General features: G+C 60.4%; 43 protein-coding genes and 1 pseudogene (1 of these 44 running past the window's edge). 10 read left to right on the top strand and 34 right to left on the bottom strand.

Annotated features, from left to right (window positions below):
• From ACQRC0_RS01820 to ACQRC0_RS01800, 5 genes and pseudogenes are all read right to left on the bottom strand, one after another.
• Positions 1-179, bottom strand: the beginning of a protein-coding gene (locus ACQRC0_RS01820) for a hypothetical protein (RefSeq protein ID WP_427727307.1). Its footprint begins 379 nt before the window's first position; the window shows 179 of its 558 coding nt (coding positions 1-179); its start codon is at positions 177-179; the stop codon falls past the left edge of the window.
• 233 nt (positions 180-412) lie between these two features.
• Positions 413-949, bottom strand: a complete 537-nt coding sequence (locus ACQRC0_RS01815; protein ID WP_427719835.1) for a PTS sugar transporter subunit IIA — start codon at positions 947-949, stop codon at positions 413-415.
• 273 nt (positions 950-1222) lie between these two features.
• A pseudogene (locus ACQRC0_RS01810) lies at positions 1223-1627 on the bottom strand (family 1 glycosylhydrolase); the annotation flags it as partial.
• A gap of 284 nt (positions 1628-1911) precedes the next feature.
• Positions 1912-2595 carry an orotate phosphoribosyltransferase gene (pyrE, locus tag ACQRC0_RS01805; protein ID WP_006236284.1) on the bottom strand — a complete coding sequence of 228 codons (684 nt, stop codon included), beginning with the start codon at positions 2593-2595 and terminating at the stop codon, positions 1912-1914.
• Positions 2596-2716: 121 nt separating this feature from the next.
• On the bottom strand, positions 2717-2860 hold the full coding sequence (locus tag ACQRC0_RS01800) for a LuxR C-terminal-related transcriptional regulator (protein WP_427727303.1): 144 nt from the start codon (positions 2858-2860) through the stop codon (positions 2717-2719).
• A gap of 153 nt (positions 2861-3013) precedes the next feature.
• Here ACQRC0_RS01800 and ACQRC0_RS01795 point away from each other — a divergent pair, with 153 nt between their 5' ends.
• The 4 genes from ACQRC0_RS01795 to ACQRC0_RS01780 all read left to right on the top strand — a co-directional run bounded on the left by ACQRC0_RS01795 (position 3014) and on the right by ACQRC0_RS01780 (position 7311).
• A complete protein-coding gene (locus ACQRC0_RS01795; RefSeq protein WP_427727300.1) occupies positions 3014-3751 on the top strand; it encodes a DUF4428 domain-containing protein in 738 nt (245 codons plus the stop codon).
• Positions 3752-3775: 24 nt separating this feature from the next.
• Positions 3776-5098 (top strand): hypothetical protein, encoded by a 1323-nt coding sequence (locus ACQRC0_RS01790; protein WP_427727297.1) that lies wholly within the window; start codon positions 3776-3778, stop codon positions 5096-5098.
• Positions 5099-5146: 48 nt separating this feature from the next.
• The gene (locus ACQRC0_RS01785; RefSeq protein WP_427727294.1) at positions 5147-6388 is read left to right on the top strand and encodes an SPFH domain-containing protein; all 1242 of its coding nucleotides are present in this window, start codon (positions 5147-5149) and stop codon (positions 6386-6388) included.
• A gap of 80 nt (positions 6389-6468) precedes the next feature.
• Positions 6469-7311, top strand: coding sequence for a hypothetical protein (locus tag ACQRC0_RS01780; protein WP_427727291.1), 843 nt, complete (start codon positions 6469-6471; stop codon positions 7309-7311).
• 192 nt (positions 7312-7503) lie between these two features.
• Here ACQRC0_RS01780 and ACQRC0_RS01775 read toward each other — a convergent pair whose 3' ends face one another.
• The 4 genes from ACQRC0_RS01775 to ACQRC0_RS01760 form a co-directional block, all read right to left on the bottom strand.
• Positions 7504-8127, bottom strand: a complete 624-nt coding sequence (locus ACQRC0_RS01775; RefSeq protein WP_418825693.1) for a response regulator transcription factor — start codon at positions 8125-8127, stop codon at positions 7504-7506.
• Entirely contained in the window at positions 8124-9623 is a 1500-nt protein-coding gene (locus ACQRC0_RS01770; protein WP_427727288.1) for a sensor histidine kinase, read from the bottom strand. Before ACQRC0_RS01770 ends, ACQRC0_RS01775 begins: the two co-directional genes overlap by 4 nt.
• Entirely contained in the window at positions 9620-11419 is a 1800-nt protein-coding gene (locus ACQRC0_RS01765) for a histidine kinase N-terminal 7TM domain-containing protein (protein ID WP_427727285.1), read from the bottom strand. The genes ACQRC0_RS01770 and ACQRC0_RS01765 overlap by 4 nt, the downstream gene beginning before the upstream one ends.
• A 225-nt stretch (positions 11420-11644) precedes the next feature.
• Positions 11645-13075 (bottom strand): 6-phospho-beta-glucosidase, encoded by a 1431-nt coding sequence (locus tag ACQRC0_RS01760; RefSeq protein WP_427727282.1) that lies wholly within the window; start codon positions 13073-13075, stop codon positions 11645-11647.
• Positions 13076-13540: 465 nt separating this feature from the next.
• Here ACQRC0_RS01760 and ACQRC0_RS01755 point away from each other — a divergent pair, with 465 nt between their 5' ends.
• Positions 13541-14647 carry an ATP-binding protein gene (locus tag ACQRC0_RS01755; protein ID WP_427727279.1) on the top strand — a complete coding sequence of 369 codons (1107 nt, stop codon included), beginning with the start codon at positions 13541-13543 and terminating at the stop codon, positions 14645-14647.
• 117 nt (positions 14648-14764) lie between these two features.
• On the opposite strand, the gene ACQRC0_RS01750 is transcribed toward ACQRC0_RS01755, so the two are convergent.
• The 5 genes from ACQRC0_RS01750 to ACQRC0_RS01730 all read right to left on the bottom strand — a co-directional run bounded on the left by ACQRC0_RS01750 (position 14765) and on the right by ACQRC0_RS01730 (position 19462).
• Positions 14765-15409, bottom strand: a complete 645-nt coding sequence (locus tag ACQRC0_RS01750) for a DUF4867 family protein (protein WP_427727276.1) — start codon at positions 15407-15409, stop codon at positions 14765-14767.
• A 143-nt stretch (positions 15410-15552) separates the two neighbouring features.
• A complete protein-coding gene (locus ACQRC0_RS01745) occupies positions 15553-16041 on the bottom strand; it encodes an S-ribosylhomocysteine lyase (RefSeq protein ID WP_427727273.1) in 489 nt (162 codons plus the stop codon).
• A 216-nt stretch (positions 16042-16257) separates the two neighbouring features.
• On the bottom strand, positions 16258-17268 hold the full coding sequence (locus ACQRC0_RS01740) for a LacI family DNA-binding transcriptional regulator (RefSeq protein WP_427727270.1): 1011 nt from the start codon (positions 17266-17268) through the stop codon (positions 16258-16260).
• Between the two features lie 219 nt (positions 17269-17487).
• Positions 17488-18462, bottom strand: a complete 975-nt coding sequence (locus ACQRC0_RS01735; protein ID WP_427727267.1) for a nucleoside hydrolase — start codon at positions 18460-18462, stop codon at positions 17488-17490.
• Between the two features lie 4 nt (positions 18463-18466).
• The gene (locus tag ACQRC0_RS01730) at positions 18467-19462 is read right to left on the bottom strand and encodes a ribokinase (protein WP_427727264.1); all 996 of its coding nucleotides are present in this window, start codon (positions 19460-19462) and stop codon (positions 18467-18469) included.
• 186 nt (positions 19463-19648) lie between these two features.
• On the opposite strand from ACQRC0_RS01730, the gene ACQRC0_RS01725 reads away from it, so the two are divergent.
• Entirely contained in the window at positions 19649-21841 is a 2193-nt protein-coding gene (locus ACQRC0_RS01725; protein WP_427727261.1) for an acyltransferase family protein, read from the top strand.
• 188 nt (positions 21842-22029) lie between these two features.
• On the opposite strand, the gene ACQRC0_RS01720 is transcribed toward ACQRC0_RS01725, so the two are convergent.
• From ACQRC0_RS01720 to ACQRC0_RS01665, 12 genes are all read right to left on the bottom strand, one after another.
• Positions 22030-23226, bottom strand: coding sequence for an Nramp family divalent metal transporter (locus ACQRC0_RS01720; protein ID WP_427727401.1), 1197 nt, complete (start codon positions 23224-23226; stop codon positions 22030-22032).
• A gap of 74 nt (positions 23227-23300) precedes the next feature.
• The gene (locus ACQRC0_RS01715) at positions 23301-25145 is read right to left on the bottom strand and encodes a magnesium transporter (protein ID WP_427727258.1); all 1845 of its coding nucleotides are present in this window, start codon (positions 25143-25145) and stop codon (positions 23301-23303) included.
• 320 nt (positions 25146-25465) lie between these two features.
• Positions 25466-26872 carry a polysaccharide deacetylase family protein gene (locus ACQRC0_RS01710; RefSeq protein ID WP_427727255.1) on the bottom strand — a complete coding sequence of 469 codons (1407 nt, stop codon included), beginning with the start codon at positions 26870-26872 and terminating at the stop codon, positions 25466-25468.
• Between the two features lie 72 nt (positions 26873-26944).
• Positions 26945-27700 (bottom strand): PRC-barrel domain containing protein, encoded by a 756-nt coding sequence (locus ACQRC0_RS01705; RefSeq protein ID WP_427727252.1) that lies wholly within the window; start codon positions 27698-27700, stop codon positions 26945-26947.
• Positions 27700-28089, bottom strand: a complete 390-nt coding sequence (locus tag ACQRC0_RS01700; RefSeq protein WP_427727249.1) for a YtxH domain-containing protein — start codon at positions 28087-28089, stop codon at positions 27700-27702. Before ACQRC0_RS01700 ends, ACQRC0_RS01705 begins: the two co-directional genes overlap by 1 nt.
• A gap of 136 nt (positions 28090-28225) precedes the next feature.
• Entirely contained in the window at positions 28226-29053 is an 828-nt protein-coding gene (locus ACQRC0_RS01695; protein ID WP_427727246.1) for a cyanophycin synthetase family protein, read from the bottom strand.
• A 9-nt stretch (positions 29054-29062) separates the two neighbouring features.
• Entirely contained in the window at positions 29063-30451 is a 1389-nt protein-coding gene (locus ACQRC0_RS01690; RefSeq protein WP_427727243.1) for a hemolysin family protein, read from the bottom strand.
• A gap of 114 nt (positions 30452-30565) precedes the next feature.
• Positions 30566-31249, bottom strand: coding sequence for a PAQR family membrane homeostasis protein TrhA (gene trhA, locus ACQRC0_RS01685; RefSeq protein ID WP_427727240.1), 684 nt, complete (start codon positions 31247-31249; stop codon positions 30566-30568).
• Positions 31250-31633: 384 nt separating this feature from the next.
• A complete protein-coding gene (locus ACQRC0_RS01680) occupies positions 31634-32839 on the bottom strand; it encodes a DUF362 domain-containing protein (protein WP_427727237.1) in 1206 nt (401 codons plus the stop codon).
• Between the two features lie 313 nt (positions 32840-33152).
• Positions 33153-34358: an ABC transporter permease gene (locus ACQRC0_RS01675; RefSeq protein ID WP_427727234.1), complete on the bottom strand. Its 1206-nt coding sequence runs from the start codon at positions 34356-34358 to the stop codon at positions 33153-33155.
• Positions 34345-35532, bottom strand: a complete 1188-nt coding sequence (locus ACQRC0_RS01670) for an ABC transporter permease (RefSeq protein WP_427727231.1) — start codon at positions 35530-35532, stop codon at positions 34345-34347. The genes ACQRC0_RS01675 and ACQRC0_RS01670 overlap by 14 nt, the downstream gene beginning before the upstream one ends.
• Positions 35533-35541: 9 nt before the next feature.
• Complete coding sequence (locus ACQRC0_RS01665) at positions 35542-36480, bottom strand: ATP-binding cassette domain-containing protein (protein WP_427727228.1); 939 nt, start codon at positions 36478-36480, stop codon at positions 35542-35544.
• A 166-nt stretch (positions 36481-36646) separates the two neighbouring features.
• Here ACQRC0_RS01665 and ACQRC0_RS01660 point away from each other — a divergent pair, with 166 nt between their 5' ends.
• The gene (locus ACQRC0_RS01660; protein ID WP_427727225.1) at positions 36647-37792 is read left to right on the top strand and encodes a sensor histidine kinase; all 1146 of its coding nucleotides are present in this window, start codon (positions 36647-36649) and stop codon (positions 37790-37792) included.
• Positions 37789-38418: a response regulator gene (locus ACQRC0_RS01655; protein WP_427727222.1), complete on the top strand. Its 630-nt coding sequence runs from the start codon at positions 37789-37791 to the stop codon at positions 38416-38418. The genes ACQRC0_RS01660 and ACQRC0_RS01655 overlap by 4 nt, the downstream gene beginning before the upstream one ends.
• Positions 38419-38955: 537 nt before the next feature.
• On the opposite strand, the gene ACQRC0_RS01650 is transcribed toward ACQRC0_RS01655, so the two are convergent.
• The 8 genes from ACQRC0_RS01650 to bilR form a co-directional block, all read right to left on the bottom strand.
• A complete protein-coding gene (locus ACQRC0_RS01650) occupies positions 38956-45294 on the bottom strand; it encodes a Spy0128 family protein (RefSeq protein WP_427727219.1) in 6339 nt (2112 codons plus the stop codon).
• 707 nt (positions 45295-46001) lie between these two features.
• Positions 46002-46343 (bottom strand): 4Fe-4S dicluster domain-containing protein, encoded by a 342-nt coding sequence (locus tag ACQRC0_RS01645; protein ID WP_154516624.1) that lies wholly within the window; start codon positions 46341-46343, stop codon positions 46002-46004.
• 7 nt (positions 46344-46350) lie between these two features.
• The gene (locus ACQRC0_RS01640) at positions 46351-47439 is read right to left on the bottom strand and encodes a nickel-dependent hydrogenase large subunit (RefSeq protein ID WP_427727215.1); all 1089 of its coding nucleotides are present in this window, start codon (positions 47437-47439) and stop codon (positions 46351-46353) included.
• A gap of 5 nt (positions 47440-47444) precedes the next feature.
• A complete protein-coding gene (locus tag ACQRC0_RS01635) occupies positions 47445-48131 on the bottom strand; it encodes an NADH-quinone oxidoreductase subunit C (RefSeq protein WP_427727212.1) in 687 nt (228 codons plus the stop codon).
• Positions 48131-48724, bottom strand: coding sequence for an NADH-quinone oxidoreductase subunit B family protein (locus ACQRC0_RS01630; RefSeq protein WP_427727209.1), 594 nt, complete (start codon positions 48722-48724; stop codon positions 48131-48133). Before ACQRC0_RS01630 ends, ACQRC0_RS01635 begins: the two co-directional genes overlap by 1 nt.
• 12 nt (positions 48725-48736) lie before the next feature.
• Complete coding sequence (locus ACQRC0_RS01625) at positions 48737-51619, bottom strand: proton-conducting transporter membrane subunit (RefSeq protein WP_427727206.1); 2883 nt, start codon at positions 51617-51619, stop codon at positions 48737-48739.
• A 285-nt stretch (positions 51620-51904) separates the two neighbouring features.
• Positions 51905-52300: a helix-turn-helix domain-containing protein gene (locus ACQRC0_RS01620; RefSeq protein ID WP_229770663.1), complete on the bottom strand. Its 396-nt coding sequence runs from the start codon at positions 52298-52300 to the stop codon at positions 51905-51907.
• Positions 52301-52754: 454 nt separating this feature from the next.
• Positions 52755-54785: a bilirubin reductase, long form gene (gene bilR, locus ACQRC0_RS01615; RefSeq protein ID WP_427727203.1), complete on the bottom strand. Its 2031-nt coding sequence runs from the start codon at positions 54783-54785 to the stop codon at positions 52755-52757.
• 738 nt (positions 54786-55523) lie between these two features.
• On the opposite strand from bilR, the gene ACQRC0_RS01610 reads away from it, so the two are divergent.
• Both ACQRC0_RS01610 and ACQRC0_RS01605 read left to right on the top strand, forming a co-directional pair.
• Complete coding sequence (locus ACQRC0_RS01610) at positions 55524-56198, top strand: hypothetical protein (RefSeq protein ID WP_427727200.1); 675 nt, start codon at positions 55524-55526, stop codon at positions 56196-56198.
• Positions 56199-56679: 481 nt separating this feature from the next.
• The gene (locus ACQRC0_RS01605; protein ID WP_427727197.1) at positions 56680-57633 is read left to right on the top strand and encodes a helix-turn-helix transcriptional regulator; all 954 of its coding nucleotides are present in this window, start codon (positions 56680-56682) and stop codon (positions 57631-57633) included.
• Positions 57634-57671 lie beyond the last annotated feature (38 nt).

The raw sequence follows: 57671 nt of genomic DNA, 5'->3' as shown, positions 1-57671 counted from the left end.
CCCGAAGCCTCTTCCAGGCCGGAGAGGAAATCATCGCCGCCGTTCTTGATCTCGTCAAACTGACTCGTAAGATCGTTGGTGATGAGCTCCTCCACCGAAGGCCCTCCGCAACCGGAAAGCAAAACCACGCACGCGACCAGGGCAGCCATCAGGGGCGCAAGCAGCAGCTTCTTTTTCATGACATTCCTCCAAACAAGCGGCGCTGCGTTTCCCGCGCAGCGCACGTCGTAACAGTAGGTCCATATTAGCGGCTCCGTTCAACCCCCTACGTCGCAAAAGCGTGGGCGGCTCAATTTGACGAGTGAATGGCCCATAAAGCAAGCCCCCTGCAATAAAATGCGCCTGCTCGGCCTATTAAAAAAGGGTGGCCGGATAACCCGACCACCCTTGTGCATCTTCTGGATGCCGCAGACTACTTGCGGACGACCTTAACGATGGCGTCACCGGCGGCGACGGCAGACTCGGCCTCGACGGCGAGCTCGACATCGGCAAACTCGGCGGTGTTGGACACGGCCACGACGACGCAGTCCTTGTAACCGGCGGCAGCGATCTTGGCGCGGTCGATCTTGAGCAAGGGCTGGCCGGCCTTCACGACGTCGTCGGCCTTGACGAAGCCCTCGAAGCCGTCGCCATTCATGTTGACGGTATCGACGCCAACGTGCACCAGAACCTCGATGCCGCTATCGGACTGCAGGCCCACGGCGTGACCCATGGTGACGGTCACCTTGCCGTCGCAGGGAGCGTAGACCAGGTCGTCCTCGGGCCACACGGCGCAGCCCTTGCCCAAAACCTCGCCAGCAAAGACGGGATCGGGCACGTCGGCCATCTTGATGACCTTGCCCTTGACGGGCGAGCACAGCACGTCGGCGCCGGCAGAAGCAGAAATGGAGGCCGGAGCAGCGGCAGCCACGGGCTCAGCCTTCTTCTTGAACATATCAAACAGACCCATACGTTTTCTCCTCTTGATTAAGCGCAACGTTATGCGCATACCTATGGTGATTATAGTGCCAAATGGCCAAAATGCTAAGGCGAGGGCCCGAATCACAGGCCCTTCCAAGCCCTTCCAAGCCCTTCCAAAACCTTTTCCCATGGGCACTCATATTGTCGATTAAGCCTCGATAAGCCCCAGGTGAACAAAAGCGTTCCAGATGCCGTCGTCATCGACGTCGGTGGTCACGTAGTCGGCGGCCGGTCCGGCGTTCGGCGGAACGCCGGAGCTCAATTATTCCAAGCCCTCGGTGCCGTTGGACTTGATGATCTTCTGGTATGCGAAGAAGCTGTCCTTGCGGCGGCGCTCGTAGGTACCGGTGCCGTCGTCGTACTTATCGACGTGGATGAAGCCGTAGCGCTTGCGCATCTCGCCAGTGCCGGCGGAAACCAGGTCGATGGGACCCCACCAGGTGTAGGCAATCAGGTCAACGCCATCGGCAATGGCCTCGCCCATGGCCTTGATGTGGCTCTGCAGGTAGGCGATGCGATACGGGTCATGGATGGAGCCGTCCTCCTCGACCTCGTCGTAGGCGCCCATGCCGTTCTCGACCACCATCAGCGGAATCTCGTAGCGGGCGTAAATCTCGTTGAGGGCGATGCGCAGGCCCAGCGGATCGATCTGCCAGCCCCAGTCGGTGGGGACGTTCTTAAACGACTAATCAAACAAGAATGTCCCCAACGACTAGTCGTTTAAGAACGTCCCCAATGACTACTCTGGCAACGGCAGCGAGCGGGCCGCATTCGGAGCAAGACAACGCCGCAAGTAGAGGACGGACAGCGAGCGACGTCCAGGGCGAACAAGTTGGCATGAAAAAGGCGAGGCATTGACCTTCTGGTCATGCCTCGCCTTTTGAATGACAAATTGTCGCCCTGGGCGGCGCGCAGCGTCGGCCGGTTACGGCGTTTGGTACAACGCCGTAACTACTCCCGAGCTCCGTACTGCTCGTAGTAGGCGTCGATGGCGGTCTTAAGCTCGTCATCGATGACGACCTTGCCATCGATCTCGTGGTTGTAGAGGGTCTCGACGACCTCGGCCATGGAAACGATGCTCGCGACGGGGAAACCGTACTTTGCCTCGATCTCCTTCTGCGCGGTGGTCACGCCGCCCTTGCCGACCTCCATGCGGTTGAGGGACACAATCAGGCCCTTGATTTCGACGTCGGCAGCAGCCTTAACCTTGGGATAGGTCTCGTCGATGGACTTGCCGCTGGTGGTAACGTCCTCGACCATGACCACGCGATCGCCGTCCTGGGGCTCATAACCCAGCAGGTTGCCCTTATCGGCACCGTGGTCCTTGGCCTCCTTGCGGTCGCAGCAGTATTTGACCTCCTTGCCGTACAGCTCGTGGTAGGCAATTGCGGTCACGACGGCCAGCGGAATACCCTTGTAGGCCGGTCCAAACAGCACATCAAAGTCGTCGCCAAAGTTATCGTGGATGGCCTGGGCGTAATACTCGCCCAGCTTCTTGAGCTGATAGCCCGTCACGTAAGCGCCGGCGTTCATAAAAAACGGGGACTGACGGCCGCTCTTGAGCGTAAAGCTGCCGAACTTAAGAACGTCGGACTCAACCATAAACTTGATGAACTCTTGCTTGTAAGCCTCCATGCGGGCTCCTCTCGTAATCGCGTACGTGCCCTCCAGTTTAGCGCAGGCGAAGCGTCGATGCGGGTGCGCTTTGGAGCCACATCCCCCCGTTAGAGTAAGGAACTGGGCGGCACCTCATACGCTAGTCCTTGGGTGCCCAGGACCAGAAGAAGTTGATCAGGGCCACACGCGAGTCGGTACCGGTCTTTCTGTTGATCGAGGAAATGTGGCGGTAGAGCGTAGAGCGCGAAAGGAAAAGCGTTGCGGCAATGTCCTGAACGCTCAACTGTACTCATTTAAGTACGTCCCCAATGAGTGGCCGAAAATGGGCCATGTGTCCCAGTTGTGGAGACTCGTTGAGCCGTCTGGGTATCGTGAAAGATCGAGCGCTCACCCATCATCAAAAGTGACACACGCTACCTGTTGATGGGAGGCAGCCATGGGCTTCTTTGACAAGATGTTCGAGAAGAAAGAGTGCGCGATTTGCGGTACCGAACTGGGGATTTTGGGAAAGACCAAGATCAACGAAGGCTACCTGTGCAAAGAGTGCGCAGGCAAGCTCTCCCCCTTCTTTAGTGGTTGGCGCTCCAGCACCGCGGACGATATCCGCGAGCAACTCGCCTACCGCGAGGCCAACGCCGAGCGCCTGGCCTCGTTCAACCCAACGCGCACGCTCTCTGCCGGGCGCACCAACATCATGCTCGACGAAGACGCGGGTCTGCTGATCATCACTTCGCAGAGCCGCTGGCGCGACGCCAATCCCGACATCATCGAGTTCTCACAGGTACTCGGCTGCGATATGGATATCGACGAGCATCGCACCGAGATCTATCGCGAGACCAAGGACGGCGAGCGCGAGAGCTACAACCCGCCGCGCTACGACCTGGATTACGACTTTAATCTGACCATCCACGTCAACACGCCGTACTTTACCGAGATCAACCTGCGCGTGAACGACTCCACCATCGATCAGCGTGGCTCCATCGAATATCGCGAGGCCAAGCGCCAGGCAACCGAGGTCCGCGATGCGCTGGTACAGCTGCGTCAGGAGACACGCGACAGCGTCGTGGCCGCCAAGGCCCCCAAGACCGCGGTCACCTGCCCCTTCTGCGGTGCAACCACCATTCCCGATGCCAGTGGACGCTGCGAATACTGCGGCGGCGCCATCGGCACATAGCCTCCGGCACGGAAAGGACCGATCATGGCCTTCGAGAGTGTCAACTATCAGTGCCCCGCGTGTGGCGGCCCCCTTCACTTTGCCAGTGCCGAACAAAAGCTTGTCTGCGACTACTGCGATTCGCGTTTTGAAGTCGAAGAAGTCGAGGCCCTCTATCGCGAGCGCCAGGACAAGGCAGATGCCAAAGCCGATGCCGCAGCCGCGGCTCGCAAACCTGCTGTCGACGATGCCGTGCAGGATCTGGCCCAAAACGCCGGCTACATCTGCTCGTCGTGCGGCGCCGAGCTGGTCTCGGACGGCACCGTCGCCGTTACCACCTGCCCATACTGCGGCAACTCCGCCGTGGCGCCCGGCCAGCTCTCGGGCGACTTCTCACCCGACCTGGTGATTCCGTTTAAGCTCGGGCGCGATGATGTTATGGCAGCACTCAAAGAGCACTACAAGGGCAAAATCCTGCTGCCCAAGAGCTTTGTCACCGGCAACCACATCGACGAGGTCCAAGGCGTTTACGTGCCGTTTTGGCTCTACGGCGCCCGCGTGGACGGCGAAGTGCACTTTGATGCGACCAACGAGACCGTGACCGAGGAATCCGACCGCACCGTCACGACCACCGACCACTACGACGCCTACCGTAAGGGCAAAATCTCGTTTGAGCGCGTGCCCGTCGACGGATCGTCCAAGATGCCCGACGGCTATATGGACGCCATCGAGCCGTTTGACTACGACGCGCTGCGCCCGTTCTCGGTCGCGTATATGCCCGGCTACATCGCCAACCGCTACGATGAGGATTGCGAGACCTGCAAGGCGCGCGCCGAGCGTCGTATGGAAGAAAGTACGATTTCGGCCCTGCGCGAGACCGTCGTCGACGAATATGACGATGCCACGGTCGAAAGCAAGCAGCTCGACTACACCTGGGAAGACAGCAACTACGCCCTGTTCCCCGTGTGGATGCTTTCCACCTCGTGGAACGGCAAGAGCTACCTGTTTGCCATGAACGGCCAAACCGGCCGCATGGTCGGCGAGCTTCCCTGCTCCAAGCTCAAGCTCGCCATCGCCTCGGTGCTGTTCTTTGTGATCGGGTTTGTCCTCTCCCAGATTCTCTTTATGGGCGAGAACGCCTTCAATCCGGACTACCTCACCTTTGATATCGAGGGCATCCTCATCAACATCGTCGCACCGCTGATCATCGTAATCATCGGAGACGTGCTGCTGGTAGGCCAGCTCAAGACGGCCAACGAGGCCACCCACGCCGATTGCTACTGCGGCGAGCTCGACTTGACCGAGAAGCACGACACCTTCAGCCACACCGAGACCACCGTTGTCATGAAGGACAACAAGGACGATTAGCCATTCTGACCAATACCACCCGGCCTTTGACGAGAAAGGAAGATCACCATGGGACTCTTGAAAGCTGGATTGGGTGCTGCCGGCGGCGTCATGGCCGACCAGTGGAAGGAATATATCTATTGCGAATCGATGCCCGCTGACGTCTTGGCCTGCAAGGGCAGCAAGCGCACCGGCGGCCGCAGCTCCAACACGCGCGGCGAGGACAACGTCATCTCCAACGGCTCCGTCATCGCCGTCAACGACGGCCAGGGCATGCTCGTGGTGCAAAACGGCAAGATCATCGAGGTCGCGCTGGAGCCCGGCGAGTTTGTCTTTGACACCGGCAGCGAGCCGAGCGTCTTTAGCGGCAACCTGGGCGACTCCATCAAGGAGACGTTCGCCAATATCGGCAGCCGTTTTACCTTTGGCGGCGACGCGGGCAAGGACCAGCGTGTCTACTTCATCAACACCAAGGAGATCATCGGCAACAAGTACGGCACCGCCTCGCCTGTGCCCTTCCGCGTGGTCGATAACAACATTGGCCTGGATGTCGACATCTCCGTTCGCTGCAACGGCGAGTATTCGTACCGCATCACCAACCCGCTGCTGTTCTACACCAACGTGTGCGGCAACGTGACCGATAGCTACACGCGCGATAAGATCGACAGCCAGCTTAAGTCCGAGCTGCTCACCGCTCTGCAACCCGCCTTTGCCAAGATCTCGGAGATGGGCATCCGCTACAGCGCTATCCCCGGCCACACCACCGAGCTCGCCCGCGCGCTCAACGAGGTTCTCTCCGCCGACTGGCGCGACCTGCGCGGCGTCGAGATCGTGAGCTTTGGCGTCAACTCCATCGCCGCCTCGCAAGAAGACGAGCAAATGATCAAGGACCTGCAGAAGGCCGCAGTCATGCGCGATCCCACCATGGCAGCCGCCAACATCGCCAGCGCCCAGAGCGATGCGATGCGCGCGGCAGCCGCCAACCCCAACGGCGCGATGGCCGGCTTTATGGGCATGGGTATGGCGGGCGGCATGGGCGGCATAAACGCCAGCCAGCTGTTCGCCGCCGGCCAGGCACAGCAGCAGGCCGCCCCACAGCCGGCTCCGGCACCCGCCCCCGCACCAGCTCCTGCCGCTGCCCCCGCGGCCGGCGCATGGACCTGCAGCTGCGGTGCCACCAACACCGGCAAGTTCTGCCCCGAATGCGGCAGTCCCGCACCCGCCCCGGCACCGGCCAAGTGGTTCTGCCCCAACTGCGGCAGCGAAAACGGCGGCAAGTTCTGCAGCAACTGCGGAACGCCTAGGCCCTAACCCCTCTATCTGGTAATTGGCGGGGGGTCCGCCACCCCCGCATTTGCTTCTATGGGTTTCGTTCGATAAAGGAGAACACCATGAAGACAACGTTCAAAAAGTCCGTACTCGCATTTCTGACATGCGTCCTGGCGCTCGCCTTTGCCCTGACGGGCTGCAGCGGCGGCGGCAAGGACCCCAAGGCCAACTTCGTCGGCAGCTGGGAACTCTCGGGTGGAACCCTGGAGGGCGAAGAGCTCACCGATGAGTACATGGATATGCTCAAGGAGTGGGGCCTCAACTGTATCCTGATTCTCGACGAAGACGGCACGGGCGTCCTCGACATGTTCCTTGAGGTCGCCGACCTGAAATGGGAGGCCAAGGACGCCACCACTGCAACCATCACCGCCGACGGCGATTCGCAGGACATGAAACTCAAGGACGGCAAGCTCGTCCTCGAGGTGGAAGGCGACAAGCTTATCTTTACGAAGTCCGACAAGGATCTGTCCGGTACGCTAAAAAAGGATCGCGAGGCGGCCGAGAAGGAAGAGGAGATCGATGAGGCCGTCGAAGACGACGACGTCCAGAGCGTCGAAATCTCCCCCGCCGTCACCGTCGCCGATGACGATCTGTGCACCATTACCATCACCGAGAAGTTCAAGGACGAATGGGGCGACATCGGCTTTGTCGTCAACATCACCAACAAGAGCGACAAGGACCTGACCTTCTACGCTCCCTCCGGCAAGACCAACGTCAACGGCACCATGAAGGAACCCTGGTTCTCGGCTAACCTGATGCCCGGCACCAACGCCACCGAGGAATTCACGTTCTCGAGCGGCGAGCTTGACAGCCTTGACGACCTGGTCAACACGACCATCGGCATCGACGCCTATCTGACCGATTCCTACGAGGACGTCGCCTCCTACACCGCAACCATCGCGTAGCGGCACGTAACATCAGCCGCGGATTGGCGGACGCATCCGCGCACTTGCCAGGCGGGGCCGCAGGAGTTGATCCTGCGGCCCCGTCGTTTTTATGCCGACAGCACAGCCGCACAAGCAGGCCGACCGTCGTTTTCTGATGCAAAACGGCGGGCGGCCTATCTTTACGGCGCCGGAACACGGCGAGCGCGTCGATTACGGGCGCTCCATGTTGGGGACGATGCTGCCCTCCGTTACCGCGCGCACGGCAAGACGCATGATGTTGTCGTAGCCGGTCTTGCTCAGAATCTCCGAGATGCGACGCTTGATGGTACCCTCACTCATAAACAGCTCGGCCGCGATCTCGCGGCGGCTTTTGCCCTCGCAGGCAAGGCGCAAAATCGACAGCTCGACATCGTCGAGTGCCGCCGTGCCCGAAAAAATGCTTTCGGGCGGCTTGGGAAACGTGCAATAGCCCGCCAGCGTGGAGCGCATCACGGCGAACAGCTCGTCGATACCGACGTTCTTGTACACAAAGCTATCGACGCCCGCCTCGCGAGCCTGATCGACAAAGGTGATCTCGGGCATGCCTGTCATGATGATGACGCGGCACTCGGGCAGCTGCTCCTTGATGCGCGCCGCCGCCACGATGCCGTTTGAATCGTGTTCGGTGCACACGTCCATCAGTATCATGTCCGGGCGCTCCTTGAGCGCGACACCCAAGGCCTCGGAGGCATCGGCGATCGCGGCGACGACGGTCATATCGGGCTGGTCGCCAACGGAGCGCGCCAGGCTTTCGCGCAGAATGGCCTGATCTTCGACAATTAACACGCGGATCATGAACTTCTCCTTTGGACCGTGGCGTTGGGGCTCAGCGGGATGGACACCGCAAGCGTAAAGGGCTGGGCGGCGTGGACTTCCAGGCCGCCGCCCAAATCTTGCGCGACATGCCTCATACCTGGGATACCCGTTCCCTCGCGATACGATACGGAGGCCGGGGACCCGTCGTTAGAAATCGTCATGCGCGCGACGGCGCTAGCATTCGTCCCCTCCTGCCACAGGCGCACGTGGACCCGATGCGCCTGCGCATGCCTGGTGGCATTGGTCGAGGCCTCGCGGATAATCTGCAAAAATGCGGCGGCGACACGCGCGTCCTCAGGCAGCGCACCCTCAACATCGATCTGCACACTCACCAAGCCAAAGGCGTGGACGATATCGCTCAGCTGCTCTGCAGGCTCGCTGGCACCGCCACTGCGCAAATCGGCGGCGATTGAGCGCAGCAACGGGTCAATCTGCTCGAGCGACTCATCATCCAGACGTCCCTCCTCCAAATAGCGATGAAGAATGGACAGGCGCTGGCCGATCACATCGTGAACGCGGGCACGCATACGTAGGTAGGCCGCATTGTCGGCAACCTTTTTGGCTTCTTCGATCTGGGCCTGGAGCTCTTGGCCAGCACGCTCAAGCAGGTGGTTGGCTTGCGCCAGACGGTCGTAGGCGTGTGCGTATTCCGTCACGTCCAGGCCAACGACGCGCTCGAACGGACGGCTCGAGACCGTAACGGAGTCACGCACGAACAGACGAATCTCGGAAGGAGAGATCTCGACCACGGCGCGATCCCTACCAAAGCGATCAAGGTCGATATGGGCGCGATTAGCGCTGCTTTCGGGCATTTGCATGCTCAGTTTGCGCAGGTCGTTCCATGTGCTGCTCATGTCGCCCAGGTCGGTGGGCATATGGAGCTCTACGAGGTTTTTGCGCATGCAGCGGTTCATGAGCAGCGGACGGCCCCTCGGGTCTAGATACAGGATGCCCACGGGAATCACGTTGATGGTCTCGATCGTCGAGAACATGGTGATATCCTCTTGGCGGTTACGGACGTCCATCAAGAGCGCCGCGATGGAACGGAACAGGAAGAACGCTCCCTCTGCGATAAGGACAACGGTCCACGCCGAGCCCATGGCAAAAACCACCGGTGGTGTAACGGCGACAACAAGCAACAGCTCGACCAGCATGACGGGACGACGATAGTGCACCATAAGTACCACGCCATAGGCAAAGATTGCGGCATTGAGCCACAACGCTCCGCCCATTGCCCTGGCGCAAACGTCAAGCGGCGCCACCAGATACGAGCCAGACGACGTGAACAAGATGAGCGCCGAAATCATCAGGTGAAGCACAAGACTCGCCTCGTAGGCGCAAATCACCTTACGGTTATAGGACGAGCGGCGCGATGCGATGAGCGGGACGTGGATCGTCTGCAGACACGCAGCCAGGGCAAAGACAACATCGAGCGCAACGATTTGGGGAAGTATGAGCGAAATCTGCATCGTCACTCACCCGCCCTCGGCATCAAGACGATCATGCGCAGCTGACCGGACTCGCCCTCAAGGCGGTATGCCACGTTGCGCCCTTGCAAAGCGCTTTCGAGCTCTTGCGCAGCGGGCGTCTGCGAAAGATCTTCATCATCGTTGGAAAAAAGTGTGGCGCGCAGCTCGACGCTGCATCGGTCATGGTCGCCCAAGTGATACATAAGTGCCGGATGATCGGTGGCGTAGGCAAAAAACGCAAAGTCATACACGCAGTCGTACAGCGCGCTTACCGTACTGGCGTGCATCGGGCGCCGTATGGCAATAATCGAGGCGCAATCGACATCGATCGTGCGCAGGTCGCTTGCGAGCTCGTTGGCAATGAGCTGAATGCGGTCGCGGTCAAAACCGCTCTCCCCGTGCCGTGCCAACGTGAGCGACCCCTTCCGTTTGCAATAGGCAACGAGCATCTTGGCGCGCTGCAGCATGCGGTAACGCTCGCGCGAAGATTCCTCGTCAGTCAACGGCGGCAGCGAGCTCAACAAGTCGTACATCTCTTCGAGCGCGCGGGCAAGCGCCTGGTCCACGTCTTGGACTAGCAAGGTCTCGGCCTCTTGATCTGCCAAATGTGTCTTAAGGTCGTAGTCGGCGGCAAGCAGCTCGTTTTGGCGTTGCAGCTCCATGCGACGATGTGCCAGTTCGCGATTGAGCTCGTTGAGCTCCGATACGTCTTGGGCAAGCAGGGCCGATCCCCCCAGCAGCGGAAAAGCACGATACATCACATCGGGATCGGACGCCACGGTAAAGGCATGGGCGCGGGCGTGCTCCTGGTTCCGCAACTCCTCGCGCACGCCTACCGGCATTGGCTTTGACACCGGCGTGGCATAGACCTCCTGCAGGTCGCGCGTTAGAACTTTGAGGTCAAGCGGCAAGGTGTCGAAGATGCCGGCGATATCGTGGTACGACGGAATGACACCGCAATCGAGACAGATTTCCATCGCCACCACGCACAGGATGCAATAGACGAGCGAAAAGTTGAGCCTCCATGCCCAGGGCACGCGCAGAGCATATGAGATGCCAAAGAATGCGCCGCCCAGCAGCACGAGCGCCGCCATGCCCGAGAAACGTTGGATGCGAAAGGACGAGGACCGACCAACCAGGATAAAAAAGGCCACGAAGTTAAAGGCCGTCCACACGAGGAAGGCGAAATAACCCCGGCCGTACGTGTAATCGTTGCTCCAGGTGTCGCTTGTACGGTCAAAGCGGAAGACCTGCTGGTGAAAATCGTTGGTGAGCACAAATCCGATAAGCAGGATGGCCACAATCCACAGCGCAGCACGGTAGCGGCGACCCAGGCGGCGTTGCTCCAGGCCCGCAAGGCGCAGGCCGCAGAGCTGGTAGAGCAGCGGAATGAGCGTCATGGGCACGTAGTACAGGTACCACAGCAAGGTGGCATAGAACGGCGTGAACGACTTGTACTTGAGAATGACCTCGATCATCCACAGGGCACAGATGGTGGCGATGGCAACAAGGCGGCGGCGCAACACATAGTCCAAACAACGCAGATAGACCAACACGCCCCAAATCGAAAATACAATTGCGGCGACAAGCAGCGGGAGAGGGCTCGAATGGGTGAGCCCATCCACGACCTCTTCGGACACCTCGCTATAGGCGGGCACGGCGTTAGAAAGTTTGGGGTCGAAGGCGAACAGCACCGGCAAGATCGCCAAAAGCATGAGGAACAGCGCGGTGATGGCGCCGGCGATAGCAAAGACGCGGTGACGGTACACCTGATGCGTTATGCCAACAAGGAATCGCGGCATGGCGAAGAGCCTGCCGCCCCTGGGATCCGCAACCGGAGCGGTCCGGGCGGCCGCGTGGCCGATATGTCGCTCGCGGGTACTCATAGTCCCTTTAGTGTACCGACAGGCGGGCCCAAAAGCGGGCCGCATGTCCCAAAATCCGCAGACGGCAAGGCGCCCGGCGAGCAATAACTACTCGCCGGGCGCCTTGGTTAGAAGGCTATGAAGTTGAGTATCTCAGCTTCCTTAGGACAGGTCCTCACCATTAGAAGCAATAACCTTCTTGTACCAGTCGAAGCTCTTCTTTTTGGAACGCTTGAGGGTACCGTTGCCGGCGTCGTCGCGGTCCACATAGATAAAGCCGTAGCGCTTGGACATCTCACCCGTGCCGGCAGACACCAGGTCGATCGGGCCCCAGGTGGTGTAGCCCAGCAGGTCAACGCCGTCCTCGGTCACCGCATCGCGCATCGCGGCGATATGCTGGCGCAGGTAGTCGATACGGTAGTCGTCGTTGATGGAGCCATCCTCCTCGACAACATCCTTGGCGCCCAGACCGTTCTCGACCACAAACAGCGGCTTCTGATAACGGTCGTACAGGTCGTTGAGGGTGATGCGGAAGCCCAGCGGATCGATGGCCCAGCCCCACTGGCTCTCCTGCAGATAGGGGTTCTTGGCGCCGGCGAAGGCGTTACCCTGGGTGCGCTCGACATCGGGGTTATCGGCACCGGCAGAGCAGCGGGTGCTGTAATAGCTAAAGCTGATGAAGTCGACGGTGTTAGCGGCCAGGATCTCGCGGTCCTCGTCCGTCATGCCCACATCGATGCCTAGACGCTCAAGCTTCTTGACGGCATATGCCGGGTAGTAGCCGCGGCTCTGGACGTCGACGAAGAAGTAGTTGTCCTGGTTATCGAGCTGCGCCTGGCGCACGTCGCCCGGACGGCAGCTGTAGGGGTAGTAGCTACCCGCGGCGAGCATGCAGCCGATCTTGATCTCGGGGTCGATCTCGTGGGCGATCTTGGTTGCCCAAGCGCTGGCGACGAGCTCGTTGTGGGCGGCCAGGTACTCGACGGCCTTCTTGTTCTCGCCCTCCTCAAAGACCAGACCGGCACCCATAAACGGCAGGTGCAAGATCATATTGATCTCGTTGAAGGTGAGCCAGTACTTCACCAGCCCCTTGTAGCGGGTAAAGATCGTGGTCGCGAGGTTCTTGTAGAAGTCGATGAGCTTGCGGTTGCGCCAGCCGCCGTACTCCTTGATGAGGTGAATCGGGCAATCGAAGTGTGTGATGGTCACGAGCGGTTCGATGCCGTGCGCCTGACACTCGCGGAATACGTCCTCGTAGAAGGCCAGGCCAGCCTCGTTGGGCTCGGTCTCGTCGCCGTTGGGGAAAATGCGGGTCCAAGCCAGGCTCATACGGAAGGTCTTAAAGCCCATCTCGGCAAAGAGAGCGATGTCCTCTTTGTAGTGGTGATAGAAATCGATGCCGGTCTGCGCGGGATAGTAATAGCCGTCCTCGAAGTCGAGCATTTTACGCTGGCCGGAGACCACCGCATAGCGCTCGGGGCCGTGCGGAGCCACGTCCACGTTGGCCAGGCCGCGGCCGTCCACGTCGTAGGCACCCTCGCACTGGTTGGCAGCCGTTGCGCCGCCCCACAGGAAGTCATTACGGAAAGCCATGTATCAATCCTTTCGCACGCTGTTCTCATAGGCTCAGTATCCCTGCAAACAACGCGTCGCTCAACGGCAGTGGCACAGGCCGATACTTCTTTTCGCGCGCAGGCGCCCGGCAGCCACCCCACCTGACACTTTTTGATACCCGCCTGCCCAAGCCGCCACAAAGGGGACAGGCACCTTCGTGGCGGTTTGGGCCCGTTTTGTCTCGATCTGTAACAGGTAGGCCGCCAAAACCGGGCCAGGTGTTACAGATTGAGATTGTTCGGCCAGTCCCTTGCAGTTTGTCTAAATCTGTAACAGGTAGAGACGATTTAGCCCGCTAGATGTTACAGATCGAGACAGAAGATTCTAGTCGCAGGCGATGTCGAGGTTTTTGCCGATGAGACCTACGTAGCCGCCTTCGCTCAGCAACTCATTTGACTGAATAGGAAAAAAAGGAAAAAATAGGAAAAAAAGGAAAGGAGACTTATGACTGAAACCATCTTCTCCCCCTCATTTGGAAATCGCCCGTCCTATCTGGTGGGACGCGGGAGCGTGATTTCGACATTCATCTCCGGCCTTGAGCAGGAGCCGGGCAATCGAGACCGAGCCATACTCATGCTCGGCCAGCGAGGCAGCGGCAAAACGGTTCTGTTGTGGGAACTTGCCGATCGCGCCCGCAAGCTCGGCTTTGTTGTCGCCACGCCCACCGTAGCCTCCGAGGATATGCTCGAGCGCATTATTGAGAAAATCCAGGAAGCGGGCGAGCCTTACGCCAACAAGCATCGTCTCCCCAAACTTACAGGTGGCAGTTTGAGCGTCTTCGGTTTCTCAGCCGGCCTCGAGTTTACGCGCGACGTACAGGAAACTAAGAGTTTCCAGTTCAAACTCACGCAGTTGGCACGCAAGTTAACCGAGCAGGGACACGGCATCCTCATCCTCATCGACGAGCTCCAGGCAAATTCACCCGAGATTAGACAGCTCGTCACCGCCTATCAAGAGCTGGTCGGCGAGGGACTCAACGTCGCGCTCGTCATGGCGGGCCTCCCGGGAGCAGTCTCCGCGACACTCAACGACCGCGTACTGACATTTCTCAACCGCGCACGCAAAGTCACGCTCGAACCGCTTTCAGTCGGAGATGTCGATGCCTATTATCAGCGGGCTTTCGAAGAGCTCGACCTTGATATTCCAGGCGATCTTCGCCTCCGTGCCGCTCGTGCAACCCAAGGATCGCCCTATATGCTGCAGCTCATCGGCTACAACATCGCCAATCGCTGCCAGGCAGGAGAATACGTAACGCCAGAGCAAGTCGACGGAGCTATCGAAGCGTCAAAGGCCGATTTCGAAAACGATGTTTGTGAAACGACGCTCGCCGCGCTATCGGACCAAGACGTCGCGTTTCTCGACGCAATGACTGATGACAAAGACGGCGTGTCGCGCATCTCCAATGTGGCCGAGCGCATGTCAGTCACACCCGACTATGCGCAAAAGTATCGCCGACGCCTCATCGACGCCGGCGTTATCGAACAGGCACGCCGCGGTTACGTGCGTTTCGCTGTTCCATATATGGCTGACTATCTGCGCAGCCAGCTCTAGACAGCCACCACAATGGGGACAGGCACCTTTGTGGTGGCTAGGGGGGCGGTATGTCTCGATCTGTAACAGGTAGAGACGATTTAGCCCGCTAGATGTTACAGATCGAGACAGAAGATTCTAGTCGCAGGCGATGTCGAGGTTTTTGCCGATGAGACCTACGTAGCCGCCTTCGGCTGCCTTGGGGCTGTCAGCATGGCAGAGAACCCACTTGTCGGCCTTCCAGTAGCAGTAGCTGTCGCCGGCAGCAGGCATATCGGCCGCAGCCTCGGGACGCGGACCGTTGGTGCCGGCGGGCAGCGCCACCATCACCTGGAAGCCACCGTCGTCGACCATGCACGGCGTGTAGTGGAGCGTGGTGTTGAAAACCTCGACAACCTTGCCCGCCGGCACGCGAAACGCCTTGACGCACGCGGTGTCGAGCTTGCCGCCCTCGATCTCCCAGCGATGCGCCACGAGCAGGATAAAGTCGCGTGCACCCAGGTTGAACTCGCTGGCACGGTGGTACTCCAGGCAGTTGAGACGCGTGTTGTGGCCATTGCACCAGCCGAGCTGGAAGGGGCGGCCGCCAAACATGAGAAAGCCAAGCTTGTCGGCATCCATGACACCCTCGAGCTCCGGCGCGCTCGCTACGTACTTACTGCCCTCGGGGATGGGCGTAGCGGAGAGCGCCTCGACGAGTGGGGCGGTCAGGCCGGACGGGACGTCGTCCCACACGCGGCCATAGGACTTGAACTCGGGATCGTTGACAGAATAGATATGCATGTTCGCTCCTGTTCGTAAATGTGACTATACGAACATTCTAGAACAAACATGAGCGATTTTGAACGCTCGTCCAGGCCACTCAACAAAAAGGCGCCCCCGCATAAGCGAAGGCGCCCAATGTGCGTGTTTTGGGCGATAAGCCCTTACGCCTGCTGATAGTGCAGGTGCTTCTCGTCGATATCGGCCAGGTCGCGGTCGAGGTAGCGGCGCGCGAGCCAGTTTGCCATGGGAAGGTTCTGGTCCAGGTAGTTGCCGCACTCCTCGGGAGCGGCTCCGGGGACATCGCCCTCAAAGTCGGCGACAAACTCAAACAACTCACGCACGAGCGGCAGGATCTCCTCGCTCGTCACCTCACCAAAAACGACCAGGTAAAAGCCCGTGCGGCAGCCCATGGGGCCAAAGTAGACAATGCGGCTCGACCACTCGGCATGGTTGCGAAGGAATGTCGCGCCTAGGTGCTCGATGGTGTGGCACTCTGCCGTGTTCATGACCGGCTCCTTGTTGGGCGTGGTCAGGCGCAGGTCAAAGGTGGTAACGACAGCGGCGGTCGCCGGATCGCGGTCGATGCGGCTCACGTACACGCCGGGCTCAAGCTGCAAATGGTCAACGGAAAAGCTCGCGATGCGCTCCATGGCAGATCCTCTCGATAGTCAATTTGGGACGGGGCTCTTTTAGCTGGTTCGAATGGTCGCACCAATCATACCAGTCAAAAAAGCCCCGTCCCAAATGAGCTGCCCGAGACGGGGATCAATGAGTTTTTAATCCCGTCCCAAAAAAATCATGCTAGGCAGTGTACGAAATGGTCGCGTCGACGGCTTTGCCGCCCTGCGGCCCGGCGTTGCCTTTGCCTAGATCTCACGCACGCTCTGACGATCGACAAAATAGGTCGATACGGCTGTCTTGCAGGTATAGCTCTTGGGATTGCGGATGTTGCCCACCAGGCGGCGCACCGCGATCTCGCCCACCTCGTGCTTGGGAACGTGCACCGTGGTGAGCGGCGGGTTGGAGAAGGCGCCCAAAGACAGATCGTCAAAGCCGATGATCGAGACATCCTCGGGCACGCGTATGCCGTGCTCGTTGAGCGCGCGCATGGCACCCACGGCGAGCACGTCGTTTTCGGCAAAGAAAGCCGTCGGCAGGTCGTCGCGCGAGACGCTGTCGAGCCATGCGCCCATGTCGCGATAGGCGCCCTCGAGCGTGGTGCCCAGCGTAACGCGCCATGTCGGGTTGGCCTCAAGGTCTGCGTCCTCAAGCGCTTGGCGATAGCCGCGCTCGCGATCCTTAAAGTTGCGGATGCGAAGGTCGCCTGCCAGATAGCCGATCTGCCTGTGACCTTTCTCGATGAGGTGATCCACGGCGCGCAGCACCGAGTCGGTGTTGGCAATGACCACGGCATCGAAGTACTGACGATCGCTCCAGCCATCGAGCACGATCAGGTGGGCGGCAGCGTTGGCAAACAGGGCGTAGTCTTCCTCACCCAGCTCGGTACCCATCAGCACGATAGCGGCGGACGGATCGGCGATCAGGCCCTCGACCTGCGGACGCACGGCGTCCAAGTCGCTAAAGTCGAGCGAGACAAAGCTCGTGCTCATGCCGTGACGACGCGCCTGGCGCTCCACGCCCTCGATGACCGCGGGATGGAAGGTGCTCTCGTCCAAGATAGCGCCCGTCTTGCGCGCGAGCACAAACTGAATGCTCTCGAGCTGCGTCGACTGCTGATAGCCAAGCGATTGCGCGCACTCCAGGATGACCTTGGCGGTCTCTTCACTCACGCTGCGCTTGCGGTTGAGCGCGTTGGACACGGTCGCAGGCGAAAAACCGGTGATGCGGCTGATCTCGCGAACACTTGCTTTGGCCATTGTTCCCCCTAGCAACGGCCGTGGCGGAGCATCACAACTTGATGACTCGACAACTAAACGACCGCAAATTCAATCTAAACAGAATAGTAAATGTTTATGAGCTAGTTTAGCCTGTTGTCAAGCGAAGTGGCACGACTATTCCCCCAACGGGCGCATTTACTCGGTAGCTAAAAAAGCCCCGTCCCAAATTGACTACATGGGGCGGGGCACGGAAATCATTTAGCCAAGGATACGAGCCATGCGCGTCTTGAACTCGGACAGGAAGCGCGGGGCATCCACGGTCAGCGCCACAAGCGCGCTCTTGTCCGGATCGGACAGGCGATGCTCGTCGCAAATGGTGCGGCCGCGATACTCGCCCAGCAGATCAACACGCAGATTGCAGCCGAGCGCACCCACGAGCGTGGGGTCGATCGCCACGGCGACGGCCAGCGGATCGTGCAGCGCACAACCACCCAGGTAGGGTGCGTTCATCTCGTACGAGCCAATGTAGTGCTCGACCATGCTCGCAAACGCACAGCCCGCCATGGTGCCCGAGCCCGTCCATCCGGCAATGTCGCGACGCGTGAGCACCACGCGATGCGTCACGTCCAGGCCCACCATAGTGAGCTTGCGGCCCGAGCGCAGCACAGCATCGGCCGCCTCGGGATCGCTTGCCATGTTGGCCTCGGCACCCGCGCTCACGTTGCCGGGCACGGTCAGGGCGCCGCCCATCACCACCACGCGGCCGATAGACATCACCGCCGTCGCATCGCGCTCCAGGGCAAGCGCCAGGTTGGAGAGCGGGCCGGTCGCTACGTAGACCAGATCGGGACCATAGGTGCGCGCGGCATCGATTAGATAATCGACTGCAGCGTTGCCGTCGGCCGACGTCGCCCCCACCGGCTCGTAGGGCGACGCGGGCACGCTCGCGCCGCCGATGCCATTCTTGCCGTGAATGAGTACGGTGGACGCCGGCGGCGTATAGGGCTCAGTCGCCTGCAGAGGACGGTCGGCACCCAGGTACACCGGCACCTCGGGACGGCCCAACAGGTCAAGCACCGCCAGGCAGTTGCGCGCCGACTGGTCGACGCGCACGTTGCCAAAACACGTGGTAATGCCCACGAGCTCAACCTCGGGGCTCGCGATGGCATAGGCAAGCGCCATCGCATCGTCCACACCCATATCCAGATCAAGGATCAGCTTCTTGGTTGCCATTGTTCTACTCCGCTTCTCCGTCTTGTACTAAATCGTCTAAATCAAACACGCGCTCAACTTCGGCACGCGTGGGAATCGACTGCTGCGCGCCCAGGCGCGACACCGTCACTGCCGAGGCGCGAGCACCCGCGGCCATGCACTCAAAGAGTGGCAGGCCCTCCAGACGAGCCGCAGCAAGCGCACCGATAAATGTATCGCCCGCGGCCGTCGTATCGACCACCGTGCTCGAAAGCGCCGGCATGCGCAGCAGCTCGCCGTCGTCGCCGAGCGTAACCGAGCCGGCGCCGCCCAGCGTGATGACCGCGGCGCCGGCACCCTTGGCGAGCAAGGCATTGAGCGCCGCGACGCAGCTCGCATCGTCTGCAGGCAAGATGCCCGTCAGTACCTGGCACTCAGTCTCGTTGGGACAGACCAGGTCGACTGCAGGCCAGACCTCCGCAGGCACTTCGCAGGCAGGCGCTGGATTAAAGACCGTATAGAACCCCAGCTCGTGAGCGCAAACAAGCGCCTCGACAGTCGCCACAAGGTCACATTCGCCCTGGGCGATAAAGACGCTTCCGGCAGCCGGGGCAATCTCGCTGGCGTTACTATCGAGCTCATCGGCCACCAGACGCCTCAGCGCTCGGGCAACGTCCTCGCCCGCAAGTGCATGGTTGGCGCCCGGCGACAGCACGATGCGGTTATCGCCCTCACAGCGAATGATGGTCGCCGTTCCCGTCTCCACGTCGTCGCGGCGCGCCACAAAGTCACAGTCCACGCCAGCATCTTGGAGCCCCGCCACGAGCGACGAGCCAAACGCGTCGCGGCCGACCGCGCCGATCATGCGCGTGCGCGCACCCATGCGCGCAGCTGCTACGGCCTGGTTGGCGCCTTTGCCGCCGGCGTTGGTGATAAACCCGCTGCCGCCGACGGTCTCGCCCGCACGCGGCATGCGCTCGCACGCCACCGAAAGGTCCATGTTCATGCTGCCAAACACCGCAACGATGCCGCAATCTGCCATGAAAACCTCCCCGTCCGCGGGCTCTGCACCCGCTGTCGGCCGTCAATCGTGCGCTCTCGCACTTCTATAACTTTAGTTCACTTTGATGTGGACGCGCACTTGAGCTTACGCCAGCAGCAAGCATTCACAGGAGTAGGCGGCTACAATGAAAGCGTGCTGATTATTCTCGTCATTGGATGATGTTTTATGGAACAATTCCCGCGATCGAGCTCGCGCAGCTCACGCCATGCGAGCGATCAACAAGCGCCGCACGAACGTTCGCGCACTAACCGCCAAACCACCGAGCCGCGCCGCGCTGCAGGCTCCCATCGCTCGCCCGCCAACAAGGGCGCCCGCACCGACAGCGCCGCAAAAGAACAGGCGCCCACGCGTCCCAAATCTCGCTACATCCCCGCCCTCGACGGCCTTCGCACGCTCGCCGTTGTCGCGGTGGTGCTCTATCACCTCAACCTCACGTGGGCACAGGGCGGCCTGCTCGGCGTCACGATCTTCTTTGTGCTCTCGGGATACTTGATCACGCGCCTGCTCCTCAACGAAATCGCAAAGACCGGTCGTATCGATCTCAAGAGCTTCTGGATCCGCCGCATCCGTCGCCTGTTCCCCGCCGTGGTAACCGTCGTGGTGGTGACCTGCGCACTGTGCACTGTCTTTAACCATGTGATGCTCACCAAGATGCGCCCCGACATCCTGCCGTCGCTGCTGTTCTTTAATAACTGGTGGCAGATCATGCAGGACGTTTCGTACTTTAACGCCTTGGGCGACCCCTCGCCGCTCACGCACTTTTGGTCGCTTGCCATCGAGGAACAGTTCTATCTTATTTGGCCGCCGCTGCTGCTCGCCATGGTGTCGGTGCACATGAGCAAGCCCAACACGCGCCGCGTGGTTCTGGGCCTCGCCGCCGTCTCCGCCGTCGCCATGATGGTGCTCTACAACCCCGCCACCGACCCCAGCCGCGTGTACTACGGCACCGACACCCGCGTGTTCTCGTTGCTGCTGGGCGCCTGGATGGCCTTTATCCCCGACCGCGACCTGGCGCCTGCGCGCCTTGTCCGCCATCTGGGGCTCGACCGACTGGCCGGCGCCGCCAAGCACGGCAAGTCAAAGAGCGACACCGCCGAGGCCGCCACGACAAAGCCAAGTGAGCTCGCACGCTTTTGGTCCTCCCCCGCATCCATCGATTTGATGGGCGTCGTTGGCCTGGTCGGACTCGCCGCCATGGTCGCGCTCACCAACGGCTATACCGCGTTTCAGTATCGCGGAGGCACGCTGCTGTGCTCCATCCTCACACTGATGGTTATCGCGGCATGCGTGCAGCCCCAGGGCATGGTCGCACGGGCCTTGGCCGCCGAGCCGCTCGTATGGATCGGCAAGCGCTCCTACAGCATCTACCTGTGGCATTATCCGCTGCTGCTGCTTATGAACCCGGTCGCCAACATTAACGACACGCCCTGGTGGCACTACATTTTGCAGGTGTTGTTGGTGGTCGCCGTGGCCGAGTGCTCCTATCGCTTTATCGAAACGCCGTTTAGGAAGGGCGCTTTTGGGCGCACTGTTTCCGAGCTCCGCGACGGCACCACCACGCCCGCCGGCTGGGTGCGCGCACATGTCCCCACCTGCGCCGTTTGCGCCGTCGTGCTTGTTGTGGCGCTGGGCGGCCTGGTCTTTGTGCCCGACACATCCGCGCTGAGCGGCGAGGGCGCCGAAATCCTAAACAAGGAGGCCAAAAATGCAAAGCCTCAAGATCAGCAGGCGGCCGACGACTCCGACAAAGACGACGACGGCTTCCCCGACGGAGCCTACGACCTGCTAATGATTGGCGACTCCGTGTCCCTGCGCGCCGTCGATGCCTTTGACGGCGTGTTCCCGCACAGCCACATCGATGCCGAAAAGGGCCGCCAGTTTGACGCAGGCCGCGCGACATTTGAGGGCTATATCCAGCAGAACCTTGCCGGCAAGATCGTGGTCTTTGCCCTGGGCACCAACGGTTTGGTAACGGACGCCCAGGTCGACGCGATTATGGCCGACGCCGGTGATCAGCGTATTGTCGTGTTTGTAAACACGCGTAGCCCGCAGCCGTGGGTCGGGTCCACGAACCAAGCCATTGCCAACGCCGCCAAGCGCTATAAAAACGTGCGTGTTATCGACTGGTACGGATACAGCACAAATCGCAACGACCTGTTCGATGGCGACGGCACGCACCTGTCGACTACCGGCGTGACCGAGTACCTTAAGCTCATCCACGATGCCGTCAAGAAGGACCTACCCGTGCACCCCGAGGACCACGTTAACGATCCGCAGCCGGCGGCTGTCAAATCCGCTGCCGAGGCACTCGTCAACGCCCTCGCCTACAAACCGCACAAGCTAGGCACCGACAAGTAACGCACAGCCAAATCTGCTTACAATCCGGCACTTGGGACCACTTCCGCGACTTACAAAGCCGCCTCTGGGCTGTTAATTCGCCCCAGAGGCGGCTTTATAGCTGCACATCGGTTATAACTAGCGCCCTATAGCAGACAAAAACAGGCCGCAGCCCATGGCGGCGGCCTGTTTAGAGTCCAAGAGAGGTGCTACGCGCTGTAGCCCATCGCTTGCAGAACAAACATGACGACCGTCAGCACCGTAATAACGCCGATAGTCGCCCAAGTGAGCACATTCCACACACGGCCGTTGCGGTTGACGCCCATAATGTGTCGATCGGCGGCAATAACCACCTGGAACACCAGAACCACGGGCAGCAACACGCCGTTGATGACCTGCGAGGTCATCATAATCTGGAACAGGTCGACGCCGGGCATGAGCACCAGCACGGCAGAAATGCCAATGATTGCCGTAATGATGCCGCGATAGACCGGGGCCTCGTCCCAGCTGCGATCGGCACCGCGTTCCCAGCCAAACGCCTCGCAGATAGCGCTGGACGTAACGCCCGGCAGCACACAGGCGGCCAAGAAGCTCGCCGCGACCAGGCCCGAGGCAAACAGCACCGTGGACCACTGGCCCGCAATGGGCTCCAGCGCGCGGGCAGCGTCTGCAGCATCGCTAATCTGAATGCCCGCGGGGAACAATACCGTACCGGTCGTGATGATAATAAAACCGGCAATGACATCGGCGGCAATCGAGCCGCTCACGGTATCGATGCGCTGCAACACGATATCGTCCTCGCCCGCATTCTTATCGACCACGTTGTTCTGTGCCAAGAAAATCATCCAGGGCGCGATGGTGGTACCGATCGTCGCGACCACAAGCGACACGTAGCTGGGGTCATTTTGAATGTTGGGTACAACCAGATCGACCGCCACCTCGCCCCAACTGGGACCAGCCATAATTGCAGCGACAATGTAGGTCACAAACACACAGCTCACCAGTAACAGAATCTTCTCGATGCGCTGGAAGCTACCCGACATGGTAAGCATCCAAACCATCAGCGCCACAAGCGGCACCGAGATGCTCGCCGGCACGCCAAAGAGGGCAAGGCCGCTCGCGATACCCGCAAACTCCGAAATGGTCACGGCTGTGTTGGCAATCAGCAGCGCCGCCATGGCCAGCACGCTCTTGCGCACGCCAAAGCGCTCGCGAATGAGCGAGGCCAGGCCCTTGCCCGTCACGCAGCCGCAACGCGCCGCGGTCTCCTGCGTCACGATGAGCAGCACGGTCATGACGGGAAGCATCCAGAGCATCTTGTAACCATAGCTGGCACCGGCGCTGGAATACGTGGCGATGCCGCCGGCGTCATTGCCCGAAAGCGCCGCCAGAAGGCCAGGACCCATGGCACCAAAGATGGCCGCGATGGTCAGCTTTTGCTTGGTGCCCTGCTTTTGCTTGCTATTTTGCACGCGACCACCTAACCCATGACCGACATGGTGTGCAGCACCGCAGCGGCACAGTACGCCACGCACGAGATCATGACGGCAATGACGTTCATGGCGGTACCCGACGTATTGAGGTCGTGCTCGTCGCGCCAGAACAGCACCATCAGGTAAATCACAGCGCTCATGTTGCCAATCAGGCAGACGATGGCCGCGATGTTAAAGCAGCCGGTAAAGAGCTGCTCCTCAAGCATGGGCGCGTCGGGGAACGCCGTGGTGCGCACCAGCTGAGCGCACAGGTAGGTCACGAGCGACAGGATCAGGCCCATGCCCGTGCTCTGGAAGAAGAATCCCAGATACGGCTTGGGTTCATCGTCATGGCCGTCGTACTCCAGGAAGTAGTTCTTGACGAACGACACCATACGCGAGGCAGCCAGCAGCACGAGCGGCATGGCGCACATGGGGAACACCACCAGATGTGCGGAGCCCAGCGCCGTCCCCAGCACTGCCGCCATGATGCACGAGGCAATGCCCCACACGACAACCCAGTACTGGCGATGCACAAACCAGCTGAGCACATTCGTCGAGTCGTCGGACGCGCTATCGCCCGAGCCGACGCCTGCGATCTGCAGGTCCTCCTGGTACTCCTCGGCGATAACGTCCATGGCGTCGTCGAAGGTCACAATGCCCAAGATGTGGCGGTTCTCATCGCAGACGGGGATGGCGACCAGGTCGTACTTGGTCATCTCGTCCGTTACGTCTTCCTGGTCCTCGTCGGGCGACACATAAACCAGGTCGCGGTAGGCCAGCTGGCCCAGCGTGGCGTCGCGGTCGGCCACGATCAGCGTGCGCAGCGAGAGCACGCCGGTCAGCATACCGCTCGGGTCCTCGGTATAGACGTAGTAGACGCTTTCGAAATCCTCGTCGAGCTTGCGGATCGCCTCGATGGCGTCACCGACCGTCGCCGTGGCAGGCAGGGAGACAAACTCCGAGGTCATAATGCGGCCGGCAGTGTTTTCCTCATAGCCCAGCAGGTTACGAATCGCCTTCTCCTCCTGAACGCCCATCAGGCGCAGGAGCTTCTCGGCCTTCTCGTAATCGAGCTCGTCGATCAGGTCGGCGGCGTCGTCCGGGTCCATCATGGCCAGCATCGACGACGCATCCGTGTCGGACAGGCCCTCGAGCATCTCGGTCATGAGCTCGTCGTCATCGAACTCCGAGATGGCCTCGGCGGCCTGGGCGGTGTCGAGCTGCGCGAACACCTGCGCGCGCAGGCGAGGATCGAGCTGCTCGATAATGTCGGCAATGTCGGCAGGATGCAGCTCGCCGAGCGTCTTATGCGACACCGACAGCTGGATGTTCTTAGTCGAGCGATCGAGCAGGTCCATGTAGGACCAGGCGATGATGTCCTCGCCGAGCGGTTTGCCCAGGTGCTTCATAAAGCCCTCGACGACATGTTCAAGAGCGGGGCTGATTGCGCGCAGCAGACCGCGGGCACCGACTTCGGCACCCAGCAGGCGCAGCTGATTTTCGCCTGACATGGAAAACTTGATGTCGTTTACGCGCACGACCTTCATGCCCTGCGTGTCGACGATTTGTTTGTTGAGCACGTCGCGCGCGAGCAAAAGTTCGGTCGGCTGCAGGTACGAAAAACGGATTTCGGTAGCCGACGTCTTAAGGTATACGCCCGTCTCGTCGATACGGTCGACCCATTTTCGCCAGCTGATCATAAACGGCGTCTTGCCGGGACCGCGGAACGCGAGCGACGTCACGTGCGGAAAAACTTCGCCGGTAGCAATGCCAAAATCGTTCACAACGCCGAGCTTTTCGCCATCGACGTCCAAGACCGGCAGCTTGAGCATCTCACTCAGATAATTCACTGGTGCTCCCCATCATTATTCCCTCGGACCGTGGCCATGCCGGCGCGCCATCCGTGGACTTTTAGATATGTATACGCATGCGCGGGCGGCACACCGCTCGGCGCTCACACCCCGTGCATGCGCAAGAAGCACCTGCAAGGGGTCATCGACTGTATGGTCGAGGTTTGGATTTCACCTGCAACCTTTCTCTTGACCCTTGTTATCCGCAGTAACTATAGCATCAGCATCGCGCCGTGACGCCAAATTTATGCTCCAAACATCGCAGGCATACCAAACGCTGACGCATCCGTGACATAGTCGTTTAAGAACGTCCCCCATGACTAGTCTGTGGTGTCGTTATCTTCGGCGAGCTGGGGAAACACGGCGTTCTTGGGCATAGAAGTCTTCGTTAGCGAGGTGAGTTTTTTGCTCAGCGACGTATCCGTCTTAACCAAATCACTCAGCGTCACGATCTTGTAGCCCTTGGCGACAAGGCCATCGATGATCTGCGGCAGCGCTTCGAGCGTCTGTTCGGAGCACTCGTCGCTATCGGTGAACAAAACAATGTTGCCCGGAGTCACCGATTCGAGCACGGTCGAAACCTGTTCGTCGGCGCCGTTGAGCAGCCAGTCGCCCGAATCGATATTCCACGAGACCACGGCAGACACCAGGTCCATCGCATCGATCCAGTTTTGCTCGTCAAACGCGGCGTAGGGAGCACGCAGCAACATCGTCTCGACGCCGGTCGCCGACTTAATCGCCTCGGTGCCCTTCGTGATCTGCTTGCGCACCGCCTCGCGATCCTCGCCCTTGAGCGAATCATCGCTGTAGCTGTTGGAGCCGATCTCGCATCCGGCATCGACAATCGCTTTGGCAGTAGCGGGCGAGGCTTCCGCAGCATCGCCCGAAAGGAAGAACGTCGCCGTGACGCCCTTTTCCTTGAGCACCTGCAAGACCTGCTTGGTCGCGCCGCTCGGACCCTCGTCAAATGTCAGGGCCACGTACTTTTCGTTGCCCTTGGGCGCTACGCTCGCGCACTCGACTACACAGTCGGTGGCGGGCACGACCTCGCCGCGGTCCTGCGTCTTGCCCGACTGCTCGCCGACCCATACCTCGGAGCGGCCCCGAACGCCCCAGGTTTTAACGTATTCGATAGCGCCCGTGCCCTCGACCTTCAACTTGGGCTCAATGGTCGTGACCTGGACCTCGTGCTTCTCGTACGTGTCGCGGCCGTCTTTGACCGTCACTTTCTCGCCGCCCGTTAGCTCGCGGCTATTCCACTTGCCCTGCTTCACCCGTTTGCCGTCCACCTTCACCGACAGCTTTTCGCCGCCACGGCGGGTAAGCACGCTATCGTCGACAGCCAACAAGTCGCCGGCATCGTAGGTGTCGGTCAGGCCTTGATCATCGATAAGGTTCTGCAACGTGGAGCCCACGCGCACCGAAGCCTGCTCCCCATTGAGCACAATGTCCACGCTGCGATTGACATAGCCCACGACGGCAGCGATAAACAGCACGAGCGCACAGCCGACAGCGATGAGCGCATAGGGCAGGCGGGACGGTCGGCGCGGTGAGCGCCCGTTGCCGATGCGCGCGCTGCGATCGCTAAACCCACGGCTATGGTTGAGGTACATCGCGCCGGGTTTACGGCGACGTCGACGCTGACCGCTGGGCAGCTGCCCCAGGTCGCGTCGCGCCGTCGGACGCGCACCCGAGCGCCCGTTTAAGTTAGATCCGTTTTGGCGCATGTGCCCTCCCCCATAAACACAGCGAGCCGGAGCAACATGTCTCCGGCTCGCCTCCCATCATTTGGTACGTCGCTATTTGCTAGCTTTTGACGAGCCCCCGCTCGCCTTTTGATATTCGTCCTTAAAGGCCTTGAACATACCGCGCGTCTTGCCGAGCTGCTTGCCCAGTGCGCGACTGCCCTTGTCCACGGCGGCCGATCCCTTGTCATCGAGCACCTTGGCGCCCTTCTTGACCTTATCGCCCACCACGACACTGGCCTCGGCAGCCTTGGCGGCCGCGCCGCCCGAATACCCGAGCGACTTGACCTCGTCCGAGACAATCATCGCGCCGTTCTCGTAGCCGCGCAGCATCGTCGGCGGCATCTGTGTGTCGCCCACCAGCACACTCGAGGCAGTGCCGGCGGTCACGTAGAACGTCTGCACGATACCCGAACGCGGCTTGAACTCAACGTCCGAGCAGTAGCCCACGATATCGCCCGATTCCGTGCGCACGTCCATGCCAACCCAGATGATGCAATCGTCCAGGTTGATATCGAGGCGCTTGGCCGCGGCGGCATCGTAGGTGCCCTTGACGTCGTCGACCACGACAGCACCCTCATAGACGCCGATGGCATCGAGTGCCACAAATCGATCGGGGCGCTCGATCATGCCCGCGATATCGGACTGGCGAACCATAAAGCCCACCACGCGCGTACCGCCCGGGGTAAAAACCGGAAAGTGAATCTTGCCGAGCTTTTTGGGGCTGCGCGGCGTGCCGTCCTTTTTGGTGCGCTTGTCTTCGGCAGGCTTACGATAAACCTTGACGCCAACAAAATCCCCTGCGCGCATTATGCCTCGGTCGAGGGCTCCGTGGCCTCGGTGCCGGCCTCAGTGACGTTCTCGACCACGACGTCGGCAGCGGGCGTCACGTTGCCGCCCGAGATGGCGTCGTTGAGCTGCTCGCGAAGCTGGTCCATGCGCTCGCGGGCCAGGTCGACCTTGGCGCGCAGGTCATCGGTCTTGGCGTCGACCATCGGACCAAAGTCGTTGACCGCGGCACGAGCCTCCTCGGCACCGTGCTCGTAGGTGTCGCGCATGTTGTCCCAGGCATCGTTGGCGATATCGGCGGCCATGGCACGGGTCTCGGCACCCGAGCGCGGGGCCAGAGCAACGCCGATGATAGCGCCGGCGGCAGCGCCAAAGAGCGCACCGGAGACAAAGCTGAAAGTCTTTCCCATGATCATTCCTCTCCTGCGGGCACCTCGATGCCCACCGTTTAAATGCTGTCCATTATACCCGCAGCGCAACACTTGCCGTCGCGCACATCTGCGTACGGTAAAAGCGCAGGTACATGATAGTGATAAGCGAGTGAGCCTACTCCTGCGGCATGGCAGGCATGGCCACCGTGGCCGCCGGGTCCTCGCCGGCGCCATCAACGAGCGGAAGCGCACCTTCCTGTGCGGGGCCTGCCGGAACCGTCGCCGCGCCACCGTAGACGGCAGCGGGGGCCTCGTGGCTCTCGGCGGTCGCGCCCTCGGTATCGATTGCCTCCTGCGGCTCATCGTCAAAGCTCGGGACACCCTGGGGCTCCGCGGGCTCGGACTCGACGGCTTCCTCAGCAGCTGCCTCGACGCCGGGTTCGGAATCGGCAGGAGCCTCGCCTTCGGCCCCGTCCTCGGCGTTTGCGGCGGCGATGGCCTCGTGCGGATCCTTGCCCTCGGCCTCGGCGCGCATACCCAGCACCAGGTTGCGCAGGCCCGCGACCGTGCCCTCCACGTCAGGGGCAGGCTGGTCGGCGTGCAGATAGGCCCAGTCCATCATAAAGGTCGCCGAAGACAGCGCGCCGATGGCCAGCGCGTCATCGGGGCATGAAAGCTCAACCTCAAAGACACGCTCATCGTGCTCGCTTACGCGGGTACGGCCGCACGAAATGCTGCCGGCGAGACCGGTCTCGTTCATGAGCTCCACTGTCACGTGCTCCAGCAGATGGCAAAGCTCGGTCTGGCCCATGCAGTCCTGGAATTCACGACCGGAATCGCCTAGGCACAGGTGCTTGGCAATCGCGGGCACCAGGTAATACACGCGCGCCGTGGCCTCGATGTCCTCCGAGGTCATGAGCGGCATGCCGGGGTTCACCAGCACATGCGCGCAAATCTTGTCCTCGCTGACGGTGACCTTAAGGATGTTGAACAGGCCTGCCATAACTCTCCCCTACTCTTCCTTGCCCCACTCGTCGCCGTCGTGCGGGCCCGCAGAGCCCGCGCCCGGCGCCGCCGGCTTATCTGCCGAGGACTCGGAATCCTTCTTATCGGTTTCGTCCGGAGCGATCACGCGAATAAGCGAGATGCGCTGGCCACGCATCGACTGCACCTTGAACTTGTACCCTGCAACCTCAAACACCTCTCCGATGTCGGGCACCGAGTCGCAAAGTTCCAAAATCCAGCCGGCGATGGTCTCATAATCATCGCTTTCCTCGAGCGGCCAACCAAGCTCAATCGCATCATCGCACGAAAAACGCCCATCGACGAGCCACTCACGGCGCGAAAGACGCGTGAGGTACTTGTTGTCGGGGTCGAACTCATCCTCGATCTCGCCCACGATCTCCTCGACGATGTCCTCGATGGTAATGATGCCGGCCGTGCCGCCGTACTCGTCCACGACCACCACGATCTGGTCGTGCGAAGTCTGCATCTCGGACAGCAGCGGCAGGATGTCCTTGGTGTCGGGCACAAAGGTGGCATCGCGCAAATAACCGGCGATGGGCTGGTCGCCCTCGCCGTCGAGCGAGGGCTGAATCAGGTCCTTGATGTGCGCGATGCCCGCCACGTTGTCGGGATCTTCGTGATAGACGGGGATGCGGCTAAAGCCGGTCTGGCGCATAGTGGACAGCACGTCGGCGACCGTCTCGTCGTCCTCGCACATGGTGGTGTCCACGCGCGGCACCATGACCTCGCGGGCAACGGTATCGCCCAGGTCGAAGATCTCGTGGATCATACGCTTTTCCTCGTCGAGCAGGTCGTCCTGCTCCGAGACCATGTACTTAATCTCTTCCTCCGAGACGTTTTGGCGATCGTCGGCGCTCTTGATGCGCAGGATGCGGGCCAGACCATCGGAGCAAGCACCAGTCAGCCACACGAGCGGACGGGCGATCTTTTGGAAAAACGACAGCGGCCCCACGACCTGCTTGGACACGCCTTCGGCATTGGCCAGACCAATGCGCTTGGGCACAAGCTCGCCAATCACGATGGACACGAAGGCGACCGCAACGGTGATGATGACCGGCGCCAGTCCGCGCGCGATGGCAGAGAGCGGCGCGATGCCAAAGCTCATGAGCCACGTGGCGAGCGGGTCGGACAGGCTCGTCGAGGCGACGGCGGACGAGGCAAAGCCCACGAGCGTGATGGCGACCTGGATGGTGGCGAGCAGCTGGTCGGAGTCGGCAGCCAGCTTAACGGCGCGCTCGGCGCGTTTGTCGCCTTCCTCGGCCTCGTGCTCCAGCACGGCGCGCTTTGCCGTGGTGAGCGCCATCTCGGACATAGAGAAGTAGCCGTTGATGAGGGTCAAAACGAGGGTGGTGATAAGGGAGATGGTTATGTCCATCGGGAGTTTCTCGAACCTCCAAGATTCGGGACGTTAGGTAGTAAGCGTAGATAACGGATAGGGCAGTTGCGTCCGGCGGCCGCTTGGATGGGTCCGCAGGCACAGACGTGATCGCTAGATTACGAAGAGGATCACCGCCATGAACTGGAAGATACTGCCGGCGAGCACCCACAAGTGAAACACACTGTGCAGGTAGCGCACGTTTTTAGCGATGTAGAACGGCACGCCCACGGTGTAGCACACGCCGCCGACAGCGAGCAGGGCAAGTGCCACGGGGTTGAGCAGCGACACGAGCTCGGACAGCTTAAAGACGACGAGCCAGCCCATCAGCAGGTAGACCAGGCCGCTTACCCAGTGCGGTTGACGCTCGCGCATAAAGCACTCGAGGGCGATGCCGATAATGGCGATGGCCCATACGGCAAAGAACAGCATAGGGCCGCCGTCGTTTGCGAGCGTGATGAGGCAAAACGGCGTATAGCTGCCGGCTATGAGCAGGTAGATGCAGCTGTGGTCGATGATGCGAAACACGCGCTTGGCGCGTGCGGGCTGAATCGCGTGGTAGAGCGTAGAGGCTAGGTATTCGAGGATAATGCTGACGCCATAGACAATCGCCGCGGCCATGTGAGCCGGGCCTCCGCCGCGAAGAGCGGCAAATACGATCAGGAGCACCAGGCCCGCGATGCCCAGCAGGCAACCGACACCATGGGTGACGGAGTTCATGATCTCCTCACCCACCGTGTAGTGTGGAACGGCCGCGGCCTTGGGTCGCGGCTTAGAACTGTCGCTCGAATCGGACATGCCGGTTACATCCTCCAAGTAAATAGTTCTCAACACTATATCAAAGCGTCTGGGTACGTGCGAAATTTGCACCATACGTGACCCCTTGTTTACCCATTCTTTTCTTGTTGACGCATCAACGGCGAACAATCATGGTTGATTACAGCGCTGGAGGACCGTTTTGGCTCCCGCCTTCGGAAGTATGCGGCAAAATCTGGAACTGCCGACCAGACCGCAGTTTTACCAACAATTTATCAGGGGTTTTGTTGCCAAAAAATGTCGTGTGCTCGGCTGTCTCGAAATTTGCCGCATACTTCCGGAAAGCCGCCCGTGAGCGCTGTGCTCGCGAGCGGCTTTTGCTCGAATTACGCCACAAAGGCGCTTATATTGTCCAATAGCTAGGCGCTATTTGACCTCGATAAGCTCGTACTTGCTCGTGCCCAGGCCGATCTTCTCGGCGTGCGCGATGCACGCGCGCCAGTCGGTGTCGGGATGCGTGATGCAGAAGGGGTCACGCGCCTGCTCGCCCTCCAGATGCTCGTGGTTATGCTCCATCTTGGCCGCGCTATCGGTGAGCTCGGTGTTGGGCAGCGGCTCGGACGCCATGACGGCATCGGCACAGGCCTGGTCGATGGCGACCGGGTCGAAGCTCGCGAACATGCCGATATCGTTGACGATAGGCGTATCGTTTTCGGGATGGCAATCACAGTTGGGGCTGATATCCATGGCAAGCGAGATGTGGAAGCTCGGGCGGCCGTCGACGACGGCCTTGGTGTACTCGGCGATCTTACAGTTGAGCACGTCGGCCGCGGCGTCATAGACGGGCTTGATGGCGTCCTGGTTGCACACGCCGATGCAGCGTCCGCAGCCCACGCAGCGATCGTGGTCGATGGCAGCCACGTGCACCGTGCGAGTAGCGCCGCTGGCAAGCTCGCGCTCGCGGGTGTCGTCGAACGAGATAGCGTTGTGCGCGCAGATCTTTTCGCAGGCACGGCAGCCAATGCAGTGCTCGGTCGCGACGTTCGGCTTGCCGGCGGCATGCTGCTCCATCTTGCCGGCACGGCTGCCGCCTCCCATGCCCAGGTTCTTCATGGCGCCGCCAAAACCGGCCTGCTCATGGCCCTTAAAGTGGGTGAGGCTGATCACGATATCGGCATCCATGAGTGCCTGGCCGATCTTGGCCTCGCGCACGTACTCGCCGCCCTCGACCGGGACGAGCGCCTCGTCGGTACCCTTGAGACCGTCGGCGATGATGATCTGGCAACCCGTGGCATACGGGGTAAAGCCGTTCTGATAAGCGGTATCGATGTGCTCGAGCGCGTTTTTGCGGCTACCGACATAGAGCGTGTTGCAGTCGGTGAGGAAGGGCTTGCCACCCAGCTCCTTCACGACATCCGCGACGGCGCGGGCGTAGTTGGGGCGCAAAAAGCTCAGGTTGCCCAGCTCGCCAAAGTGAATCTTGATAGCGACGAACTTGTTCTCAAAGTCGATCTGCTCAATACCGGCGCGGCGGATGAGGCGCTTGAGCTTGTCGAGCTGGCTCTCGCGAGCATGCGTACGCAAGTTGGTGAAGTACACCTTAGCGGGTGCTGCAGGTGAAGTTGCGGTCATAGATCTATCCCCTCGGTCTATATGGCGTTACAGACATAGAGGATGGTACCCGTTAAAGCGGGGTCAAAGTCAAGTACGGCGCCTAGTCATTGGGGACAGACTTATTGGGGACAGACTTAAATGACTGAAACCACTCATTGGGGACGGACTTAAATGAGTGCCTCGCCACCCGGCAGTTAGGGACGTTCCTTTCCTGCCGGCAGTTGGGGACAGTCCTTGGCAACCCTGCCGGCGAGCCGGCGAATCGACAAAGACTGCCCCCGATGACTAGTCGTTTAAGTCTGTCCCCAATGAGCACCCAATGACTAGGTAGCTAGGCGTGGGCTTTGGCGCGTGCGAGGGCTAGGCCTACGGCGGCGATGGCCGCGGCAAAGAGCACCGTGACACCGAGGTCGCAGGCGATGTCTCCCAGCACGGTGGACGTCAGGTCCGACGAGAGCGCCTTGCCGATCGCGTCGTTCACCCAAAACGTCGGTACAAAGTGCGCCACCGTCTGAACGGCCGGGCCCATCAGCGACAGCGGCATCCAGGCGCCGCCCAAAAACGTCATGAGCATGCCAAGCAGGTTGCCCACACCGTTGAGCAGCTCCTCGCGCGCGCCCAGGCTCGACAACGCAAAGCCAACGGCCAGCGGCGTACACGCCAGGGCAAACGTTGCCGCCAGCGCCAGGCATACACGACCCACGCCGACCTCGGCGACCGCGCCGGCAAAGCCCACGACGCCCATCATGCTCGACACAAACCAGATGCAGACGGCGAGCACGGCAGCGGCCGCAAACACGGCAAGCGAGCGCTGACGCTCGGAGACCGGACTGGCCTCCATGCGACGCACGCGCTCGGGCTCGTTCATGCCCGAGAACACCAGCCCCACCGATACGATGACCGACGAGATAATCGCGTACGTGCCAAAGTTGAAGTACGACTCAAGCGTGGCGGCGGCTGTCGAGTCGACCTTGACCTGCTCGATCTCGACCTCCGCGCGCTTGGCGGCGGCATGCTCGGCGGCCTTGGCGACGTCACCGTCGGAGGCAGTAGGATCAAGTGCGGCCGCAGCGCCCGCGAGCGAGATCCAGCGTGAGGCCTCGGCAGACGAAAGCGCCGCCGCCATGGTGCCGGCACCGTAGGTCACATCGAGCTTGGGCAGGGACTCCCCCGCTCTGGCGGCTGCAACGAGGTCGTCCTCAAACCCCTCCGGGATAAAGAACACGCAGTCGGCGCTGCCCTTGGCGCTGTTGCTCTTGGAGAGCGCGTCCGCAAGGTCGTAGGTGTCCTCGCCGATACCCGTGACCAGATCAAAGCGCGAGCCCAGGTGCTTGGTAAGCGCACGCGAAAGGTCGCTGTCGTCGCGGTCGACCACGATCACGTTGGTGTCGTAGGGCTCGTACTCGGTGAGCTGCGACGAGTTCCAGCTCACCGATGCCGCGATGAATACGCCCATGAGCGAGATGAACACCGTATAGATGAGCAGGTAGAACGGGTGCGCCAGTGCCATGCGAAGCGCGGTCTTAAAGGTGCTCATAGCGGCTCCTTCCAAAGATCAGCGTGGCGGCGGCAACGAACAGCAACGCCATAAGGGCCAGCGCGCCAGCGCGAACGGCAAAGGGACCCAGGTCCTCAAAGAAATACAAGCGGTTGAACATGTCGCAGATGAGCTTGACGGGATTGAGCCAACTCTCGGCCGGGCAGGCGCGGGCGACGTCGTCGGCAAGCGCCATCGCCGGCTCGCCATAAAGCCCGGCGAACAGGGCACACGTGGTGGCAAAGCCTGTGAGGATGCCCGACTTGGACGCCTTGCCGCCCTTAACGGGAAGCGTGCCCACAAAAAGGCCCAGACCCGTGGCGGCAAGCGCGGACACGGCGCCGCCCACCAGGCAGAGCCCCTCGCGCCCGCCAAAGTCGACCCCCACGACCAGGCGCACGTAGCCGATCGCGATCGTCATCGAGGCAAAGGAAACCAACCACGCGCCCACAAAGATGCCGGCCAGCGACGCCGTCTTGGAAAGGCCACCCACGCAGCGACGCGCACCAAGGCCAGACAGATTGGGCTGCAGGTCGACGACGCTCAAGGCGGCAAACTCGGCAGACATCATCGCGACCAGGCCAAAGAGCGCGTAGTAGTAGATGACCGTGCCATCGGGCGTGGCACGCGTCAGGCTCACACGGCGAGTGCCGCCCTCGAGCGACAGGGCGCGCGCAACCGCCTCCGGGTCGGCGAGCGCCGCCGGGTTGTCCTGGGCAATCTGGCGCATGAGCTCGGCATTTTGCGTATACGAGCTTGCCACCGTCTCCAGGATGCTGCGGTCGGTGAGCACCGACGTCGCACGCGAGCCGTCATAGCTCGAAAGCAACGTGAGTTTGGGCGTGCCCGCGGCATCGACCGCATAGATGCCCGCGACCTCGCCGGCCTTAAGAGCACGGTTCGCATCGACTGCATCGTCGCACTCGTGGATCTCGAGCAGTTGGTCGTCGCCTTCCTTGGCAAGCGACGTCGCCACGTCCTTAAAGGTCGAGGCGCTCCAGGCCTCATCCGCCACGACGGCCACCGGCACCGGATCGACCGTGCCGTCGGAGCTCAGATTCGCAAACATAAACATGAACATCGTGGAAAGCGCGACGGGAAAGATCGCGCCCCAAACCCACGTGCTCGGCCGACGCAGCAGCGTCTTGACCGTAATGATAATGGTGTTGAACATGGCCGCCCCCTAGTCGCGCAGCTCGCGGCCGGTGATCTCGAGGAACACGTCGTTGAGGGTCGGCGGCTCGCTCCACACGCGGCCGAGCGCAACGTCGGCGGCGCGCAGCGTGTCGAGGATGTCGACCAGATTGTGCGGGCTCGCTTCGCAGGTGCAGACGAGCTCGCCGCCGGAAAGCTCGACGCTGAGCACGTGCTCGAGGGCGCGCAGTCGCTCGACCGTGGCGAGCTCGACGGCGCCGACCTCGACGGTCACACGCTCACCCATCTGAATCATGCGCTTGAGCTCGTCGTTGGTGCCCTGCGCCAGCACGCGCCCGCCGTCCATGATCATGATGCGGCTGCAGATCTGCTCGACTTCCTCCATGTAATGGCTGGTATACACCACCGTGGCGCCTTCGTCGCGCAGGCGGCAGATACCCTCCAGGATGGCGTTTCGGCTCTGCGGGTCGACGGCCACCGTGGGTTCGTCGAAGAAGATGAGCTCGGGCTTGTGCGCGATGCCGCAGGCGATGTTGAGGCGACGCGCCAGACCGCCCGAGAGCTTTCCGGGGCGAAACTTGGCAAAGTCGCCCAGCCCGACAAAGTCGATGGCCTCGTCGACCAGCGCGCGACGGCGCTTGCGGTCGTTGACGTAAAGGCTGCAGAAATAGTCGATGTTCTCGCGGACGGTAAGCTCGTCAAACGCCGCAACTTGCTGCGGGACCACGCCGATGCGGCGCTTGAGGTCGTAACGCGTGGGCGTCATGGGCTCGCCGAACAACTCGATGGTGCCTTTATCGTAGGCGAGCAGCTGCAGAATGCAGTTGATGGACGTGGTCTTGCCCGAGCCGTTGGGGCCCAGCAGGCCAAAGATCTCGCCGGGGGCTATGTTCAGGTTAAAGTGGTCGAGCGCGATAAGATCGTCGTAGCGCTTGACGAGGTTTTCGACGTGGACGATGTCTGTCATGAGGTGGCCCTTCTGTTGATTTCGGCCCGGTACGATTGCATCATCGCAGGAGCCGCCGGCGCGCACCAGTGAGCTTTGTCACGAGTGCGGCGGGGGCGGGCGGGAGGAATGTCACGGTTGCGGCACCTGAGCAATCGTCGCGCGCACCATCGCGTACAATACCCGTATGAACAGGCTATTCGACAAATCGATCATGCTGGCGTGCTGTATCGCGGCCGCTCTGGGCCTTGCTGTGGATGCTTGCTTGGTCGCGGCGTTTTGTCTTGGCGTCGCAGTCGCCTCGCTTACGGAAATTGCGCAAGGCGAACGTGCCCGCCGCGCCGGTGAGGCCGCGAGCTACGCTTACATTATGGTGACCGTCTTTGTGCCGTCGTTTGTGCCGTTTGCGCCCCTCGCCCTCTATGACATCGCGCGATACGTGCGCCGTGAACACGTTTGGGTCGCGCTGGGCGCCGGCGCCATCTTTGTCTGCGCACTCGTCGCATATGCCCACGCCGGCGCGCTTCCCACCCGTGCGCTGCTGTTGACCGCCATCCTTTCAGTCGCCGCCACCTTGCTGTCTCTGCGCACCGCTCAGCTGGAGCGCGAGCAGGAGCGCATGCGTCGCACCCGCGACGAGCTGCAGGAGCGAGCCCTCGCGCTCGAGGCGCGCAACCGCGACCTTGCCGACCGCCAGGACTACGAGGTCGAGCTCGCAACGCTCGCCGAGCGCGCCCGCATCGCACGCGAGATCCACGATAACGTGGGGCACCAGCTCACGCGCGCCTCGCTGCAAACCGAGGCCCTACGCGTGGTCCACGCCAACGAGCCCGGCGTCGCCGCCGACTTCGCTGACGTCAAGCGCACCGTGGACGAAGCGCTTCAGCTCGTGCGCTCGAGCGTCCACGCGCTCAACGACAACGCGGCGAATCTCTCCGTACAGCTCGAGCGCATCGTGGAGGGCGCGCGCTCAGATGGCGGGCCGCAGATTGAACTTGAGGTTTTGGCCGAGCATGCGCCCGCAAATGTCGCCAACTGCTTTACGGCGGTCCTGCGCGAGGCGCTCTCCAACACCATGCGCCACGCTTGCGCCCAGACCGTCACCGTACGATGCATGGAGCATCCGTCGTTTTACCAGCTCATCGTTACCGACGATGGCGCGGGCGGGGTCCAAGCAAGCGGCCGCGGCACCGCAGAGGGCATGGGGCTCGGCTCCATGCGCGAGCGCGTCGAGGCGCTTGGCGGCACCTTCACCGCCGGCCCGCGCGCCGGCACCGGCGGCTGGCGTGTGTTTGCCACCGTTCCCAAACAGCAAGGAGATGAGGTCCGATGAGGCTCATCGTTGTCGACGACGACCGCTTGGTGGTCGATTCGCTCAAGATAATCCTGGGCGCCCAGCCGCAGATCGAGGTGGTGGGTACCGGCGCCGACGGCAACGACGCAGTGGCTCTTTATGCCGAACACGCACCCGATATTGCGCTGCTCGACATTCAGATGCCGGGGCGCGACGGGCTTTCGGCGGCCCGCGAGATCCTTGAGCGCAACCCTGCGGCGCGCGTGGTGTTTCTGACGACATTCTCGGATGACGAGTACATTGTGTCGGCGCTCAAACTGGGTGCCCGCGGCTACCTGATCAAAACCGATGTCGCTGCCATCCCGCCGGCGTTGGCCCAGGTCATGGACGGCAAACGCGTGCTCGAGGGTAAGGCGATCGAGGATATCAACTTTGATGGAGCGGGCGTCGAGGTGGGCACGACCCGCCGGCCCGCAGCCTTCGTCAGCCTGACCGACCGCGAGTTCGAGGTCGCCGAGCTCATTGCCCGCGGCCTCGATAACAAGGAGATTGCCGCCACCGCCTATATGGGCGAAGGCACCGTGCGAAACCACATCAGCTCAATCCTGGCCAAAATGGGCCTGCGCAACCGCACCCAAATCGCCATCGCCTACCTGCGAGGGTAGTTGCCCGAAGACCGACCGCCCTGACATAACAAAATGTCTGCTACCGGTTTAATGCCATTTCAAAACTATGCCGGTTTACGGGGCCAAACTCAGGACCCCCATCCATACCCGCGTTTTCTGTAAAATGACGGCTCGTCTACCTGCGGTTTTATTTTCACGAATATCAGCATGGTTGGGGACTCGTGACTCAGCCCCGTAAACCGGCCTAGTTTTGTCCGAGCGGCCACGTCAAGTGTCTCCGCAAGCCGCTTCAAGCCAAAAATGATCCGTTTTTCTCCGTCCCCAAGGGATCAGCCGGAACCGCTCCACGAAATCGGCCCATCTACTACGTTTAACTCGATACCCCTGACCATACCTTCGTTTTGAGCAAAACCGCAGGCGTTCTACCTGCGGTTTTGTTTTCGCGTTTTTTGACATGGTTGGGGGTAAGGGACTAAACGTAGTAGATGGGCCGGTTTCGTGGCGAGCCCTACTCGCCTACGCACAAAAGCGCCGCCACGGAGGAGGGAGATACCTCCGTGGCGGCCGGCGGGGAGCCTAGCGTTTACGGATACCCCAGACCAGGGCTCCGACGCCGGCCATGGCGATAACAGACGCCATGAGCAGTGCGGCGGTCTGCTGGTCACCCGTGGTGGGCAGGAAACCCTTGACCGTCTTGACGATGTTCGTCACGGTCTTGGGCGTGCCGGGATCGGGCGTCGGCACGGGCGTCTCGGGCTTCTTGTACGTGTTGTTGAACACGATGCCCTCGACGCTCTTGTCGCCCTTGGTAAAGGCGACATTCGCCTTGAGGTTGCCCTCGCCGTCATCGGCCACGTTGACGGTCGCGGTAAAGACGGACTTGTCATAGGTCATACCGGCCTCGTCGCCCTTGACCTCGCTGATGGTGTAGACGTACGTACCGGGCTCGTCGTACTCGAACTTGTCGAAGTTGATCTTGCCGTCGGCATCGTTGGTGACCGTAGACTCAATGTCCTCGCCAACGAGCTTAAAGCTAAACTCGTCCTTCTTGAGCTCGCGTCCCTCGAGCACCTTGATGGCACCGATGGAGACCTGCGTGGGCATGGCATGATACTTGTTGGTAAAGCCAGCCGACTCAGTAGTTCCCTCGAGCTTGTGCGTCGCGGTCAGCGTGCCGTCGCCGTTGTCGGAGACGGTGGTCACGACGGTGTAGGTCGTGCCGTCATAGGTGACGCCCTTGTACAGGCCGAGCGCGTTGGGGCAAGCCTCGCGCAGCATGTACGTGTGCGCGCCAGGTGCCTCGTAGCGGATCGGGCTCAGCGCGACGGTGCCATTGGCGTCGTTGGTGCCGGTCGCGACAACCACGCCGTCCTCGAGCAGCTCAAACGTGAACTCGCCTGCTGCAAGGTCGCGTCCGGTCAGACGCTTGACCGTCTTGACCTGATCGGTCACCACAGAATCGGTAGGCGTCACGCTGTAGGTGTTGGTGAACGTGAAGGCAGCGCCGTCGTCACCCTCGCGCACGACCTTCAGATGTCCGTCACCGTCGTCAGTCACGGTGTAGGAAACCTTACGCATGGCGTTGGCGTCGTTGGTCACGCCAGGGGCGCTACCGGACTCGGTCACCGTGTAGGTAAAGGTGTGCGAGCGCGGGGCGGTGGGGGCTGCGGGCTCGGACTCGCCGCCGGACTCGTCGGCATTGGCATCAGCGTCGACGTCGGCCTCTTCAGCCTCTGCCTCGTCGGCCTCGGCTTCGTCAGCTTCGTCTGCCTCGGCCTTATCGGTCGCATCATCCGTCACGCCCAAGGCGCGGTTGAGGTCCTCGAGCGTAAAGTGGATCTTGCCAAAGTCCACGTTGCCGGCCGCGTCGTTGGTTGCGGCCGTGCGCTCGGGCATCGGGGCGCCCGCCTCATCGGCGGTCACGGTAAAGGTGAACTTACCCGTGATATCGGCCGGGGTCAGGCCCTCGGCAGCCTGGAGCTTCTTGGCGCCGGCAAGTGCGGCATCGACGGCCTCGGCGCCATAGACGTTCTCGAACACGGGCTCGGTGCCACCGTAGTCAGGCTTCGCCGTCAGAGTGCCGTCGCCGTTGTCGACGACGATGACCTTAAAGCTAAAGCTCGACTTCGCGGCAGTAATACCCTTTGCTGCGAGCGGGGACGTGTACTCAAACGCCGTGTAGTTGATAGTCCACGCAAGCTTGGCATCCGCGTCGGTGCGGATGGCGCGTTTGGCGTTTACCAGGTCGGCAAGCATCTCGGTCGTGTAATGCAGCGTGCCAAAGCTCACCTGGCCGTTGATGTTGGTCGCCACAGTGCCGTCAATGGCTTCCGTCTCGCCCGCATAGGCGATGCCAAAGTAGAACTCGCCGTTGGCCAGCGGACGACCGGTCAGGGTCTTGGTGGCGACAATCTGCGCAAGCTCGCCGCCCGGGTTATCGGTCGATGCGTGGTAGCTGTTGGCGAACGGGACCACGGCGCTCTCGACCTTGTTCTCGCCGCTCTTGTGGACCGTCGCATGCGTGCCCTCGGGTCCGCCGGAAACGATCGTCGTGGCGGTGAGCGTGCCGGCACCATCGTCGGCGATAGCGATCGTCACGGTGCGCTCGGCGTCATCGTAGGTGTAACCGGGCTGGCCATCGTTCTTCTCGGCAACGGTGTATGTAAAGGTCTTGCCCGCGTCATCCTGCGTAAACTTGACCTCATGGCCAGCCAGGACGTCGATCAGACCAACCGTTGCCTCTGCCGTTGCAGGGGACTTGTACACGTTGGCGCCCTCGTGCAGGCCGAGCGCGATGGCCGAAGCCTCGTCGGCGGGCGTCACGGTAAAGGCGAACTGACCCTCGGTCATGGGACGTCCGGAGAGGGTCTTGCTGAGCTTAAGGCCGCCGGCCGCGGTGTAGTTGAGCTCAGTGTGGTACTTGTTGGTAAAGCGGCCGCTTTCCTTCTTGGTGACGTTGGCGATCAGGACGCCCTTGCCGTTATCAGTCACGGTTACTTCGGCGGTTGCGACATGCGCGTCATACGTCATACCGGCCGCGCTGCCCGCGTTCTCGCGGATCTCGTACTTGTAGGTTCCGGCAGCCGTGTAGTGGATCTTGCCGAACTTGATGGCGGCGATGCCATCCTTCGCGTCCTTCTTGCTCACAGTTACGGTTGCGGAGTCGGGCAGCGGGGTGCCCTCGGGAGCAGCGATGGTAAAGCTGAACTTGTCGGAGTCCGTCCAGTCGCGACCGTCGATGGCCTTGCTCAGGCCAAAGTCGAGCTCTGCATCGAGCGGGGTCACGCTGTAGGTGTTCTCGAAAGTTGCAGCCTTGACGTCGTCCTTCAGGACATGCTCGGCCTTGAGGGTACCGTCGCCGTTGTCAGTGATGGTGGTCTCAACGGTGTACTTGGCGCCGCTGTACGTGACGCCCTTGCTGGTGGTTCCGCCGTTGACCTCGCGCAGTGTGTAGGTGTGCTTGCCGGACTTGTCGTACTTCACGGCGTTCATCGTGATCTTGCCTTCGGCATTGTTGGTGCCGGTGGCGACGACCTTGGCGTCCTCGCCCTCGCCCTCGACGAGCTCGAATCTAAACTCGCCAGCCTTGAGGCCGCGGCCGTCCAGGACCTTGGTCGCGGTGATCTGGTCGGTGACGCTTTTCTCGACGGGCGTCACGCTATAGGTATTGGTGAACGTAAATGCCGCATCGCCGTCCGGCTTGCGGGACACCCTCAGAGTACCCTCGCCGTCATCAGTCACGGTGAAGGAAACCGTACGCGAAGTCTCGGCGTCGTTGGTCACGCCAGCGACCTCACCGGACTCGGTCACGGTGTAGGTAAAGGTGTGCTCGCGCTTCTCGGGCTTCTCGCCCAGAGCCTTGTTAAGGTCGTCGAGCGTAAAGGTGATCTTGCCAAAGTCGACCTTGCCCTTGGCATCATTGGTCACGCTCGCGTTCGCGGGCATGGGTGCGCCCTCTTCACCGGTCACGGTAAAGGTGAACTTGCCGGCAATGTCAGCCGGGGTCAAGCCATCAGGAACCTGCAGATTCTTCTTGCCCACAAGCGATGCCTCGACAGGCGCGGCAGTGTAGGTGTTCACAAACTCGTTGCCGGCATCGCCGTAGACAGCCGTCGCCGTCAGGGTACCATCACCGTTGTCGACAACGGTTACACATGCGTCAATTGCCGACACGGTGGCGCTCACGCCCGCAGGCAGCTTTCCGGTCTGCTCGGCAGCAATGTAGCGAATGGTCCACGTGGGCTTGTCGGAGCTAGCATCAACCGACGCCTTGCCCTCCTCGACCAGCTTGGCAAGCGACTCGGTCGTGTACGTCAGCGGCCCGAACTCAACCTTGCCACTCTTGTTGGTTGCATCCAGCAGAACCTCGTCGTGCCCCGCATAGCTCAGCGCAAACTTAAATTCGTCATCGGCCATCGGGCGCCCCGTGAGCGTCTTGGTTGCCTCAAGAATCAGCGGGGTTTCCGTCTTGGCGCTATAGGTGTTCTTGAACTCGGTCTTGCCCGAGATCTTTTCAACGTCAGCCTTAAGCCCACCCGTGGCCTTAACCGCCACGGTCACCTTGAACGTGGCAACGTTCTCGCTGTAGGTGATGCCACCGGCGCCGCCCTTGACCTCGCGGACCTCATAGGTGTACTCGCCCGGCTTGTTGCAGGTGATCTCGCCGAAGTCGATAGCTGCCTTGCCATTGTCGTCCAGGTCGTCATTGGTCACGGTCGCGGTCGCGTGTGCGGGCATCGGGGCGTCATTCTCAGACGTTGCGGAGAGTTCAAACTTAAACTCGTCCGCATCCGTCCAGCTGCGGCCCTCGAGCACCTTGGTCAGGCCAAAGCTGGCCTTGGTATCCACCGTTGTCGGCATCACGTTAAAGCTGATCTTGCCGTTGTTGCCCAGGTAGGAATTGACATGCGTCGCGGTCGCCTTGGCGGACACGTTGTTCCACTTGGGGTTAAGAACGTCGGTCGCGGTACCAGTGTTGTTGCCGCCCACACTCTCCTTGGTGGTGTGGAGCTCGTCGATAAAGGCTAGGCGCGCGGTTCCCACGCTAAACGAAAGGCTGCCGTCCTCGTCAGAAACAATAGCGCCGTCAAACTTCGCAGCGTCGCCGCCGATAAACTCGATGACGGCAGAGGCGGGCTTGGCCTTGCCGTTTTCGCCCTGCTCCTCAAACTCATCCTTGTAGTAATAGGTGCCGGTATCTGCCAGCGAATTCTTTGCAGGCTGCGTGCAGTCCTTGTCCGTGTAAATTGGGGTCTGTTTCTGGAAGTAGTAGTAGCGGTTGGTGTCGGCCGGCTCAAAGGTCGCAACCGTATTGCCCAACGCGCCGGTCTCCCACTTGTTCGCGTAGAAGTTCACGGTCTTGGTGCCATCGTCGGCAACGGTCGTATTCTTTTCGATGTAAGCCTTGAGCCCCGTGACCTCCTCAGGCGTAAATAGGTTGTCGAGCGCAACACCCTTCACGCTCGAAGCATACTTCACCTGGATGGGCTTAACGTTGTCGATCGAAAGCTTGCCGTCTACGGTCTTAAAGTGACTCAGCGGAATCAACGACGCAGGAATATTGACCGTTACGATATCGCCCTTCTGGGGATTGTCATCGCCGGCGCGCTGCACGGTGATGAGCAGGTCTTTTGCCTTGCCGGTGAACTCGTAGGTGTCGGTATTGGTTTCTTTATTGACCGTCTTGCTCGCCTTGGTAAACGGCGTGCCGTTAATGACGACTTCGGTAAATCCGTCAACCTGCATAAAGTCGCCCAGCTCGTCGGTAAACGTGATGTAGCCGGACTTGGTCTCGTCGTAGCCCTTATGGATTTCGGTCGGATAAGGCGCCTCCGATGTGATGGCCTGCGAAATGTCGTCGAAGACCTTCTTGAGCTCTTCGGCATTGGTCGCCGACTTGTAGTAGTCGGAGTTTTCCGCACGCGTTCCGTGAGAATTCCATTTCGTGGCATTGGGGTAGTTGCTCGAAACGGCCTGCATGAACTTGTTCTCTTGGCTTGTCTTCGAATCCTGGACGCTGGCTTTGGGATCCGCACCATCAAAGATGCCGATAGTATAAACGGTAGCCTTGCTGTCCTTCATGCTCTTGGCGGCCGTTACGGCAGCGTTAGCAACATCCGGATTGAACTCGCTGAAGCTTGTCGGCGTGCCGTCGGTAAAGAACACAACAATCTTCTTGGCGTCCGCGCGACCAGAAGTGATGCCCTCTGCCAGCTGCAGGCCATTGTCGGCGCGCGTTGCACCAGCGGGTGTAATCTGGGCAATCCTATCCTTAAGAGCTTTCACGTTGCCGCCGGAGCAATCGGTCAGGTCTTTCATAACCTGTGTGTAATTGTAGGTGTATCTTCCGTCAGGATACGTCTCGTTGCCGATATCGTTGGACTTCTTGCCCGCAAACTTAACGATTGCAACCTTATGCTGCCTATCCACGCCCTCGATGCTCTCGTTTTGTTTGGCAATGGTGTCGATGAAGCTGCTGGCAGCGCTCTCCAGTGCATCGATACGCTTGGTGGAATCTCCACCGCCCATCTCACCATCCATCGAGCCAGAGGCATCCAGCACCATCACGATGTCGAGCGGCGTAGTAACCGTCACGGTTGAATTGGACGTCGAGGACATGGCCGAAAGCGTAGTCAGAAAATCCGACTCCTCGTTTTTCTCGGTTGCCTTGACCGTCTTGTCGGTCCAGATTCGGCCGACGTGTTGGGTCGATACTTTATTGCCGCTATGGCCAGCCGCCCAGATTTCCCAGCGGCCGCTGGTATCGGGATCGACGACCTTTCCGGTCATTGTCGGTCCATCCATTCCGGTGCTGGACCTGGCGTTGGCCTCGGGCAGCATGGCAAATGCCGCAGCCGGCAATACCAGCACTACGGCCAGCATCACCGCCAAGAGACCCCTCGTGTACTTACCCATCGCGTCTCCCTTCTCGCAGACTCAGGCCTTGCATCAGCCTCAAGTTACGGAATGAGACACAATTTGAGCAGGTGACACACGTTCCAGATTCGGTTTTGAGCGTGAGACAAATGTCTCACCATAGTTGAGACACGAGCGTTTTCGCAGGAAAACGGGTGCGACTCAAGATGGACGGGGCAAAAGAACCCGTTTTCCTCCGTCCCCGGGGGATCAATTGGTGGTGCTCGCCACGAAACTGGCCTATCTACTATGTTTAACCCGATGCCCCTGACCACAACCGCGTTTCATGAAAAACCGCAGGCGTTCTACCTGCGGTTTCGTTTTCGCGCTTTTTGGCATGGTTGAGGGTAGCGGCTTAAACGTAGTAGATGGGCCCATTTCGTGGCAGACGGGTCGCGCGGCAGCCCTCGCAAGGCCAAAATGATCCGTTTTCCTTCGCCCGCGGGAGATCAAGCGCTGTTACTGATATGGTGGCATTTCAAAACTATGCCAGATTACGGAGCTAAAGTCGGGGCCCTCATCCATACCCTCTATTTTTGAAAAAAGCGAGCTGTCTACCTGCGGTTTTATCTTCGTGGTTTTCGATATGGTTGGGGATTCGCAATTCAGCCCCGTAATCCGGCATAGTTTTGTTCGCGGAGGCTTAGCCGCACGTTCACGCGCGGGGCCGGTAGGGCATTTTTGCCCCACCGGCCCCTATTCCAGCGCTATTCCGGCTTGGTTTCTACCGTGGGAGTCTTGTTCGCCGCAACCGGAGTACGGGCGGTGTCCATAGTCAGGCAGTGCTTGGGGCAGCTCTCGATGCACTCGCCGCACACCACGCAGGCGTACGGGTCGATCGACCAGGTACCACCCTTGCGATCGACCGCAAGCGCGCCCGCCGGGCAGCGACGCGCGCACATACCGCAGCAGATGCACACGTCCATATCGTTGACGATATGCCCGCGGAGGCGCTCGGGCGCCGCCAGCTTCTCCTGCGGATAGCACACCGTGACCGGCTGCTTGACCATAGAGCCCAAGGCCGTCTTGGCAAATGTCATCAAACTCATGCCGCGCCTACCTTTCCGTGCAACTAATGCAGGGGTCGATGGTCAGGATAATCATGGGCACGTTGGCAATGAGCACGCCCTGCAGTGCATGCGTCAGGCCCGCCAGGTTTTGCGACGTCGGCGTGCGCACGCGGAAACGGTCCAAATTCTTGGTGCCGTTACCGCGCACATAGTAGTACGCCTCGCCGCGCGGTTGCTCCATCACAACCTCGCCGCGTGCGCCATCGGCCGGCGTAAGCTTGGTGCGCCCGCCGATGCCGTCGTGCGGAATCTTGCCCACAAGCTCCTTAATGATGTCCATGGCCTGCGTGACCTCGGCACAGCGCACCTGGCAGCGGGCATAGCAGTCGCCATCGGTGGCAACGATGGGCTCAAACGCAGCCAGGTCCGCATAGGCACCGTCGCCAAACATGCGCACGTCGTAGTCCACGCCCGAGGCGCGCCCAAACGGACCGACCATCGACAGGTCCAGCGCGTCTTTCTTGCTGATCACGCCCACGCCATGCAGGCGCTCGCCGCAGCTGTCGTCGTCCAAAAAGGTATGCACCAGGGCCTCGTAGTCGGGGCGCATGGCGTCGAGCGTCTGGACAATGCCCGACAGCTCGGAGTCCTCAATGTCATGCTTAAGGCCGCCGATCTCGTTAATCGACAGAATCACGCGGCCGCCGCACGTGCTCTCAAAGATCTTGAGAATCTGCTCGCGCAGGGTCCACGAACGATAGAACAGCGCCTCGAAGCCAAAGGCATCGGCGAGCAGGCCCAGCCACAGCAGGTGCGAGTGAATGCGCGAAAGCTCGTGCAAAATGGTGCGAATATACTGCACGCGGCCAGGCACCTCGATATCGAGCATGCGCTCGCAGGCGCTGGCATAGCCGCAGCTGTGACCCACGGCGCAAATGCCGCAGATGCGCTCGGCGATGTAGCCAAACTGGTGCATGTCACGCTTTTCGGTGAGCTTCTCGAGTCCGCGGTGCACAAAGCCGATCTGAGGAATAGCCTCGATAATGCGGTCGTCCTCGAGCACCAGGTCTAGATGAAGCGGCTCGGGCAGCACCGGGTGCTGCGGGCCAAACGGAATAACGGAGCGATGTGCCATGGACCTTACGCCTCCTTTTTCTGCTTATCGCGGGCGGCTTTGGCGGCAAGCGCCGCGCGAACCTTGGCCGCTTTCTCGGGATCCATGGCGGCGAGCTTTGCCTCCATCTCGGCAGCCTTGAGCGCGGCCTTGGCGGCAGCCTCGTCATGCTGAGCATCGGAGCCGGCAGCCGCAGCGGGCTGAGCGACGGCAGCGCCCGCAGCATCGCCAGCGCCCTCCCCCGCAGCGGCCGCGGCCTTGCGCGCCTTGGCCTCGGCGGCGGCACGGACCTTCATGGCCTTCTCGCGCGCAGCCTTAACCTCGGGCGTGATGACGCTCATGGGCTCGGCAGTCGAGACCTGGTAGAAAAAGCCCTTAAAGTCAATCTGCATGTCGGTAATGGCAAGCCCAAACAGGTCGTGTGCCTCATTTTCAAACGGGAACACCGCAGGGTAGTACGAGCTGATGGACGGAATCTCCTGGTACTGGTCGATGCCCTCAACCACCAGGTTCTCAATCGCATAGCTGCCGTCCTGCGCGATCTGCTCCTGGGCAGCACGAACGTTGATGAACGTATAGACCAAGCGATACGTGCCGTCGTCCACATTGCGCTCGGCGTGCATCTGCACAAAGCGGGCACCGGCACCCTTGAGCGCCTGGACATGCGACAGCAGCGCATCGAGCTCGACGGTGGTATAGATTGCCTTTTGCATTACTCGGCCCCCCTTGCAGCGGCGGACGCGGCGGACATCCCAGCAGGTGCGTCGCCAGCGGCGGTCGCGTCGCCGGCCTCAGCCGCGGCCACAAATCCGTCCTCGCCCAGCTCAACGCCGCCATCCCAGGTAGCAGCACCGCCCACGGTAAGCGGGTCGCCGCCGGCGCGCATCACGGCCTCCTTCTGGTCCAGAATGCCGCACGCCTCCACGATGGCGTCGATCACCGTCTCGGGACGAATGGCGCATCCTGGCGCGTACACATCCACGGGAATCGCGCGGTCCACGCCACCGATCACGTTGTACGCATCGCGGAACACGCCGCCCGAGCACGCGCAGATGCCGCACGCCACCACGCACTTGGGCTCGAGCATCTGGTTGTAGATCTGGCGCACGACGGGCAAGTTCTGGGCGTTGACCGACCCCGTCACCAAAAAGATGTCCGCATGTTTGGGGTTGCCGGTGTTGACCACGCCAAAGCGCTCCGCATCGAACAGCGGCGTGAGCGAGGCCAGCACCTCGATATCGCATCCGTTGCAGCTCGTGCCGTCGTAATGAATAACCCACGGCGAGCGCGACATTTTATGATCCATGGATGCCGCCTCCTAAATAAACACGTCGACGAGGATGGGCATAAGGTTGAGCAGGCCAAACACCAGCGCCACACCCCAGCCGAGCTTAAAGCAGCTGCGCCAGGTGCTACGGGCGAAGGTGTTATCGATCAGTACCTCGACAAAATACGTCATGACCATAACGACCAGGGCGGCCACCCAGCTCACCGGGTTGTCCCAAACAAAGAACATGCCCACCCACATCAAAAACAGCACGGTCTCGCACCAGTGCATAAGGGTCATCTTGGCCAGCGTGCCGCCGCTCATCTCGGTGGCGACGCCCTGGACGATCTCCTGATGCGCGTGATGCGAGTACGAAAGGTCAAACGGCGACTTGCGCAGTTTGATGGTAAGCACCGCGAGCAGCGCGAGGAAAATGGGCGCGCTGTACACGATGATGGGGGCCGACTGCCCCGTCACGGCGATGGAATCGAAGCTGTCGGTGGCAAGGTACAGGCCCACACTCATCAGCAAAACGGCGGGCTCGTAACTCATGACCTGCAGCAGCTCGCGGTCGGCTCCGACCTGGGCAAACGGGCTTTGCGTCGAGGCGGACGCCAGCACCACAAAGATCGCAGCGAGGGTAACCATAAAGGCGCATAACAGTGTGTTGGAACCCGACACAAAGATGCCGCCGCCCACCACGGTAAAGATGAGCGCGCACGCCATGTAGGTATCGTCCACGGTGTTTACGCTGGCAGGGGCTTTGCGCAGGAGCTTGGCTACATCGTAGAACGGTTGCAGCAGACGTGGTCCCACGCGGCCCTGCATGCGGGCGGACAGCTTGCGGTCGACGCCGTCGATCAGGCCACCAACCAAAGGCGCCAGCAGGGCAAACGCCACGGTGCCTATAAAGATGCCTACGACACCCGAGCCTTCGAAATACTTGCCGCGCAGCACCGAGGGCTCGCCCATGGCGAGCGTATCGGGACCAATCCATGCGCAGCATAGCAGCGCGAACAGGATGATGCTGCAGCACACGATGCTGCCCGCGGGGCCAATGCGATTCTCGCCAAGGGCGTCCTCCAGGTACCAATTGCGCTTTTCGGCCTTCACCTCGTGTCCCATCGAGCCGCGGAAATGACGGTAATTGTCGGTTCCCACACCCGAAAGATATACGTTTACGTGCGGTTTGTCGCTCACGCGGAATGAAGTCAGCAGCACCACGGCGATAAAAGCCACGATAACCACCATTAGATACATGGCATCCTTGCCAATAACATACGGCACGCGGCCAAACACCATGGCCAAGTAAGGCGACACCAGACCGCTCGAGATAATCGGGAACGCTACACAGCACAGAATCAGCAGCGCGGCGATAGTGTTGAGCGCTATCCATTCGGTCTTATGGACATTGCCCTCCACGTTTTCGGCCGTAGAATCCACGCCCGAGAGCTTGGCGAGCCACTTGCCCCAGAAGAAGAACGTCGCGGCCGAGCCAAAGGCCAGCACCATGATCATGAGCACATTGCCGGTCTGCGCAAACGCCACCAGGGCGCCCCACTTAGACACGAGCATGCCAAACGGCGCCACGAACATGCCCATGATGCCCAGCATCATCAGGCGCGTCAGGTGCGGCATGCGACTGAACATGCCGTCCATGTCCTCGATATTGCGGCTGCCGATATGATGCTCGGCCGTGCCCACGCACAGGAACAGCAGCGACTTTGCCACCGTATGGAACAAGATCAAGAAGATGGCGGCCCACACGGCCTCGGGCGCGCCGACACCCAGGCAGGCACTGATGAGGCCCAGGTTGGAAATGGTGGAGTACGCGAGCACACGCTTGGCATTGCTCTGCGAGACGGCCATGAGGGCGGCGAGCAAAAACGTGATGGCGCCCACGCTCGTGACCATAAAGCCGGTCACGGGATAGGTGGCGTACAGCGGGCTCAGCTTGACCATCAAAAACACGCCGGCCTTGACCATGGTGGACGAGTGCAGCAGGGCGCTCGTGGGCGTGGGGGCGACCATGGCGCCGAGCAGCCAGGTGTGGAACGGCATCTGTGCGGCCTTGGTAAGCGCGGCGATCGACAGCAAGACGACCGGCAGCACCAGCAGCGCGGATTGCGCGGTTCCGGCGCCGGAAAGCTCGATCATGCCCGAGATGGTCAGCGGCACGCCGTTGACGTGCAGGAACATAAGGCCCGCCAAAAACGCGATGCCGCCCAGCATGTTGAGGATGATCTGGGTAAAGGCGTTTTTGATGGCCTCGGGCGTGCGCGTATAGCCAATCATAAGAAACGAGCACACGGTGGTGATTTCCCAGCCGCAGAACAGCCACTCCAGGTTGTCGCTCGTCACGATGACGAACATGGCCGAAAGGAACAGGAACATAAGCGCCAGGAACTGCGGGCGTCGGTCGGGCGCGGTCTGCCCACGCAGCGCGGCCTCGCGCTCATCGTGCGCCTGGAAGTCCTTCATGTAGCCCAGGGCATACACGCAGATCAGGCTGCCGACAATGCCGACGGCGAGCACCATGATCACGCTCATATAGTCCAGGTAGAGCGGCGTGGCGGTGACGACCTCGGCCGTGGGCAGCGTCATGGCAGCGAAGGCAACCGAACCCACCAGCTGCACCACGCCGAGCACACCGGTAAACGCGTTCCTATATTTGAACGCGTTGTACAGGATGACGGCGCACAGAATTACGTCGATGACGGAGCTGATGATCGAGAGCACATGCGAGGTGCCGGGGGCAACCTCAAAGCCCTGCGGACCCGTGCCAAAAAATAAGACGGCAACTACAACGGTCACCGCCATAATAATGCCGGAGCCTACAAGCCCTACCGCATCGCGGGCTCGGTCACTGCGCGCGAGCAGCATGCCCATCGCCGGTACCAGCGGAAACAGGGTAAGGAAATACAGTAGCGTCATACCATCACTCCCCCATGCAAAAACGCTGCAATTATTTAACGTTATAGCTCAAATTGGGGGTTCAGGCGGCAGGTTTTCGGTCAACTGGGGGTTTTAGGCGTATGGGGTAAGGGCATGTCCGCTTTGGAGCAGAGAGGCGACGCTCCCCCTATCGTAGCGGCGGGCGCACGGGCCACTGCGCGCGGTTTATTGACCACTTTGAAGGATGTCCCGATAGACTCGCGGCGGTCCAAAAAGTTGGCGCGGCAAGAAAAATGCGCCCCTGCGGACGCACCATCCCGTTCGCTATTCCGCCTTTTTAACGCGCGGTTTACGACCCCGCGGCTTATCGACCAAGGCGGCCTCGCCACCGTCGCGATACTGTCGGCACCAAGCTTTAACCGAAGACTCGCTGGGGATCTTGTGCTTGACCATGACCTCACGCACCGTCAGACCATGTTCCAAGCGGTCCTTAACCACGGCAAGCTTAACGTCAAACGAATATGTGTGGTGATGAGAGCCCGCATTGAGAACGGCGTCGGCGCCGCCCACGGCATACGCACGGGCCCACTGACGGGCTGTGGCCTGGGGGATGCCAAGCTCTGCGGCGAGCGCGCGATGGCCGACCCCTTCTTGGAGGATCTCGACAGCACGCTGCCTAATCTCGGGCGCATGCGTGCGAGTCCTTGTTGTTTCTGACATACCTGCCACTTCTACTTCTTAGCCTTAAACGTTAAATTGCTTTCTTACGCGCAAGTTAGATAGTAGCATTTTACTGTTTGCTCAAAGCAGTTAATTAAAATAGACGCGGCGCTATCTGGGAATTTGACACCAATTTACGACATTTCTTTATTGATTATTTACGCTGGTAACTAGCTCGCAGCTAATCGTCATTCGCTTGCCAGCAAAATTGGCATCTCTTTATATCCTTTGGAATAGAGGATATGATTATTAACCCCTCCTCCAATAATTTTGAGCAGCCTGCAAGGCAGTAGACGCCTCACTCCCCATGATTAGCGCGCATTGCCGTCCACCGGGGCAAAACAAAAAGGGCGGGACCTGCTGCGCTTGCAGGCCCCGCCCCGATTGACACCCGATGGGACGCGGCCGGGCGAGACAGATCCGTGCTACCGCCCCGCCTGGCCGCGATGTTCAACTACAGCTCGTTGGCCGCGTGATATGCCGTGCGAATGGCGTTCGCAATGTCGGCGGTGCGCTCGCCCGAGCAGTCGCCCACACAGGTCACGGGCACCGTAACGCCATCCAAGTCAAACGCGTTGGCCTTGGAACCGACGGCCATCACCACGTAATCGCAGGCGATCTTCACCGGCTCCTCGGCGCCGTCATCGGCAGTGCGAATGGCCTCCACGCCCTCGTCGGTAATGGCGGTCAGACGGGTCTTAACATGCTGCTCCACGTTGTGCTCTGCAAAGTCGCTCATAATCAGCGGCAGAATGGTCTCGGACTCGCCCGCGGCAATCTTGTCGAGCATCTCCACGATCGCCACTTCGCAACCGTGCTGCAGCAGGTACTCGGCAGTCTCGGTGCCCACCAGGCCACCGCCAATGACGGCGACGCGGCCCGTAAGCTCCACCTTGCCGGCCAGCACGTCCCAGCTCGAGACGACCTTCTTAGAATCGGCACCCGGAACGGGGATGACCACGTCGTGCGCGCCCACAGCCACAATCGCGGCGTCGGCGGCGTTGAGGTCCTCAGTGGTAGCGGCATGGTTGAGCTCAACCTTCACGCCCAGGCCGGGCAGAATCTTCTCGTAATACTCGACCGAGCGCATGATCTCGTCCTTGCGCGGAGGCGCGGCCGCCAGCACAATCTGGCCGCCCAGATGATCGCTCGCCTCGTAGACGGTCACGTCGTAGCCGCGCTTGACCGCCACGCGCGCGGCCTCCAGACCGGCAATACCGCCGCCCACAACGGCGATCTTCTTGTCGCCCACGCCCGGCTTAATCGCGATGGTGGCCTCGTCGCCGTTCTCGGCATTGAGCACACACGAGATGTACTTGCGGTTTTGAATCGCATCGACGCAGCCCTTGTTGCAGTTGAGGCACTCGCGGATGGGTTCGCCCGTGGCGGCCTTCAGCGCAATGTCGGGGTCGCACATGAGCGAGCGGCCATAGGCGACGATATCGGCTGCGCCGTCTTCCAGGATCTTCTCGCCAGCCTCGACCGAGACAACACGGCCCACAGTCGCCACCGGCACGGAGACCAGGGCCTTGACGCGCTCGGCCACGGGCAGCGTCCAGTTGTAGGGCATGGCGCCCATGGACGGAATGGTATCGCCCATATTGCCGGTGTGGTTGGCCTGTGCAACCTGGATCATATCGATGCCCGCGCCCTCGAGCAGCTTGGCGAACTCGCAGGCCTCGTCGGGCTGCAGGCCGCCCTTGCCACGCGGCGTGCCATCGGGGTTCTCCATGATCACGGGGAGCTTATACTCCACCATCAGCTGCGGCGCGGCTTCCTTGATGGCAGCGACGACCTCCAGCGCGTAGCGAACGCGGTTCTCAAACGAGCCACCGTACTCGTCGGTTCGCTTGTTGAGGATCGCAGAGCACAGCGAACCCACCAGGCGGTCGCCGTGGACCTCGATGGCATCGATGCCGGCCTGCTGCGCGCGAGCGGCCGAGGCAGCGATGGCCTCCTTGATCTGGGTGAGCTGCTCTACGCTCGCCTCGTTCACAAAGTGCTGCATATCGTGGTGCAGCTTGGCATATGCCTGCTTGCGGATCTCGTTGGACTCGGCCATCTTGGCGGCAAAGGTCTCCTCGTCGCCGGCGGCCTTGGCCTCCTGCGCAGCTTTGGCCGCAGCCATGGAGCCCATGACCATGCGACCGACACCGGGCACGTCGTACTCGGGGTGGAACAGCTGCAGCGCGACCTTGGCACCGTGCTTGTGGACGGCGTCGGCCAGTGCCTTAAACGTGGGGATCTGGGCGTCGGTTGCCAGCTTGGGCGTGGGGCTTGCGGTCATGACGGGAGCGACGTCGCCGATGACGATGTAGCCCACGCCGCCACAGGCCAGGCGCTCGTAAAAAGCCAGGCTGCGCTCGCCGATGGAACCGTCGCGCTCCTCATAGCCGGTGGTCAGCGGCGGAAACATAATGCGGTTCTTGAGCTCAAGGGGGCCAACCGTAATGGGCTGGAGCAGCTTGGACGCAGGTGCGGTCATGGACATTCCTCTCTTGTAGACGCGGCGGCGATGGTGCCGCGTAGTTGTTTAGAGGATATGGCATGGGGGTACAGCGGCACAACGAAAATCGGCGGATAGCAGGCAGCGGCAGGCGGATGGGGCGGGGCGGCCCGTCGGTTTGTCTCAATCTGTAACAGCTACCCAGCAAAACCGGGTCTTACTGTTACAGATCGAGATATTTCTCTCGACCCATCCTCAACAATCTCAATCTGTAACAGCTAGACCCGCTTTTGACCCCTACCTGTTACAGATCAAGACAAACGGAAGCGTTCCGTCGGAAAATCTCGATCTGTAACACCTACAGGCCAAAAACGACCCCAGATGTTACAGATCGAGACGAACAAACTCGGTCCGACCAAACATCTCAATCTGTAACATCTAGACCGACTTTTGGCCTCCACCTGTTACAGATCAAGACAAACGGCAACTGTCCGTCCGAATATCTCAATCTGTAACAACAACTCGGCAAAATCCGTCCCTCGTGTTACAGATCGAGACAAACGGAGCCCCGCTCGCCGGAAATCTCAATCTGTAACATCTACAGACCAAAATCGGACCCACCTGTTACAGATCGAGACAAACCCCAGCAGCAACACCGTCCCCGTTCGAGGAAACGACCGCCACACTCACCTTTTTAAACAACCTAATACTGCGCAGCCTGCGATAATAATTTGGTCACGCGTCGACTACGGCGAAGACGCGGCAGAGGGGACACCCATGCAACCGAGTACCACCGATAGGTCCACCGCAAAGCAAGCGCTGCTCGAGGCGCTCTTGAGCGACGCGGGACTCAAGAACCTCACGCAAACAGCCTCTACCGTTATGGGCAACCCGGTGCTCGTCGTCGATCCCGTCTACCGCTATGCCGCCCGCGGTGGCTTTGAGCTCGACGATGCCGACGACCCCCCCCTTGCAGCCATCACCCGCGCCGAGCTCTCCGAAGGCGATATGCTGCAGGACGAAGCCGTGCGCTACATCATCGAACGCGATCTAGACGAGAAGATTGCCCGCTCGACAGGCCCGCTCACACGCTATAACGACATGTTCTGCCTCAACACCATGACCGGTGCGATCAAGGTGCACGGCACGTGTCTGGGTCGGGCGATGATGATCGAGCGCAATCTCATGCGAATCCTCCTTTATAGGGCTCTCGGACGAGCCCGGGTTTCATGCGAATTGCATGCGTATCGACAGCCATACTTTCGCTCGAGAACAGGCTCAAAACCATGTGCAGGCGCACCGATGTTTGCCCATAGCGACCATGGGCTTTGTGCGGATGAACCATGCGTTTGGGCAACGCTTTCGAGCGCATGGTCCTGGCGCCATACGCACAAGGGGGGGCGGTGTGCCTTATGGCACCCGCCCCTGATAATCGAGTTTTCTTATGTTTAGTCCTATTAAACAGTCCAATATCTTTAGGCAAGATCACCCCGACGGCGCTCATCCCACTTGGAAGGCCAGACTCCACCCGCCTGCTCGATGGGATGAGTCCGCGCATCACCTGGACTCTCTACGCCTCCAATGGATCGGTAGCCTCTTACGAACACTTTCAAAAGTATGACAAGAGAAAGAAAAGTCCGTAGATTATGCATCTTTAGACTCGCGAAAAAGCACATCATGCCCGTCAGCGGCGACGCACCGGCCTTCGGGACGCCTGAAGGCTACTGGGCACGGCGGCGATATTCATAGCGAATGATACGGACGCTGCAACTGGTATTATATGACGTACTATTGAAAGGATGCTGAAGAGGTTGCGGGAAAATGCTTGCTTACTAGAAGCAGAGCAAGGAGATCCAGAAGACGGATTGCGGACAAATGATATGAATTAAATAGGGCACTGCGCGCTATAGAAGGAAAAGGGTGGTGGGTCCTGATGCTGGTACTGTCTGCTGTTTTAAGTTTATTAATAAAATCTGGCTGTGTAATCTGTGCAGCCCTTTATTTAATCCTCTATATCGGAGGTCAAAAGAAGGAATATCTGTATATCGCTCTGTTTATGCTAAGCCAGTACTTGATTGAGCTAATAGTTCGAGGATACGAAATTAGTTCGCCCCTTTATTATTACTTTCATAATTTTTTTTCGGTGCCCGTAGTAATCAAGTCGCTATTATATTTCGCCTGCGCCTTTCTCATATGTCATTTATTCAAGGGGGCTGTTGGAGGGTCAAAAACATGGATATTGACATTGGTGGAAGCGCCATTGTTCATCTGGCTCATCATGTTCCCTTTGTTAAAGGTGCGTACAGGATTCTTGTATATTTGTTATTTATTGCCATTCCAGCTTCTGGTTATCGTACTAGCCTTTATCGGTAGCAGGTCCTTTGGCAAAACAGTGCATAAGAGCATGTTTTTAAGGTTAGATATGTTCTTGCGACTGGTTGGAATCCTTGGATTAATGACTGTCTTTGAGGATATTCTTACGGGGTTACATTATGGGCTAAATAATGATGTTGCAAGCCTAGTAACTAGCGGCGCGATTCGAAGCCGCAATTTTGGCGAAAGCGTCTCCCAGATAGTTGTTGCCGCATATCTTATTGTTGTTGCGGCGCGTTTTCTTGTTGACAAGATCACAGTGAAACCGATTAGCTATGAAGCCTTGACAGGAGAGCTTTCGGAAGAAATCATAGACGCCTATGCGACATCTATTGGCCTTAGTCTCAGAGAGCGAGAGATTCTGGGATTCTTGCTCAAGGAGAAAAGCACACAGGAGATATCCGAACTGTTGTTTATTTCGACTGGCACCGTCAAATCTCATACACATAACATTTACCAGAAGGCCGATGTTAGCAACAGGATGCAGTTGCTGCAGAAAATCAGATGTTCATAACGTTGATTACGTTGGGCTAATCAATATGAATCCCGCTT

Source organism: Collinsella sp. SGI.033 (assembly GCF_050315135.1).
Classification (GTDB): Bacteria; Actinomycetota; Coriobacteriia; order Coriobacteriales; family Coriobacteriaceae; genus Collinsella.
The sequence above is the reverse complement of the archived record's forward strand: the minus strand, read 5'-3'. Positions and strand labels throughout refer to the sequence as shown.

Bases quoted from the DNA above. Each gene is read 5' to 3' on its own strand.
- ACQRC0_RS01815 (WP_427719835.1), bottom strand. From the start codon at position 949: ATGGGTCTGTTTGATATGTTCAAGAAGAAGGCTGAGCCCGTGGCTGCC.
- pyrE (WP_006236284.1), bottom strand. From the start codon at position 2,595: ATGGAGGCTTACAAGCAAGAGTTCATCAAGTTTATGGTTGAGTCCGAC.
- ACQRC0_RS01795 (WP_427727300.1), top strand. From the start codon at position 3,014: ATGGGCTTCTTTGACAAGATGTTCGAGAAGAAAGAGTGCGCGATTTGC.
- ACQRC0_RS01790 (WP_427727297.1), top strand. From the start codon at position 3,776: ATGGCCTTCGAGAGTGTCAACTATCAGTGCCCCGCGTGTGGCGGCCCC.
- ACQRC0_RS01785 (WP_427727294.1), top strand. From the start codon at position 5,147: ATGGGACTCTTGAAAGCTGGATTGGGTGCTGCCGGCGGCGTCATGGCC.
- ACQRC0_RS01780 (WP_427727291.1), top strand. From the start codon at position 6,469: ATGAAGACAACGTTCAAAAAGTCCGTACTCGCATTTCTGACATGCGTC.
- ACQRC0_RS01775 (WP_418825693.1), bottom strand. From the start codon at position 8,127: ATGATCCGCGTGTTAATTGTCGAAGATCAGGCCATTCTGCGCGAAAGC.
- ACQRC0_RS01765 (WP_427727285.1), bottom strand. From the start codon at position 11,419: ATGCCGCGATTCCTTGTTGGCATAACGCATCAGGTGTACCGTCACCGC.
- ACQRC0_RS01760 (WP_427727282.1), bottom strand. From the start codon at position 13,075: ATGGCTTTCCGTAATGACTTCCTGTGGGGCGGCGCAACGGCTGCCAAC.
- ACQRC0_RS01755 (WP_427727279.1), top strand. From the start codon at position 13,541: ATGACTGAAACCATCTTCTCCCCCTCATTTGGAAATCGCCCGTCCTAT.
- ACQRC0_RS01750 (WP_427727276.1), bottom strand. From the start codon at position 15,409: ATGCATATCTATTCTGTCAACGATCCCGAGTTCAAGTCCTATGGCCGC.
- ACQRC0_RS01745 (WP_427727273.1), bottom strand. From the start codon at position 16,041: ATGGAGCGCATCGCGAGCTTTTCCGTTGACCATTTGCAGCTTGAGCCC.
- ACQRC0_RS01740 (WP_427727270.1), bottom strand. From the start codon at position 17,268: ATGGCCAAAGCAAGTGTTCGCGAGATCAGCCGCATCACCGGTTTTTCG.
- ACQRC0_RS01735 (WP_427727267.1), bottom strand. From the start codon at position 18,462: ATGGCAACCAAGAAGCTGATCCTTGATCTGGATATGGGTGTGGACGAT.
- ACQRC0_RS01730 (WP_427727264.1), bottom strand. From the start codon at position 19,462: ATGGCAGATTGCGGCATCGTTGCGGTGTTTGGCAGCATGAACATGGAC.
- ACQRC0_RS01725 (WP_427727261.1), top strand. From the start codon at position 19,649: ATGGAACAATTCCCGCGATCGAGCTCGCGCAGCTCACGCCATGCGAGC.
- ACQRC0_RS01720 (WP_427727401.1), bottom strand. From the start codon at position 23,226: ATGGGTCCTGGCCTTCTGGCGGCGCTTTCGGGCAATGACGCCGGCGGC.
- ACQRC0_RS01710 (WP_427727255.1), bottom strand. From the start codon at position 26,872: ATGCGCCAAAACGGATCTAACTTAAACGGGCGCTCGGGTGCGCGTCCG.
- ACQRC0_RS01705 (WP_427727252.1), bottom strand. From the start codon at position 27,700: ATGCGCGCAGGGGATTTTGTTGGCGTCAAGGTTTATCGTAAGCCTGCC.
- ACQRC0_RS01700 (WP_427727249.1), bottom strand. From the start codon at position 28,089: ATGGGAAAGACTTTCAGCTTTGTCTCCGGTGCGCTCTTTGGCGCTGCC.
- ACQRC0_RS01695 (WP_427727246.1), bottom strand. From the start codon at position 29,053: ATGGCAGGCCTGTTCAACATCCTTAAGGTCACCGTCAGCGAGGACAAG.
- ACQRC0_RS01690 (WP_427727243.1), bottom strand. From the start codon at position 30,451: ATGGACATAACCATCTCCCTTATCACCACCCTCGTTTTGACCCTCATC.
- trhA (WP_427727240.1), bottom strand. From the start codon at position 31,249: ATGTCCGATTCGAGCGACAGTTCTAAGCCGCGACCCAAGGCCGCGGCC.
- ACQRC0_RS01680 (WP_427727237.1), bottom strand. From the start codon at position 32,839: ATGACCGCAACTTCACCTGCAGCACCCGCTAAGGTGTACTTCACCAAC.
- ACQRC0_RS01675 (WP_427727234.1), bottom strand. From the start codon at position 34,358: ATGAGCACCTTTAAGACCGCGCTTCGCATGGCACTGGCGCACCCGTTC.
- ACQRC0_RS01670 (WP_427727231.1), bottom strand. From the start codon at position 35,532: ATGTTCAACACCATTATCATTACGGTCAAGACGCTGCTGCGTCGGCCG.
- ACQRC0_RS01665 (WP_427727228.1), bottom strand. From the start codon at position 36,480: ATGACAGACATCGTCCACGTCGAAAACCTCGTCAAGCGCTACGACGAT.
- ACQRC0_RS01660 (WP_427727225.1), top strand. From the start codon at position 36,647: ATGAACAGGCTATTCGACAAATCGATCATGCTGGCGTGCTGTATCGCG.
- ACQRC0_RS01655 (WP_427727222.1), top strand. From the start codon at position 37,789: ATGAGGCTCATCGTTGTCGACGACGACCGCTTGGTGGTCGATTCGCTC.
- ACQRC0_RS01650 (WP_427727219.1), bottom strand. From the start codon at position 45,294: ATGGGTAAGTACACGAGGGGTCTCTTGGCGGTGATGCTGGCCGTAGTG.
- ACQRC0_RS01645 (WP_154516624.1), bottom strand. From the start codon at position 46,343: ATGAGTTTGATGACATTTGCCAAGACGGCCTTGGGCTCTATGGTCAAG.
- ACQRC0_RS01640 (WP_427727215.1), bottom strand. From the start codon at position 47,439: ATGGCACATCGCTCCGTTATTCCGTTTGGCCCGCAGCACCCGGTGCTG.
- ACQRC0_RS01635 (WP_427727212.1), bottom strand. From the start codon at position 48,131: ATGCAAAAGGCAATCTATACCACCGTCGAGCTCGATGCGCTGCTGTCG.
- ACQRC0_RS01630 (WP_427727209.1), bottom strand. From the start codon at position 48,724: ATGGATCATAAAATGTCGCGCTCGCCGTGGGTTATTCATTACGACGGC.
- ACQRC0_RS01625 (WP_427727206.1), bottom strand. From the start codon at position 51,619: ATGACGCTACTGTATTTCCTTACCCTGTTTCCGCTGGTACCGGCGATG.
- ACQRC0_RS01620 (WP_229770663.1), bottom strand. From the start codon at position 52,300: ATGTCAGAAACAACAAGGACTCGCACGCATGCGCCCGAGATTAGGCAG.
- bilR (WP_427727203.1), bottom strand. From the start codon at position 54,785: ATGACCGCACCTGCGTCCAAGCTGCTCCAGCCCATTACGGTTGGCCCC.
- ACQRC0_RS01610 (WP_427727200.1), top strand. From the start codon at position 55,524: ATGCAACCGAGTACCACCGATAGGTCCACCGCAAAGCAAGCGCTGCTC.
- ACQRC0_RS01605 (WP_427727197.1), top strand. From the start codon at position 56,680: ATGCTGGTACTGTCTGCTGTTTTAAGTTTATTAATAAAATCTGGCTGT.